The 48,862-nt window shown below is 32.4% G+C and carries 42 protein-coding genes and 3 tRNA genes (1 of these 45 only partly in view); 30 read left to right on the forward strand and 15 right to left on the reverse strand.

Annotation, left to right across the window (positions count from 1 at the left end):
- The 5 genes from AC2D8I_RS05790 to guaB form a co-directional block, all read left to right on the forward strand.
- On the forward strand, positions 1-1,571 hold the 3' portion of the coding sequence (locus AC2D8I_RS05790) for an ABC transporter permease (RefSeq protein WP_484705044.1). The gene continues 73 nt to the left of window position 1, outside the view; only the last 1,571 of its 1,644 coding nucleotides appear in the window; the start codon falls outside the window, past its left edge; its stop codon occupies positions 1,569-1,571.
- Positions 1,572-1,575: 4 nt separating this feature from the next.
- The gene (locus AC2D8I_RS05795) at positions 1,576-2,595 is read left to right on the forward strand and encodes an ABC transporter ATP-binding protein (RefSeq protein WP_484705045.1); all 1,020 of its coding nucleotides are present in this window, start codon (positions 1,576-1,578) and stop codon (positions 2,593-2,595) included.
- 60 nt (positions 2,596-2,655) lie between these two features.
- Entirely contained in the window at positions 2,656-3,159 is a 504-nt protein-coding gene (locus AC2D8I_RS05800; RefSeq protein ID WP_484705046.1) for a ferritin, read from the forward strand.
- 86 nt (positions 3,160-3,245) lie between these two features.
- The gene (locus AC2D8I_RS05805) at positions 3,246-3,392 is read left to right on the forward strand and encodes a hypothetical protein (RefSeq protein WP_484705047.1); all 147 of its coding nucleotides are present in this window, start codon (positions 3,246-3,248) and stop codon (positions 3,390-3,392) included.
- Between the two features lie 270 nt (positions 3,393-3,662).
- A complete protein-coding gene (gene guaB, locus AC2D8I_RS05810; RefSeq protein ID WP_484705086.1) occupies positions 3,663-5,132 on the forward strand; it encodes an IMP dehydrogenase in 1,470 nt (489 codons plus the stop codon).
- 62 nt (positions 5,133-5,194) lie between these two features.
- On the opposite strand, the gene AC2D8I_RS05815 is transcribed toward guaB, so the two are convergent.
- A complete protein-coding gene (locus AC2D8I_RS05815; RefSeq protein ID WP_484705048.1) occupies positions 5,195-5,431 on the reverse strand; it encodes a hypothetical protein in 237 nt (78 codons plus the stop codon).
- The gene (locus AC2D8I_RS05820; RefSeq protein ID WP_484705049.1) at positions 5,424-5,879 is read right to left on the reverse strand and encodes an SRPBCC family protein; all 456 of its coding nucleotides are present in this window, start codon (positions 5,877-5,879) and stop codon (positions 5,424-5,426) included. The genes AC2D8I_RS05815 and AC2D8I_RS05820 overlap by 8 nt, the downstream gene beginning before the upstream one ends.
- Positions 5,880-6,143: 264 nt before the next feature.
- Here AC2D8I_RS05820 and AC2D8I_RS05825 point away from each other — a divergent pair, with 264 nt between their 5' ends.
- The 15 genes from AC2D8I_RS05825 (at position 6,144) to AC2D8I_RS05895 (ending at position 26,380) form a co-directional block, all read left to right on the forward strand.
- Positions 6,144-8,075: a peptidylprolyl isomerase gene (locus AC2D8I_RS05825; protein ID WP_484705050.1), complete on the forward strand. Its 1,932-nt coding sequence runs from the start codon at positions 6,144-6,146 to the stop codon at positions 8,073-8,075.
- Positions 8,076-8,104: 29 nt separating this feature from the next.
- A complete protein-coding gene (locus tag AC2D8I_RS05830; RefSeq protein WP_484705051.1) occupies positions 8,105-8,923 on the forward strand; it encodes a peptidyl-prolyl cis-trans isomerase in 819 nt (272 codons plus the stop codon).
- The gene (locus tag AC2D8I_RS05835; protein ID WP_484705052.1) at positions 8,886-10,331 is read left to right on the forward strand and encodes a peptidylprolyl isomerase; all 1,446 of its coding nucleotides are present in this window, start codon (positions 8,886-8,888) and stop codon (positions 10,329-10,331) included. Before AC2D8I_RS05830 ends, AC2D8I_RS05835 begins: the two co-directional genes overlap by 38 nt.
- Positions 10,332-10,341: 10 nt before the next feature.
- Positions 10,342-11,295 (forward strand): AAA family ATPase, encoded by a 954-nt coding sequence (locus tag AC2D8I_RS05840; RefSeq protein WP_484705053.1) that lies wholly within the window; start codon positions 10,342-10,344, stop codon positions 11,293-11,295.
- A gap of 427 nt (positions 11,296-11,722) precedes the next feature.
- The gene (locus AC2D8I_RS05845) at positions 11,723-14,500 is read left to right on the forward strand and encodes a bifunctional aconitate hydratase 2/2-methylisocitrate dehydratase (RefSeq protein ID WP_484705054.1); all 2,778 of its coding nucleotides are present in this window, start codon (positions 11,723-11,725) and stop codon (positions 14,498-14,500) included.
- A 186-nt stretch (positions 14,501-14,686) separates the two neighbouring features.
- Positions 14,687-16,957, forward strand: a complete 2,271-nt coding sequence (locus tag AC2D8I_RS05850) for an aconitate hydratase (RefSeq protein ID WP_484705055.1) — start codon at positions 14,687-14,689, stop codon at positions 16,955-16,957.
- Positions 16,958-17,300: 343 nt separating this feature from the next.
- Entirely contained in the window at positions 17,301-17,972 is a 672-nt protein-coding gene (locus AC2D8I_RS05855; RefSeq protein WP_484705056.1) for a Crp/Fnr family transcriptional regulator, read from the forward strand.
- 81 nt (positions 17,973-18,053) lie between these two features.
- Positions 18,054-18,956: an anti-sigma factor gene (locus tag AC2D8I_RS05860; protein ID WP_484705057.1), complete on the forward strand. Its 903-nt coding sequence runs from the start codon at positions 18,054-18,056 to the stop codon at positions 18,954-18,956.
- An 80-nt stretch (positions 18,957-19,036) separates the two neighbouring features.
- Positions 19,037-19,603 carry a TlpA family protein disulfide reductase gene (locus tag AC2D8I_RS05865; RefSeq protein WP_484705058.1) on the forward strand — a complete coding sequence of 189 codons (567 nt, stop codon included), beginning with the start codon at positions 19,037-19,039 and terminating at the stop codon, positions 19,601-19,603.
- Entirely contained in the window at positions 19,584-20,789 is a 1,206-nt protein-coding gene (locus AC2D8I_RS05870; protein ID WP_484705059.1) for an RHS repeat domain-containing protein, read from the forward strand. The genes AC2D8I_RS05865 and AC2D8I_RS05870 overlap by 20 nt, the downstream gene beginning before the upstream one ends.
- Complete coding sequence (locus tag AC2D8I_RS05875; RefSeq protein WP_484705060.1) at positions 20,752-21,987, forward strand: hypothetical protein; 1,236 nt, start codon at positions 20,752-20,754, stop codon at positions 21,985-21,987. The genes AC2D8I_RS05870 and AC2D8I_RS05875 overlap by 38 nt, the downstream gene beginning before the upstream one ends.
- 247 nt (positions 21,988-22,234) lie before the next feature.
- On the forward strand, positions 22,235-22,474 hold the full coding sequence (locus tag AC2D8I_RS05880; protein ID WP_484705061.1) for a hypothetical protein: 240 nt from the start codon (positions 22,235-22,237) through the stop codon (positions 22,472-22,474).
- Positions 22,475-22,659: 185 nt separating this feature from the next.
- On the forward strand, positions 22,660-23,004 hold the full coding sequence (locus tag AC2D8I_RS05885) for a hypothetical protein (protein ID WP_484705062.1): 345 nt from the start codon (positions 22,660-22,662) through the stop codon (positions 23,002-23,004).
- 51 nt (positions 23,005-23,055) lie between these two features.
- Positions 23,056-23,610 carry a transposase gene (locus AC2D8I_RS05890; protein ID WP_484705063.1) on the forward strand — a complete coding sequence of 185 codons (555 nt, stop codon included), beginning with the start codon at positions 23,056-23,058 and terminating at the stop codon, positions 23,608-23,610.
- A 448-nt stretch (positions 23,611-24,058) separates the two neighbouring features.
- Entirely contained in the window at positions 24,059-26,380 is a 2,322-nt protein-coding gene (locus AC2D8I_RS05895; protein ID WP_484705064.1) for a family 20 glycosylhydrolase, read from the forward strand.
- A gap of 174 nt (positions 26,381-26,554) precedes the next feature.
- Here AC2D8I_RS05895 and AC2D8I_RS05900 read toward each other — a convergent pair.
- The 3 genes from AC2D8I_RS05900 to AC2D8I_RS05910 form a co-directional block, all read right to left on the reverse strand.
- Positions 26,555-26,627, reverse strand: a tRNA-Lys gene (locus AC2D8I_RS05900).
- 78 nt (positions 26,628-26,705) lie between these two features.
- Positions 26,706-26,791: transfer RNA gene (locus AC2D8I_RS05905), tRNA-Leu, on the reverse strand.
- A gap of 155 nt (positions 26,792-26,946) precedes the next feature.
- Positions 26,947-27,019 (reverse strand) — tRNA-Lys (locus AC2D8I_RS05910).
- 145 nt (positions 27,020-27,164) lie between these two features.
- On the opposite strand from AC2D8I_RS05910, the gene AC2D8I_RS05915 reads away from it, so the two are divergent.
- The gene (locus AC2D8I_RS05915; RefSeq protein ID WP_484705065.1) at positions 27,165-27,683 is read left to right on the forward strand and encodes a shikimate kinase; all 519 of its coding nucleotides are present in this window, start codon (positions 27,165-27,167) and stop codon (positions 27,681-27,683) included.
- Here the strand turns inward: AC2D8I_RS05915 and AC2D8I_RS05920 are convergent.
- Entirely contained in the window at positions 27,675-28,178 is a 504-nt protein-coding gene (locus AC2D8I_RS05920) for a phosphoribosyltransferase family protein (RefSeq protein ID WP_484705066.1), read from the reverse strand. The genes AC2D8I_RS05915 and AC2D8I_RS05920 overlap by 9 nt on opposite strands.
- A 51-nt stretch (positions 28,179-28,229) precedes the next feature.
- On the reverse strand, positions 28,230-28,604 hold the full coding sequence (locus AC2D8I_RS05925; RefSeq protein WP_484705067.1) for an RNA-binding S4 domain-containing protein: 375 nt from the start codon (positions 28,602-28,604) through the stop codon (positions 28,230-28,232).
- A 79-nt stretch (positions 28,605-28,683) separates the two neighbouring features.
- Between AC2D8I_RS05925 and AC2D8I_RS05930 the strand changes: the two genes are divergently transcribed.
- Positions 28,684-29,730, forward strand: a complete 1,047-nt coding sequence (locus tag AC2D8I_RS05930) for an FKBP-type peptidyl-prolyl cis-trans isomerase (protein WP_484705068.1) — start codon at positions 28,684-28,686, stop codon at positions 29,728-29,730.
- Positions 29,731-29,930: 200 nt separating this feature from the next.
- Here AC2D8I_RS05930 and AC2D8I_RS05935 read toward each other — a convergent pair whose 3' ends face one another.
- From AC2D8I_RS05935 to AC2D8I_RS05945, 3 genes are read right to left on the reverse strand one after another with little or no spacing between them, the layout of a single operon-like run.
- A complete protein-coding gene (locus AC2D8I_RS05935; protein ID WP_484705069.1) occupies positions 29,931-30,518 on the reverse strand; it encodes a porin family protein in 588 nt (195 codons plus the stop codon).
- Positions 30,519-30,569: 51 nt separating this feature from the next.
- Complete coding sequence (locus tag AC2D8I_RS05940; protein WP_484705070.1) at positions 30,570-31,523, reverse strand: transketolase family protein; 954 nt, start codon at positions 31,521-31,523, stop codon at positions 30,570-30,572.
- A gap of 36 nt (positions 31,524-31,559) precedes the next feature.
- Positions 31,560-32,405 carry a transketolase gene (locus AC2D8I_RS05945; protein WP_484705071.1) on the reverse strand — a complete coding sequence of 282 codons (846 nt, stop codon included), beginning with the start codon at positions 32,403-32,405 and terminating at the stop codon, positions 31,560-31,562.
- A gap of 253 nt (positions 32,406-32,658) precedes the next feature.
- Here AC2D8I_RS05945 and tgt point away from each other — a divergent pair, with 253 nt between their 5' ends.
- The 7 genes from tgt to AC2D8I_RS05980 all read left to right on the forward strand — a co-directional run bounded on the left by tgt (position 32,659) and on the right by AC2D8I_RS05980 (position 41,001).
- A complete protein-coding gene (tgt, locus tag AC2D8I_RS05950; protein ID WP_484705072.1) occupies positions 32,659-33,789 on the forward strand; it encodes a tRNA guanosine(34) transglycosylase Tgt in 1,131 nt (376 codons plus the stop codon).
- 3 nt (positions 33,790-33,792) lie between these two features.
- Positions 33,793-34,866: an LptF/LptG family permease gene (locus AC2D8I_RS05955; protein ID WP_484705073.1), complete on the forward strand. Its 1,074-nt coding sequence runs from the start codon at positions 33,793-33,795 to the stop codon at positions 34,864-34,866.
- Complete coding sequence (locus tag AC2D8I_RS05960) at positions 34,853-35,743, forward strand: DMT family transporter (RefSeq protein ID WP_484705074.1); 891 nt, start codon at positions 34,853-34,855, stop codon at positions 35,741-35,743. The genes AC2D8I_RS05955 and AC2D8I_RS05960 overlap by 14 nt, the downstream gene beginning before the upstream one ends.
- Positions 35,744-35,819: 76 nt before the next feature.
- Entirely contained in the window at positions 35,820-36,773 is a 954-nt protein-coding gene (locus tag AC2D8I_RS05965) for an acetyl-CoA carboxylase carboxyltransferase subunit alpha (RefSeq protein ID WP_484705075.1), read from the forward strand.
- 167 nt (positions 36,774-36,940) lie between these two features.
- Positions 36,941-38,470 (forward strand): replicative DNA helicase, encoded by a 1,530-nt coding sequence (gene dnaB / locus AC2D8I_RS05970; protein WP_484705076.1) that lies wholly within the window; start codon positions 36,941-36,943, stop codon positions 38,468-38,470.
- A 103-nt stretch (positions 38,471-38,573) separates the two neighbouring features.
- Positions 38,574-39,608, forward strand: a complete 1,035-nt coding sequence (locus AC2D8I_RS05975; protein ID WP_484705077.1) for an AI-2E family transporter — start codon at positions 38,574-38,576, stop codon at positions 39,606-39,608.
- A gap of 208 nt (positions 39,609-39,816) precedes the next feature.
- Positions 39,817-41,001 (forward strand): asparagine synthetase B, encoded by a 1,185-nt coding sequence (locus tag AC2D8I_RS05980; RefSeq protein ID WP_484705087.1) that lies wholly within the window; start codon positions 39,817-39,819, stop codon positions 40,999-41,001.
- Here AC2D8I_RS05980 and AC2D8I_RS05985 read toward each other — a convergent pair.
- Complete coding sequence (locus tag AC2D8I_RS05985) at positions 40,998-43,361, reverse strand: ATP-binding protein (protein WP_484705078.1); 2,364 nt, start codon at positions 43,359-43,361, stop codon at positions 40,998-41,000. The genes AC2D8I_RS05980 and AC2D8I_RS05985 overlap by 4 nt on opposite strands.
- A 381-nt stretch (positions 43,362-43,742) precedes the next feature.
- Between AC2D8I_RS05985 and AC2D8I_RS05990 the strand changes: the two genes are divergently transcribed.
- Positions 43,743-44,813, forward strand: a complete 1,071-nt coding sequence (locus tag AC2D8I_RS05990) for an adenylate/guanylate cyclase domain-containing protein (protein ID WP_484705079.1) — start codon at positions 43,743-43,745, stop codon at positions 44,811-44,813.
- A gap of 77 nt (positions 44,814-44,890) precedes the next feature.
- Here AC2D8I_RS05990 and rplT read toward each other — a convergent pair whose 3' ends face one another.
- From rplT to thrS, 4 genes are all read right to left on the reverse strand, one after another.
- Positions 44,891-45,235: a 50S ribosomal protein L20 gene (rplT, locus tag AC2D8I_RS05995; protein ID WP_484705080.1), complete on the reverse strand. Its 345-nt coding sequence runs from the start codon at positions 45,233-45,235 to the stop codon at positions 44,891-44,893.
- 111 nt (positions 45,236-45,346) lie between these two features.
- Positions 45,347-45,544, reverse strand: a complete 198-nt coding sequence (gene rpmI, locus AC2D8I_RS06000; RefSeq protein WP_076733479.1) for a 50S ribosomal protein L35 — start codon at positions 45,542-45,544, stop codon at positions 45,347-45,349.
- Between the two features lie 62 nt (positions 45,545-45,606).
- On the reverse strand, positions 45,607-46,116 hold the full coding sequence (gene infC, locus AC2D8I_RS06005) for a translation initiation factor IF-3 (RefSeq protein ID WP_484705088.1): 510 nt from the start codon (positions 46,114-46,116) through the stop codon (positions 45,607-45,609).
- Positions 46,117-46,184: 68 nt separating this feature from the next.
- On the reverse strand, positions 46,185-48,119 hold the full coding sequence (gene thrS, locus AC2D8I_RS06010; protein WP_484705081.1) for a threonine--tRNA ligase: 1,935 nt from the start codon (positions 48,117-48,119) through the stop codon (positions 46,185-46,187).
- Positions 48,120-48,862 lie beyond the last annotated feature (743 nt).

A 48,862-nucleotide genomic window follows, 5' to 3' on the forward strand; every position in this document is an offset into this window, starting at 1 on the left:
TTTTTATTGGAATACCTATACTTACTATTTTTTTAAAATTATTTTCAGGACCAGGAGAAACATGGAAGCATATTGTAAAAAATCTACTGTTAGAGTATTCACTTAATTCGGTTTGGCTTATTTTAGGATGTACCTTTTTAACATTGTTATTTGGTGTTTCTTCTGCATGGCTTGTGAGTCGCTATAAATTGCCTTTCCATAAGGCGTTAGAATGGATGCTTATTTTGCCATTGGCAATACCTTCATATATTACAGCCTACGCCTACGCCGGTTTTTTCGATTATGGCGGAACATTGGAATTGTTATTTAGATATATCGGAATTAGTAGGATTAAGTTTAATATTACAAATATTTTCGGACTCATATTTATCTTAAGTGTCTCGTTATTCCCATACGTTTACGTTAGTGCGAGGGCTGTTTTTTTATACCAGTCCGGACGATTAATAGAAGCTTCAAAAATTCTTGGTGCAGGAGAACGAAAAACCTTTTTTAAAATAGTGCTCCCAATAGCACGACCAGCAATAATTGGTGGATTAATTTTGGTGCTAATGGAAGTGTTGAACGATTATGGCGCAGCAAAATATTATGGCGTAAGTACTTTTACTACTGGTATTTTTAGAGCTTGGTTTGCTTTAGAAGAGCCTGCAACAGCAGTTTATTTGTCTGCAATACTATTACTTGTAGTCCTTTTAATTATTATAGCCGAGCGCTTACAACGTGGATCAAAAAATTATGCCTTGGCAACTAAAAGTGATATAAAATTGCCTAAAATAGCAATAGCGAATAAAACAAAGTATCTTTTTTTTCTATGGGTATGCGTTCCTGTGTTTTTTGGATTTATTTTGCCTTTATTTCAATTAGTATATTGGGGATTCTTAACATTTTCTAATGTGGCCTCCTTATCCTTTTTTAGTATTGCGTTACAGAGTTTAGGACTTTCTGTTTTAACGGCATTTTTAACTGTTTTCTTTGCGCTATTAGTGCTATATTTTCCTAAGTGGAACCGTTTTACTGTATTAAAAAAAAGCTCAAGAATTGCTGTTTTGGGGTACGCTATTCCTGGGGCTGTAATAGCAATAGGGGTTATGATTCCAACATTGCAGTTGGATAAATGGATGATAAAAGCAGGGAAAGCAGTACTTGATCTAGATTTTGGGTTACTTATTAATGGAACGATTCTTGTTCTATTATATGCTTATGTTATTAGGTTTTTGGCAGTTGCCTATAATCCTATTGAAGCGAGTCAATTAAAAATAGGATCAAGGTTTTCAGAATCTTCTAAGTTATTAAGAAAAGGCAATCTTAAAACATTTTTTAAAATAGATATGCCATTATTAAAATCGGGGGTAATTAGTGCTCTTATTTTGGTTTTTGTAGATACCATGAAAGAGTTACCTTTAACACTTATTTTAAAAACGTATGATGTTAATACATTGGCCGTTAAAGCTTATGAATATGCCAGTGACGAATTAGTTATGGAGGCAGCATTGCCCTCAATATGTATTATAATAACAGGGATTTTACCCATTGTTTTGTTAAATAAACTTATTTTAAACGACAATAAAACATAATAATTTGAATACTATTTTAGACATAAAGTCACTTTCCAAATCCTTTGATAAAGGAAAGAATACTGTTGTAAATAATATTAATTTATCTATCAAAAAAGGAGATATTGTTGCTGTTGTAGGAGAAAGTGGTAGTGGAAAAACAACGTTAACTAGACTTATAGCTGGCCTTGAAATACAGGACGATGGTGTTATAGAATTAAATAGCGAAACCATAGCAAACGATACCATTTTTAGGGTTCCAGAAAAACGCAATATTGGAATGGTATTTCAAGACTATGCCTTATTTCCACACCTTACGGTTTTAGAAAATATTGGCTATGGCATAGCCAAGCATAATAATAAAGATAAAAGAATTACAAATGTATTACAGTTGGTAGACCTTGAAGGGTATGAACATCGGTATCCACATCAGTTGTCTGGTGGTCAGCAACAGCGTGTAGCATTAGCTCGAGCATTAGCTCCAAAACCAGAGCTTCTAATTTTAGACGAGCCTTTTAGTAATCTCGATGTTGTTTTAAAAATGCAATTGCGTAATGAAATTTATGATATCTTAAAGCAAACAGGAACGACAGCTATTTTTGTAACACATGATACACAAGATGCTATTGCAATAGCAGATACAATTGTGGTACTAAAAGAAGGTAAGATTATACAGCAGGGCACAGCAATGGATTTATATAAAAACCCAGAAAGTCTATATGTTGCCTCTCTTTTTAGCCCAGTAATCGATTTAAAACGCTCAGATTTAGAGTGCTTTGGTTGCACAACTATTAATCATAATAAAACTTACGCTATTCGCTTAAATCAATTTAAAATTGATGAGAAGTGCGATTACTCGTTAAATTTAAAAATTGATAAAAGTAGATTCTTTCAAGGCACTTATTTTAATACAACTAAATTACCTAATAATAAACTCTTGAACTTTTATTCAGATGAAGATTTAGCTCACAAAGGAATAGGTCTAGGTTTTGATGATCAGTCACTTATGGAATTTAATGAAGTAAGTAATTTAGAGACAGTCTGAATTTTAATTTAATACTTTTAGCTGTAAAAAGTTCATTATATTCGCTTAAAAATAAAAACTATGAACACATCTATAGAAAAATTACTTAATAATCAAATCAAGTATGAAGCGCAAGCTTCAATGCAATATTTAGCAATGGCTTCTTGGGCAGATGCTGAAGGTTATAATGGTGTAAGCGATTTTTTTTACAGTCAATCGGAAGAAGAACGGGTACACATGACTAAATTAGTCAAGTTTGTTAATGAAAGAGGAGGTAAGGTTTTAATTCCAGAATTAGATAAACCAACCGCTGAATTTAAAAATCTTAATGAACTCTTTGAAACGTTTTTAGCAAGTGAGATTTTTGTAACAGAACAGATAAACCATGTGATTTATGAATGTTTAAAACATAAAGATTATAATGTACATAATTTTATGCAATGGTATGTCACAGAACAATTGGAGGAAGAAGCTATGGCTAGAACCCTGTTAGATAAATTAAACATAATCGGTAACGACAAATCAGGACATTATCTGTTTGACCGTGATATTAATACGATTGCAGCTTCCCAAAATAAAGAATAGTTAAGCAATCCTTAAATATTTTAAAGATTCCTTTTTTAGGAATCTTTTTTTTGTAAATTTGCGCTTATTTAGAATAAATAAAAATAATGAGAACAGATTTTACTACAGAAATGCCTTGTGTTATCATTGCAGCGCCTTGTGTACTTTCTTGCGATGGCAACAAAAAAAAGAAATGCTGTAAGAAGTACAAGAAAAAAGGGAAATCAAACTGCAAACGTTGCCCTAAAATGTAATGATTATTATTAGTAATTTCCCTGTATTTTATAAACGTTAATAGTTTTATAAAGATACTAGTTTAAGAGCTTGGTTCGATAAGAGGTAAAAGGTGAGTACTTCCTAATAAAGCTTAAATTTAATGTTAACATTACAAGAAAAACATACTGTTTTAAATAGCGTAAATAAAATTAGAGTTCATCGTTCTTGGGGATTTTTATATTCTTTATTTAATAGCTAAATTAATAAGAATAAAACTGTATATTTGCTTGCAATTAATTCTAATTGCAATGACAGCACACGAAAATAAAATTGTAGGAGAGGGTTTAACCTACGACGACGTCCTTTTAGTTCCAGCCTTTTCAGAAGTACTACCTAGAGCGGTTAATATCCAAACAAAATTCACACGTAATATTACAATTAATGTGCCTATAGTATCAGCAGCTATGGATACCGTTACAGAAAGCGCTATGGCTATAGCTATGGCAAGAGAAGGCGGTATTGGCGTACTGCATAAAAATATGACGATAGCACAGCAGGCTCAAAAAGTTCGTAAGGTAAAGCGTGCCGAAAGTGGAATGATTATTGACCCAGTAACTTTGCCATTAGATGCTGTTGTTTTAGATGCAAAGCAACAAATGAAGGAACATAGTATAGGAGGCATTCCAATTGTAGATAACGATGGAATGTTAAAAGGAATTGTTACCAATCGTGATTTAAGATTTGAGCATAAAAATGAACGTCCTATTATAGAAGTAATGACCAGTGAAAACCTTGTCACTGCACCCGTTGGAACCTCTTTAAAAGATGCTGAAAAAATTCTTCAAGAAAATAAAATAGAGAAACTATTAATTGTTGAAGGAAATAAGCTTGTTGGGTTAATTACATTTAGAGATATTACTAAAGTAACTCAAAAACCAATAGCCAATAAAGATAGTTATGGTCGTTTACGTGTAGCTGCAGCTATAGGCGTAACAGGTGATGCCGTAGATAGAGCAGAAGCTTTAGTTAATGCAGGGGTAGATGCTATTATAATAGATACAGCGCATGGGCATACCAAAGGTGTTGTATTAGTACTAAAAGATATAAAAAAGAAATTCCCATCTTTAGAAATAGTTGTAGGTAATATTGCAACAGCAGAAGCAGCTAGGTATTTGGTTGAAGCTGGAGCAGATGCTGTAAAAGTAGGTATAGGTCCAGGTTCCATTTGTACAACACGTGTGGTTGCAGGTGTTGGATTTCCTCAATTCTCTGCGGTGCTTGAAGTGGCAACAGCTATAAAAGGATCTGGAGTACCAGTTATTGCAGACGGTGGTATTCGTTATACAGGCGATATCCCCAAGGCCATTGCAGCAGGCGCAGACTGTGTGATGTTAGGATCATTATTAGCAGGAACAAAAGAGTCTCCAGGCGAAACGATTATATATGAAGGACGTAAGTTTAAGTCCTATCGTGGAATGGGCTCGGTTGAGGCTATGAAACAAGGGAGTAAAGATCGCTATTTTCAAGATGTAGAAGATGATATTAAGAAATTAGTACCCGAAGGAATTGTAGGACGTGTGCCTTATAAAGGAGAATTATACGAAAGTATTCATCAATTTATTGGCGGACTAAGAGCCGGAATGGGCTATTGTGGAGCCAAAGATGTTGAAACCTTGAAAGAAACGGGGCGGTTTGTTAAAATTACAGCTTCTGGAATCAATGAAAGTCATCCGCATGATGTTACCATTACCAAGGAAGCGCCTAATTATTCAAGATAATTTATAATTTTAGAATGGATTTTGCTAAAAACTAGTGAATGTGCTAGTTTTTAGCAGGTGGTTCATTCAGAATATACTTGCCCTCTATGCGGTTTTAGTGCATCTCTAACGGGTTTCATTTCATTATCGTTTACTACCATAAACGCTATAGCATGTACTTCAGACAGAGGTTCAAAGCCCGTAATGTCAAGTGTTAATTTTTGAATAGTAATGTATTCCTTTAAATGTATTTCATGATGTTCAGCTATTTTTAAAGCATCAGGACCACGAAAATCCCAGATTAATTTAAGTTTACGCATCTAATATAGAGGTGCCTTTTTCGGCAAAGTTTTTAAAGTTATTTAAGTGTTTTAGTGTTCTTCTTTTTAAAACACGAGGCATTATTATAGTCATTATACGCGTAATGGAATTTGTGGCTATAAATTCACTTTTGGAAATCCATTTAGTGTAACCTTCCGAGGTGTTTTCAAAATAATTCTTTTGAATATTATGCATCCCCTTAGTATCGTAATTCATATGGAGTTCCCGAGGAAGATCTGCGTAGACTATAGTTTCAACAAGAGCAACTTTTTTTTTGCCAAAAACATAGTTTAGCTTCATTTGAGCGCCAGTCTTACCGGGGCTTCCTGAAAGATGTTCGAAACTGGCCAACCCTTTTTTCCAATATTTCATATTATTGTGGTTATCTAGTTTCTTTATAAACATTTCAATAGGTAGTTCTATAATAATTTCTGAGGTGTATTTCATATAAAAAGAAATAATTTTAGTAATTTATAAAAAATTATGAAACTTCATTTAAAATGTCGCTCAATTAGATTTTTTTTCGATAAACAGGATTTTATATATAAGTCTTAATTAAGGCATTTTCTAAAATAGTTACGTATTTTAATAGAATTAAGACTATTTAACTTTTATTTTTTTAGAACACTAAATAAACTAATACATCGTTACTATTGTACTTGCTTTATAGGTTAATATTATTATTTTTGCAACTATTGTTAAACAGAAATTATGAGAATTAAATTTTTATTATGTTTTGTAAACGTATTGTTTACGGTATTTCTAACGGCTCAAAATAAAAAGGAAGACGTCCTTTTTACAATAGAAAATGATTCAGTTTATGCATCAGAATTTATTAGAGTATACAATAAGAATTTAGAATTGGTTAAAGACAACTCTCAGAAAGATGTTGACGCATATTTAAAACTGTTTATTAAATACAAATTAAAATTACAAGAAGCAAAAGCTTTAGGCTTAGATACAAAAGGAACTTACTTAAGAGAATTTGATAGTTATAAACGACAACTGTCTAAAAACTATTTAACAGATACAAAAGTAACCGAGGCTTTAGTTAAAGAAGCATATGAAAGAATGGGAGAAGAGGTTAATGCCAGTCATATACTCGTTCGAATAGATGAAAATGCATCTTCAAAAGATAGCCTAGAAGCATACAATGAAATTTTAAAGTTAAGAAATCGGGTCCTTGCAGAAGGCTACAAAACTGTACAAAAAGATGTCCATAATGGAAAAACCATATTTGCAGAAGATTTAGGTTATTTTTCAGCATTTAAAATGGTTTATGATTTTGAAAATGCTGCATTTAACACAAATAAAGGCGATATTTCACAGCCCTTTAGAACACGTTTTGGGTTTCACGTACTTACCGTTTTAGATAAACGACCTTCAAGAGGAGAAGTTACTGTAGCTCACATTATGATTAAAGATGATGAAACCAAAATCAATGAGATATATAAACGGATACAACAAGGCGAAGACTTTGAAGCATTAGCAAAACAATTTTCAGAAGATAAAAGCTCATCAAATAAAGGCGGGAAGTTAAATCCATTTTCTGGAGGAGAGTTAAGTTCTAGTGCTTTTGAAACGGTTGCATTCGGTCTAGAGAAAGAAGAGGTTTCTAAACCTTTTAAAAGTGAATTTGGATGGCATATCGTTAAACTTTATGAAAAAAAAGGAAGAGCTCCTTATAATGAAGTGAAACCAAAACTTGAAGCTAAAATTAGAAGAGATTCTCGTTCTAAATTAATAAATTCTTCAAGATTAAATACATTAAAAGAACGCTATGCTATTAAAGTAACCGAAACAGGGCTCCCCTACTTTAAAAGCATAGTAAATAATACTTATCTAGACGGTAGCTGGAAATTACCTGCTGATTTTAAAGGCGCACTTCCCTTTTTAAAAATAGAAGGGCGACAATTGACAAATAATGATTTTGGTCAATTTTTAATGAAAACTCAAAGACAGCGCACAGGAAAAAAAACGATAAATGATATTGTAGAATATAAATACCAAAGTTTCTTTGAAGGCGAATTATTAAAGTATCAAGAACAAAACCTAGAAAAAGAAAATGAAGAATACGCCCAAATACTGGGAGAGTATAGAGATGGCCTTTTGTTGTTTGATTTAATGGAAACAGAAATATGGAATGCCGCAAAAACCGATACAGTAGCATTAAAAGCGTATTATAATACACATAAAGACGCCTATTTTTATAAAGAACGTATAGATGCTGTTGTGGCCTCTTCTGCTAAAAAGAGTGATATTAAAAAAGTGGCTAAACTTTTAAAACAAGGAAAAAGTATCGATGAGATAAAAGAAGCTCTAAATACTAATGATAAAATAAATGTAAGCTTTACAGCAGAAAGAATGACCAAAGGCCATCAGGCATTACCTGAAAAATTTCAATTTAAAAAAGGCGTTTCTAAAATATATAAACATAATGATGCGTATATTGTAGTAAATGTTAATACAATACTTCCAATAACACCAAAAACGTTTGTAGAAACAAAAGGTAAGGTGGTTAGTGATTATCAGTCGTTTAAAGAAGAAAACTGGTTAAATGCATTAGCACAAAAGTATACTGTTAAAATAAGCGAGTCTGTATTGGAATCTGTAAAAGCGAAAATTAAAAATCAGAAATCATAAAAAAGAAACTACTACTTATAGGGATATTAATGATACTTGCATCTTGTGAGTATTTTAAGCCAACCGCAACAGAAAATGCTGTGGCAAGGGCAAATGATGCTTTTTTATATAAAGAAGACATTCTAAGTATTTTGCCAGAAAATTATACTAAGGAAGACAGTGTAATTATGGTTAATGATTTTATTAACCGATGGGCTACAAAACAGCTATTAGTTAAAGGCGCGGAATTAAATCTAAACGAAGCAATTCAAAAAGAGTTTAATAAATTGGCAGATCAGTATAAAAGTGACTTATATAGTAAAGCATATATGGAAGCTTTGGTATACAAGAATCTAGATACAGTAGTTTCATTAGAAGAAGCAATATCTTATTACGAAAGAAATAAAGAAGCTTTTAAACTAAATGAAGAACTAATAAAATTTAGATATATAAATGTAGATAATAATAGGCTGGATTTTAAAGATTTGAAAAATAAATTTAAACGCTTCAATACAGAAGATAAAAAAGAATTAGATTCTATTTCAATTCAATTTAAATCCTATTATTTAAAGGATTCAGTATGGATTCGTTTAGACCAAGTAATTCCTAAAATACCTGTAATCAATAAAGAAAATAAATGCGAACTGTTAAAAAAAACTAATTTTGTACAGCTCAAAGATTCATTAGGATTATATTTGATGCAAGTTAATGATGTTTTATTAAGAAACAGTACAGCGCCATTGGAATATGTAAAACCTACAATAGATCAAATAGTGGTTAACAAGCGTAAATTAGAACTCATTAAAAAGTTAAAAAAGGACATTGCTAAAGATGCCATTAAAAATAAACAATTTGAAATTTATAATTAATTTGAAACACCTCATAGCATTAAGCTTAACTCTTTTTGTTGCATACGGAATTACTGCACAAGAAATAATAGAAGATACCCCAACAGTTAAAGAAACAGATAGTGTACAACCATTTAAGATGCAAAAAGTAGATGGGGTTGCAGCAGTTGTAGGAGATTATATTGTATTAGATTCAGATGTCGATATTATGATTTCTCAGTTTAAAACGCAAGGTGTAGATATGGCAAATGTTACCAGATGCCAATTATTTGGAAAGCTTTTAGAAGATAAGTTATATGCACACCAAGCCATTCAAGATAGTATTTTTGTTAGTGATGCAGAGATTCGTTCTTACGTAAACCAACAAATAGAGCAATTCAAACTACAATTTAATGGCTCTTTAGATGAAGTATTGAAGTTTTATAAAAAAGAAGACGAAAAAGGCCTTAGGGAAGAAATGATGGAAATCAATAAAACAAATAAATTGGCTTCCGAAATGCAGAAAAAAATTGTAGAAGATGTAGAAGTTACTCCAGAAGAAGTACGTCAATTTTTTAATAAAATCCCTAAGGATGAGCGCCCAACCTTTGGTACAGAACTTAAAGTCTCTGAAATCGTTGTTGAACCTATGGTTAGTGACGAAGAAAAGGAAAGAGTCATAAACCAATTAAAAGGATTTAAAAGAGATGTAGAAGAAAACGGAGCCAACTTTAGATCTAAAGCTGTTTTATACACCGATGATCCAGGATCTAAAAAAACAGGAGGATTATATACCTTAAATAGAAGCCGACCTAGAATGGCTAAAGAATTTAGAGAAGTCGCTTTTTCTTTACAAGAAGGCGAGATTTCAGAACCATTCGAAACACAGTTTGGATACCATATTATTTATTTAGAGAAAATAAGAGGACAAGAGTACGATGTAAGACACATTTTACTAATACCAGAAGTCTCTAGTAAAGCAATTAAAGCTGCTAAAGAAAAGCTGGAAAATATTAGACAAAACATTGTGGATGGTAATATAACATTTGATGCAGCTGCAAGAGAATCTAGTGATGAAGAAAAAACTAAATTTCAAGGCGGAAAGCTTATTAATCCAGTAACACAAGACTATAATTTTGAACTCACTAAAATGGATCCAGAATTATATGGTCAAATACAAGGACTTAAGGATGGGAAAATATCGCCTGTAATTCAAGATCAAGATAGAACTGGAAATGTGAAATTTAAAATATTAAGTATTACAGACAGAATAGAAGATCACGAAGCGGATTATTCGAGAGATTATTTAAAAATAAAGGAGCTGGCATTGAATGAAAAGCGTATTAAAGCTATAGATAAATGGCAAGATGAAAAAATTAAAGACACTTACATAAAAATAAGTGGAAATTACAGAGATTGTGAGTTTAATAGCAACTGGTTAAAAAAATAAAGTATAACGAATGTCAGACGTATCAGCAGTAAACCAATTAGTAAAAAAATATAACGATCTAAGAAAAGAAATAGCTAAGGTAATAGTCGGGCAAGATGACGTTGTTAATCAGATATTAATTTCTGTTTTTTCAGGCGGACATGCCTTACTTATTGGTGTACCTGGTTTGGCAAAAACATTAATGGTTAATACTATTGCACAAGCATTAGGCTTAAATTTCAAACGCATACAATTTACGCCAGATTTAATGCCAAGTGATATATTGGGAAGTGAAATACTGGATGAGAGTAGAAATTTTAAATTTATAAAAGGACCAATATTTTCTAATATAATACTGGCAGACGAAATTAATCGAACACCACCAAAAACGCAAGCAGCACTGTTGGAAGCAATGCAAGAACGGGCTGTAACCGTTGCGGGACATCATTATAAATTAGACCTGCCTTATTTTGTGTTGGCGACACAAAATCCAATAGAACAAGAAGGAACCTATCCTTTACCTGAAGCACAATTAGACCGTTTTATGTTTGCAATACATTTAAACTATCCATCATTCGCAGAGGAGGTTGAAGTGGTAAAGGCAACGACTACCAATAACAAACCAACTATAAATGCGTTATTTACAGCAAAAGAAATTATAGCGTTCCAAGAGTTAATTCGTCGCATTCCTGTAGCCGATAATGTTATAGAATATGCCGTAACTATGGTTGGTAAAACAAGGCCAAATAGTGATGCCGCACCAGAGTTAGTTAAAAATTACGTCGATTGGGGAGCGGGGCCTAGAGCGTCACAAAACTTAATATTGGCAGCAAAAACTCACGCTGCTATAAACGGTAAATTTTCTCCAGATATAGAAAATGTTCAAGCTGTAGCAACAAGTATTCTACGTCATAGAATGATTAAGAATTACAAGGCCGAAGCCGAAGGTATTACCGAAGAAAAAATTATTAAATCTTTATTTTAATTACAATACCCATTGCTCAACACATTTAAAATAATAGCGTTTTGAATAACGTATTATGACTTCTAGCATTATCTAAAGACATCAAAAAAGAATAATTTAATACTTACTACCATTTTTTTAACGATTAGTAATTATTAATTTGTTAATAATCAGGTGTGAAAAAGTGATTTATTGAATTTAACGGGCTTTTTTTGTAGATTCAATAAAAATAGTTTAGACAAATTCTATATTGACTGAATATATTTCAAAACACATATCATTTTTGTAAATTCGCAAAAATATAACAGACTATAGCTTACAATTATTGTTAGTTTTGAATTTTATAGAATCAGAAATAAATACTCAAAACGTTAAAAGGCATTAACTCTAGCAAGAGTGTTTATACGTAAGTTTTAAGTCTTCCTAAAACATTAAAAAAAGATCTTTTATGAATATTTATAAAGATTATCTCAAAGAGATAGAAGAAAGAAAAAAATTAGGGCTTAACCCTAAACCAATAGATGGTGCAGAATTATTAAGTGCTATTATTTCACAAATAAAAGATGTAAATAATGCCGATCGAAAAGCATCTCTTAATTTTTTTATATATAATGTTTTACCTGGTACCACAAGTGCAGCGGGAGTTAAAGCTAAATTTTTAAAAGAGATTATTTTAGGAGAATCTGTTATAGCAGAGATTTCACCAGCCTTTGCATTTGAGCAATTAGCACACATGAAAGGAGGGCCTTCTGTAGAAGTCTTATTAGATTTAGCTTTAGGAAACGATGCTGTAATCGCTAAAGAAGCGACAACCGTTTTAAAAACACAGGTTTTCTTATACGAAGCAGATACAGAGCGTATAAAAACAGCTTATGATACCGGAAGTGAAGTCGCTAAAGAACTTCTAGAAAGTTATGCAAAAGCAGAGTTTTTTACAAAATTACCAGAATTAGAAGAAGAAGTACAAGTGGTAACCTATGTTGCAGGAGTAGGAGATATTTCTACAGATTTATTATCTCCTGGTGGTGATGCACATTCTAGATCAGATCGTGAGTTACACGGCCAGTGTTTGTTCGAGCATAACAAGGACATGCAAAATGAATTGTTAGCCTTGCAAAAACAGCACCCCAATAAGCGCGTAATGTTGGTTGCAGAAAAAGGAACAATGGGCGTTGGCTCATCAAGAATGTCTGGTGTAAATAATGTTGCTTTATGGACCGGTATTCAGGCTAGTGAGTATGTGCCATTTATTAATATAGCACCAGTAATTGCTGGAACAAATGGAATTTCTCCAATTTTCTTAACTACTGTTGGTGTAACAGGCGGTATTGGTTTAGATCTTAAGAATTGGGTTAAACAAAAAGACGCAGACGGAAATACCATTTTTGATGAGGCAGGAGACCCTGTTTTAAAGCAAGAATATTCAGTTGAAACAGGAACAGTACTTACCATTAATACCAAAGAAAAGAAGTTATATAATGGCGATACTTTCTTAAAAGATATTTCTCCAGCATTTACGCCTCAGAAGATGGAATTTATGAAAGCAGGCGGTTCTTACGCAGTTGTTTTCGGTAAAAAATTGCAAACATTTGCTGCAAAAGTGTTAGGAATAGAAGTTCCTCAAGTATATGCGACCTCAAAAGAAATTTCTCATGAAGGACAAGGGTTAACAGCAGTAGAAAAAATATTTAATAAGAATGCAGTAGGTACTACACCAGGAAAAACATTACATGCCGGTTCCGATGTTCGTGTTGAAGTAAACATTGTAGGGTCTCAAGATACTACAGGATTAATGACCTCTCAGGAATTAGAGATGATGGCTGCTACAGTGGTTTCTCCAATTGTTGATGCCGGTTACCAATCCGGATGTCATACAGCTTCTGTATGGGATGATAAATCTAAAGCAAACATTCCTAGATTAATGCAATTTATGAATGATTTCGGTTTAATTACGGCACGTGATCCTAAAGGAAAATATCATGCCATGACAGATGTTATCCATAAAGTATTAAATGATATTGCTGTAGACGATTGGGATGTTATTATAGGTGGAGATTCCCATACACGTATGTCTAAAGGAGTTGCTTTTGGTGCCGATTCAGGTACGGTAGCCTTGGCTTTAGCGACAGGGGAAGCCTCAATGCCAATCCCTCAATCAGTTAAAGTAACATTTAAAGGAGACATGAAATCTTATATGGATTTCCGTGATGTTGTACATGCAACACAGCAACAAATGTTAAAGCAGTTTAGTGGAGAAAATGTATTCCAAGGCCGAATTATAGAAGTTCATATTGGAACATTAACAGCCGATCAAGCTTTTACTTTTACAGATTGGACTGCTGAAATGAAAGCTAAAGCTTCTATCTGTATTTCAGAAGATGAAACCTTAATAGAATCTTTAGAAATTGCAAGAGATCGTATCCTAATCATGATTGAAAAAGGAATGGATAACGAAAAGCAAATGTTACAAGGGTTAGTAGATAAAGCAAATAATAGAATAACAGAAGTAAAGACAGGTGTTAAATCTGCTTTAAAACCAGACGCAGATGCGAAATATTATGCCGAGGTTGTTATTGATTTAGATGAAATTGCAGAACCTATGATTGCCGATCCAGACGTAAATAATGATGATGTCTCTAAACGTTATACACACGATACTATAAGGCCATTATCTTACTATGGAGGAACCAAAAAAGTAGATTTAGGATTCGTAGGATCTTGTATGGTACACAAAGGCGATATGAAAATTTTAGCTCAAATGTTAAAAAACATTGAAGCACAACACGGTAAGGTTGAATTTAATGCACCGTTAGTAGTCGCACCACCAACCTATAATATTGTTGATGAGTTAAAAGCAGAAGGCGATTGGGAAGTCTTACAAAAATATTCAGGATTTGAATTTGATGATAACGCACCCAAAGGATTAGCACGTACTAAATACGAAAACTTATTATATTTAGAACGCCCTGGTTGTAACTTATGTATGGGGAACCAAGAAAAAGCAGAACCAGGAGATACAGTAATGGCTACATCAACACGATTATTTCAAGGAAGAGTTGTTAAAGATTCAGGAGCGAAAAAAGGAGAATCTTTATTATCATCTACTCCAGTAGTTGTGCTATCTACAATTTTGGGAAGAACACCAACTATGGAAGAGTATGAAGCTGCTGTAGACGGTATAGTGCTAACAAGATTTAAACCCTCTCAAAAACAATTAGTAATGTAATTATATGTTATCATTTAATATAGAGCCCGAGTATGTTACTCGGGCTTTTTTTATAACTAATATTTATGAAAAGATTAAATAGAAAAGCTAAATACGGGTATTATTTTATAATATAGACAAGCGGTTTTAAACATTATTTTTTTTGCTAAATTAGTAGTGTAACAAAAAAATAATAAATAATAATTTATGGCTTTTGATATTGAAATGATTAAAGAGGTGTATTCTAAAGTGGTTGAACGCGTGGAAGTTGCTCGTAAAATTACAGGGAAACCACTTACCTTAGCAGAGAAAATTTTATATACTCATTTATGGGACGGCACGCCAGATAAGGCTTTCGAAAGAGGTAAAGATTATGTAAATTTTGCTCCAGACCGTATCGCTTGCCAAGACGCAACAGCGCAAATGGCATTATTGCAATTTATGCAAGCAGGAAAAAATAAAGTTGCAGTTCCCACAACAGTGCATTGTGATCACTTAATTCAAGCAAAAGATGGTGCCGCAAGAGATTTAAAAACGGCAAATGATATTAGTAGTGAGGTGTTCGATTTTTTAGAATCAGTATCTAATAAATATGGGATTGGCTTTTGGAAACCAGGTGCAGGAATTATTCATCAAGTTGTTTTAGAAAATTATGCCTTTCCAGGAGGTATGATGATTGGAACAGATTCTCATACAGTAAATGCAGGAGGCTTAGGAATGGTCGCAGTAGGAGTTGGTGGTGCCGATGCTGTTGATGTTATGGCCGGAATGGCATGGGAATTGAAATTTCCTAAATTAATAGGCGTAAAATTAACAGGTCAATTATCGGGTTGGACAGCACCAAAAGATGTTATTTTAAAAGTTGCTGAAATTCTTACGGTAAAAGGAGGTACAGGCGCTATAGTAGAGTATTTTGGCCCTGGCGCTATAGCAATGTCATGTACAGGGAAAGGAACTATTTGTAATATGGGAGCAGAAATAGGCGCAACAACATCTACTTTTGGATACGATGAATCTATGGAACGCTACCTTAGAGCTACAGGTAGAGAAGAAGTCGCTAATGAAGCAAATAAAATTAAAGCATACTTAACAGCAGATACAGAAGTATATGCAAATCCAGAGCAGTATTTCGACCAAGTGATAGAAATAAATCTATCTGAATTAACCCCATTGTTAAATGGGCCGTTTACACCAGATTTGTCGACACCAGTTGGAAGTGTAATGACCCAAAAAGCAAAGGACAATGATTGGCCAATAAATGTAGATTGGGGTTTAATAGGCTCTTGTACAAATTCTTCTTATGAAGATTTATCGCGCGCATCATCAATAGCCCAACAAGCAATAGATAAAGGATTAAAAATGAAAGCAGAGCTAGGGATTAATCCAGGCTCTGAAAAAGTAAGATATACAGCCGATAGAGATGGTATTCTTGGGATATTTGAAAAATTAAACGCTAAAATTTTTACAAATGCATGTGGGCCTTGTATAGGGCAATGGGCTAGATATAGCGATCCTAAAAATGCTCCAAAAAATAGTATAGTTCATTCTTTTAATAGAAATTTTGCTAAAAGAGCCGATGGAAACCCTAACACACATGCCTTTGTTGCTTCGCCAGAAATAACAGCTGCTATAGCTATTTCTGGACGATTAGATTTTAACCCGTTAAGAGATACATTAATTAACGAGGAAGGGGAAGAAGTTATGTTTGATGAGCCTAGAGGTTGGGAGTTACCGCCCAAAGGCTTTGAGGTAAAAGATAATGGATATCTAGCTCCAGAGGCAGACGGAAGCCATATAAAAGTAGTCGTTAACCCTACTTCAGAGCGGTTGCAATTATTAACACCATTTACGCCAATAGGCAGTCATATAAAAGGTGCTAAGTTGTTAATAAAAGCTTTTGGAAAATGCACAACAGACCACATTTCTATGGCAGGACCTTGGTTACGTTACAGAGGCCATTTGGATAATATATCCAACAATTGTTTAATAGGTGCGGTAAATGCCTTTGGTAAAAAAACTAATTTTGTTAAAAATCAATTAACAGGAGAATATGGAGGAGTCCCAGATACCGCAAGAGCATATAAAGCAGCAGGCGTAAGAACAGTCGTTGTAGGAGATCATAATTATGGAGAAGGATCTTCAAGAGAGCATGCCGCTATGGAGCCAAGACATTTGGGGGTCGCAGCAGTAATCGTAAAATCTTTTGCGAGAATTCATGAAACCAATCTTAAAAAGCAAGGCCTGTTAGGCTTGACCTTCGCAAATGAAAGTGATTACGATTTAATTCAAGAAGATGATACTTTTAACTTTATAGATTTAGATGCATTTTCACCAGAAAAACAATTAACATTAGAAATTGTGCATAACGATAAAAGTAAGGATATAATTATGCTAAATCATACATACAATACATCTCAAATAGATTGGTATAATGAAGGATCGGCGTTAAATTTAATTAAAAAAGAGAACGCATTATAGTGCGTGAAATTTTAAAGATTTATACACAGTTTTAAATAACCTATATAGATTATTTAAGAATTTGATTTATAATTAAAGGCTAAATGATGGCAATGTCGTTTAGCTTTTTTTAATAAGTATTGTCTTGCCTTATGAGTAAAATTCTATGTAAGATTGCTAATGCTTTTTTATCTAAGAATAAGATAAGATGAAACTTAATTTAAAACTTTAATTTTAGGTGTTTTAGTGTTAAAAACATAAAGCATTCATAGTCTACAGGGGTGTTTTTTACGTACTTTAAGTAAGTATTTATATTGAATATAGACTATATTTAAATATTAATCTAAAAATAAACGTACTCAAAATGAATTCAATTTGGTTTTTTGAAGATGTTAACCTTTTTAAAATTTTATGCCCTCATAAGTTTAAATCCTATAAAAGCACTCATGAATTTGACGCTTACAAGAAGAAAGATTATATATATTTTGAAGAAGATTCCTCAAATAAGATATTCCTTATAGAAAAAGGGAAAGTTAAAATAGGGTATTATAGTGAAAAGGGAGATGAAGTAGTAAAAGCAATTTTATCAAGCGGACAATTATTTGGAGAAAAAGCAATTTTAGGAGAAGCTAAACGCGATGAATTTGCACAATCTTTAGATAATAAAACATCTATATGTCCCATAGGAGTGGAAACTATGCATAATTTAATGCGCGATAATCAAACCTTTAGTTTTAAGGTGTATAAGTTTATTGGGTTTAAATTTAAGAAGCTGGAACGGAGACTTCAATTGTTAATGTTTAAAGATACAAAAACAAGACTAATAGAGTTTCTAGACGAGCTTTGTACAGAATATGGGTATAATTGTGAAGAAACAGGCGATCATATTATCCACCATCCATATACTCAAAGTGATATCGCCTCCTTAATAGGTACTTCTAGGCCCACATTAAACATTCTTTTAAATGAACTAAAGGAAGAAAACTATCTTAATTTCAATAGAAAAGAAATAAGGATATTAAAAAAAATAGCCTAATGTTAGCTGGCTAACATTTTAGTTGTAATCCTTGCTATAAATTTGTTTGTATATAGTTTATGAACTAAAAAAATAAAAGCAATGATTAAAAAAATGATTTTAGGAGCTTTGGCATTAGGTTTGTTTGCCACTTCTTGTAGTAGTGATGACGATAATACGTCAACACCAGAACCAACAACTTCTCCATTAGAAGTTAATATTAACGGTTTAACCGCTTTAGGCGATGATTTCGTATATGAGGGATGGGTTATAGTCGATGGAAGCGCAGTTTCAACAGGGAGGTTTTCATCAGTAACTTTTCCTCAAACATTTCAAGTAGATACCGAACAATTAGCCTCAGCTACAACATTTGTTTTGACTATAGAACCAGCAGACGATCCAGATCCGTTACCAGCAGCAACAAAAGTATTAGCAGGTGATTTTGATGGTGATGGTGCCGTTGTATGGATTGCACCAGTAACAATAGATGCAAATGATTTTATGGATGCTTCAGGGAAATTTTTCTTAAGAACACCAACAGATGAAGTCCCAGGAGCAGCAAATAATATGAATGATGAATACGGAATATGGTTTGGAACTCCAGAAGCCGTAGGACCGCCTTCAGCAGGCTTGAATTTGCCTACATTGGCGGAAGGATGGAAATATGAAGGATGGGTAATTAGTAATGGGATACCAGTCTCTACAGGGACATTTACAGGATTTACGGAGGTTGACGATTCTAATATGTTTAGTGGCTTAGAAAATAATGATGGCCCACCAATTCCTGGCGAAGATTTCTTATTAGAAGCTCCAGAGGGTGTAATGTTTCCTTTAGATGTAAGAGGACTTACAGCTGTTATAACGATAGAGCCTTTTCCAGATAATTCTCCAGCACCATACGCAATGAAACCATTAAATGGAGAAGCAGGAAATGAAACAGCTCCAACAACTTATGATATGTTACAAGACCTAGAGTCTTTACCAACAGGTTCTGTAACGCGATAATAAATTTGTTTTTATTAAATTTGAAGCGTCATTTTACATATTGTAAAATGACGCTTCATTAGTTTTGTTGATATTATAATATGAAAAATAAAAAAAAAGGAACCTTAAAAAATATACTATTTCTTATTATTATAGTGGTACTTATAATTCCACAAACACGTTTGCCTATTCAAGTTTTATTACATAAAGGGTTGGCGCTTTTTAGCCCAGATATAGAAGTAACTGATGATATGGAAGAAATAAGTAGCTATAATTGGAAACTACAAGATGTAAATGGCGCTACTTTTAATTTTGAAAATGTAAAACATAAGGTGGTATTTGTAAACCTTTGGGCGACTTGGTGTCCACCATGTATAGCTGAAATGCCTTCTATAGAAGCATTGTATAATGATTATAAAGATAAAATAGATTTCGTTTTTGTGTCTAATGAAAATAAAGCGATTGTCTCCAAATTTCTAGATAAAAAAGGTTACACATTTAAGGTTTATTCTCCATTGGGGGAGACGCCAGAAACATTTAAAAGCAGAAGTATACCAAGGACTTTTTTAATAGACCGTCAAGGAAACATCGTTATAGATAAATCTGGAGCTGCAAATTGGAATAGTGAAAAAGTAAGAACAACTATAGATGAGTTGCTTAAATTATAAAAATGGAGCGACCAATTACCCGTTAACAGATCATTTAGGGAATGTTAGGGCTGTAGTAACCAAAGCAAATAATGCGCCTTCTATGTTTACCGATTATTATCCCTTCGGGATGCTTCTACCCAATCGCCACGGCAACAGTAGCGACTATCGCTATGGCTTCCAAGGTCAAGAAATGGATAATGAGATTAAAGGGGAAGGGAATAGTATAAACTATAAGTTTAGAATGCATGATCCTCGTGTGGGTAGGTTCTTTGCGGTTGATCCATTAACTAGAGAGTATGCTCATTATTCGCCTTATTCTTTTAGTGGCAATAAGGTTATAGCATATAGGGAGTTAGAAGGCGCAGAAGAATACGAGTCATTCACTGCCTATAAAATGCATACAGGAGAATCTGCATTAACTTTAGAAAATTTAGATGGCAAAAATGGTATCTGGTTTACTAACGATAGAGTTGAAAAGACTCATCGTTGGCAAGAAGCTATGACTTTTATTACTAAAAATGAAGCAAACAACTTATTCAAATCATATTCTCAGCAAGCTGTACGTGATGCTGTTTGGGTACAAGAGGATAAGTATTCTTTTAATATTGTAAGAGATTATTATCATTGGGCTCAAGGTCAAGTAGACGAAAGAGGTTTTGGTTCAAGATGGGCAACAGGGGCTTCTTATTTGGTAGATGAACTTTCGGATACGTTTCAAGAAGGTGCAACTTCTGGTAGTTTAGCTCCAGCATTTGGAACTATGATGAAAGAATTGAACTTGGAAATAGCTGGTTTTGCTGTTAAGCAATATAATAAGATTCTATTTGGAGGAGAGGAAGTAACTGATTGGTATAATTGGGATTCTGATTTTGTTACTAATGAACAAAGGAATGTAGCATTTGATGTTTATTCAAGATATGATGGTACTTTTTCATTGAAAGCTGCAAATATTTTGGCTAGAAAAACACTTGGTGATCCTTCTGCTCTAGGAGGACATTTCTTTCCAGATTTTTCAAAATTTGATACTGACTTAACAGATTCAAAAAGTAGATATGGTGAAGATGGAAGATATAATATCCCTATGCATATGCTATACCCTGAAAGACATCAGCAGGAAACAGGAGTGCCATTAACAAAAGAGCAACAAACAGAAATTAATCGAGCAAATGAAGAGGTCAAGCAATATAATAAAGAGAACAATTAGAGGTGTTTTTATTGTTTTTTTCTTAGCTACATTTGTGTTAGTTTTCGCCACTTGCACAAGTGAAAAACACGAATCAGTTATAAGTAATCTAAATTTTGATGATTTTCAAAATATAAATTTATCAGACTTTATAACACATACGGAGCTTATCAGTGATGTAAAAGTGAATAAAGGTTTACTGATTTTTAGAACTGTACCTAAAGTTGGGATTGAAACCAAAAAGAAAAATGATGGAGTTTTTCTCTATATATTAGATATAAAACGAAACAAATTAATTGCTAAATTAGAAAGTCCAGTAGAGGATTATAGGTATGTGGATTTTTCTTGTGACGGTACTACCTTATATGTATTTAGTCCTCTTTCATACGAACATTATTATTCATATGACATAAATGATAAAAAATGGAATGAAAAACTTATATCTGTACATGAAATTTCTGGATTTACGCCTTTGCCAAACGAGCTTATTTTTTATGATGATATAGGCTTTTATTATAAAGATATATTTGGAGGGTTAGTTTTCAATACTCTACCAAATATTGTACTACATATAGAACAGAATATGGAAACAATGAATTTTGATAGGAATAGTATATCGTTTCCATTGGAAAGTCAGGTTACATTGAGTAGAGAATTAAATGATACACTTCTTTTATATAGCTTAAAAATCAAGAAAAATGAGAACCCCGAAATACTTTGGAAAAATAATAGCTTAGTAAGTAAAAAACAAGAGCGAGTAGCTAAGCAAATGAACATATTAAATTTTGAAGAAAATATAATACTGAATTATAGAAAAAATGGCATAGTTAGTATTTCTAAACAAAAAGGTCAGTTTGCTTGGGAAAAAAACTTGAGTTATGATATATATCAATTATTCAAAAAGGATAGTTCATTGATATTGATTGGAGTTGATTCAACTAAAAACACTATAAATATTAGTTGTTATAATGAGTATGGTAAAGAATTGTGGTCAGAGATTTTGGTTAACAGTAGTTTGAACTTTGATGAACAAGTATCATTATTTGATGATAAAATTATTATTTGTACAAGCAATGGAGATAAGGTCGTTTTATTTGATTTAGGAACTAAAAAAACAACTCAAATAGAGAAGAATACAGATGCTAATATAACCCCAATAAAAGATCCTTATACAGGAAAATATTATTTAAAAATTAACAATCAAGTACTAGTAAAATAGTCCAGCACAAATAGAAAGCCCCGCTACCGCTAGTGTTTACTAGTGGCGGTAAGAGTGAGCAAAGTAAAGATTAATAACATTAATGATCCACTGGTGCAGCATTTGTAACACCTACCCCCACTCGTGCGGCATCTGTGTAACTGGCGCGCTTTTATAAAGCGTGTCTAATTTACTTTAGTATTTGCAATGCATTAAAAAAACAATAATTACGCTTTGCAAAAGCGCACTAGCTTATGTATCTTTAACTATGTCACAACGCTACAAAGTAATAGACAGCGCAGATTATAGAGAGTTTGATGAACAATGGGATTATGTTTCAAAGCCTTTAATAGATAATCAAACATTTGAAGAATCTAAGGAAACAATTAATGATGCTATAGATGTTGTTCCTTTTCCTGTAAAATCAGGTTCTGCAATATTTGATTTTGTTTCAGAAACTTTGATAAAAGAAACTGTGAAGAATAATATTAATAATATTCATAATTAAAGAAATGAACATTTTAATTAAGATTTTATTAGGGTATTTATTAAACTATCCAGGAGCTTTTATTAGGTGTATTCTTTTTAAAGAAAAAACATACAAAGAATATTTAGAAGATATATCTATTAATTATGTTATTTCTATGATTTTAATTTCTGTTTTATTAATAATTATTAGAACTTTATGAGAAAATGAAAATTTATATTTTTCTTCTCATATTTTTAATTTCAAAACCTTTATTAGCCCAAAATGATTTAATTGATGAGTTAGGTAAGGCTTTGATAGAGCCATTAAGTAATGATAATATAAATGATTTTAAATTATTGATTTTTCCTGCTGAAGGATTTTTCTTTCTTACACAAAAAAATAGTAAGAATGAAAAAGAAAAGATATCTATTTATAATGCTTATTTTATAAAAGGATTTGAGGTAAATTATAGAGATTTAAAAAATGAAATGAAAAATATAAATATTAATAATATTACTCTGGTGCACTCCCACTCGTGCGGCATCTGTGTAACTGGCGCGCTTTTATAAAGCGTGTCTAATTTACTTTAGTATTTGCAATACCTTTGTTATCTTTAAGCTATGTCACAACGCTACAAAGTAATAGACAGCGCAGAACCCACATTTGTAACGATAACCATTATAGATTGGGTAGATCTATTTATACGTCCAATTTATTTTAAAATATTAGACGATTCTTTAAACTATTGTATAGAGCATAAAGGTTTAAATGTACATACTTACGTGTATATGAGTAGCCACATACATATGATAATAAGTTCTTACGATAACGAATTACAGGACATTATAAGAGATTTTAAAAAGCATACCTCCAAAGAGTTTATAAAAGCGATAAAAGAATATCCAGAAAGTCGCAGAGAATGGCTTTTAGCAAAATTTGCTTATGCAGCAAAGCGAATTAAAAAAGGCGCAAATTATAAAGTTTGGAAAGATGGCTTTCATCCAGTAATATTAGACAACCATAAAAAAATAGAGCAACGTGTAAATTATATACACTATAATCCAGTAGCATCAGAATTAGTATATCACGAACGAGATTGGAAAAATAGCAGTTATGCAATTTATGAGGAAAACAATAAAGAAGTTCCTAATGTAGTATTAAAGCCTTTGTGGTAGCAAAATTAAGAATAAACTAGTCTAGCTTTGGCATCTCTAATCATGACATCAATAGTAAAAAGAATATGTTCTCTATCGGTATCAGGTAGTTTTTGAATAGTTAAAATTCTATTAGAAATATCTTCCCTGCTAGTGCTAGTTTACGTCACAGCTACCGCTAGCATTTGCTAGTGGCGGTAAGAGTAAGAAAACAAAATAATAAAGAAGCTACTTTAAGTAAAATTAAGGTAGTTTTTTTAAAATAATATGCTCTCCGTTAAGTTACCACGTATCGCTGCTATTATGCTAAGTTTAGTAGTGGAAAGAGAAAGCATTTGTTAGCAACGACAAAGAAAAGTAATAGAGAAAGCTATTTGCAGAGCAAGTGGCTTTTTTTGTATTTTAGGGATATGAGTTAAACTCAGTGAATATATATAATTAAATGATTTATAATCCTTAAAGCAATCCTATGATTTTAAAAACTAAAATAATTTTAAAATATAATCTGTTTTTGCTGTGTCTTGTAATTTCATGTACTCATATTGAGGACAAGAATGATATGGAACGTTATGTTATAGTCCCTTTTCCTCAACAATTAACACCAGGAACTGGTGATTTTGTATTTAATAAAAACACTAAAATAATCCGTTCTCAGGACTCAAAAGAGCTACTTTTTTTAGCCGATTATCTCTCTAAAATGTTTGAGCATTCCGCAGGTTTTGTTATGTCCAAAGCCAAAGGAGTAAAAGCTGAAAATACAGTTTTTTTGAATTTAGACCCGACATTTAAAGGTGGGGAAGAAGCGTATTCACTGGAGATAACAACAAAAGGAATAACTATTAGCGCAAATGCTGCATCTGGCTTATTGTATGGAATTCAAAGTATGCGTCAGTTATTACCCAAGGAGATTGAAAGTATAGCTCCAGAAAAGAGACAATGGAATATTCCTGCTGTCGCTATAAACGATACCCCACGTTTTAAATATAGAGGTATGCAAATGGATGTATCACGGCATTTTTTTTCGGTAGAATATTTAAAAACATTTATTGATTATTTAGTGTTGTTTAAATTTAATAGATTCCATATCCATCTTACAGACGATCAAGGCTGGAGGCTTCAAATTAAAAAATACCCAGAACTCACTGAAAAGGGAGCCTGGCGCACTATGAATAATCATGATTTAGTCGTTATTGAAAATGCAAAGACCAATCCAGATTTTGAACTTCCTAAGGCCTTTTTTAAGGAGATAGAAGGCCGTGAAGTATATGGAGGCTATTATACCCAAGAAGAGATGAAAGCAGTGATTGATTATGCTTCGAACAGAGGAATTACCATCGTACCAGAAATAGATATGCCTGGGCATATGAAAGCTGCCATAGATTCTTTTAAGGAACTATCTTGTGTAGATGGAGCCGGTTGGGGAGAAACATTCTCAATACCTTTGTGTCCATGTAAAGAATCTGTATATGAATTTATTGAAAATGTACTGTCTGAAGTTGTAGAGCTTTTCCCTGGCGATTACATTCACATTGGAGCAGATGAAGTCGAGAAGGCAACTTGGGAAACAAGTGCGGCGTGCCAAGAATTAATGAAAGAAGAAGGACTAGAAACAATAGAAGCACTTCAAAGTTATTTTGTAAAACGTGTAGAAACGTTTTTAAATAGCAAAGGAAAGCAGATGATAGGTTGGGATGAAGCTTTAGACGGCGGAATTAATTCGAGTACAACCATTATGTTTTGGAGAAATTGGGTGCCTCAAGCGCCCGTTGAAGCCACAAAGAATGGACACGATGTGATAATGACCCCTACTTCTCATTGTTATTTTGATTATGAGCCTAATAATGAAAGTTTAAGTCATGTTTATTCATTCGACCCAATTCCAGAGGCAATAAAAGGAATGTACGAAAAGCAAATTATAGGGGTGCAAGCCAACTTGTGGAGTGAATACATTCCGACTCCAGCTCGTTTAGAGTATATGGCGATGCCGCGTATGATGGCATTAGCAGAAGTTGCTTGGACCAAGCAAAAAAATGAAAAAGCATTTATGAACCGAATGGATAAAATATATAAGCGTTTGGATGTTATGAATGTAAATTTTAGATTACCAGACCTCCCTAATCTAGAAACACATACTGTATTTATAGATACCGATTCATTGGTACTTATAAAACCAAGTATAATAGACGAAATTAGATATACTACAGATGGTACTCTGCCTACACGAATATCAAATTTGTATAAAAATAAGATTCCTATTGAAAGCGCTACACATTTTAAGGTGGCTACTTTTAAAGGGGAAAAACGGGCTGCTGTATACGATATTACATACGAAAAGCAAACGTATAGAAAACCAGTATCTATTAAAAGTATACCAGGGATAGCAGTAGAGTATTTTGAAAATGAATATACATCTGTTAAGGATATACGCGTAAAAGATGAAAAGCGAGAAGATATACAACCAATTATTGCGGTTCCAGAATATGCACGTGAAGATCATTTTGCATTACAATTTAAAGGATATATTGAAGTGCCAGAAACAGGGATATATCATTTTTATTTAACATCAGACGATGGTAGTACAATGGCTATTGGAGGAACAGAACTTATAGATAACGACGGATTTCATGGAGCTAAAGAACAATCTAAGCAAATCGCATTAGAAAAAGGGAAACATTCAATTGTTATTAAGTTTTTTGAGACGGGAGGTGCGCAAAGCGTGTCATTAAGTTATCATTTAAAAGGGGCAAATATTCAAAAAACAGCGGTAACATCTAATATGCTAAGCCATTAATTATATAGCATTAATCTATATTTAAGGCTAGTTTTTTTATAAGAGTTAAACTTAAAGTGATATTTAGCGGGATTCTTTCAAAGTGTAAAGGATTTAACACAACTATTGGTTTTGAGCCTTACCTTGGCTAAAAATAAGGTGAAAAAAAAGTTAAGCAAATGCTTAACTTTTTAGTGACCGGGCTGGGGCTCGAACCCAGGACCCTCTCCTTAAAAGGGAGATGCTCTACCAACTGAGCTACCAGGTCATTATTTGTTTTTCCTTAACGGGCTGCAAATATAAAAGCTTTTATGGATAAAAAAAATAAAAACTTAAATCTTTTTTGTGCGCACGAGAAGATTCGAACTTCCACAACCAAAAACGGTCACTGGCCCCTCAAGCCAGCGCGTCTACCAATTCCGCCACGTGCGCATTTTAATAAAATGCAAGGTAAAAAAAAAGTTAAGCAANACGACCAAAAACGGTCACTGGCCCCTCAAGCCAGCGCGTCTACCAATTCCGCCACGTGCGCATTTTAATAAAATGCAAGGTAAAAAAAAAGTTAAGCAAATGCTTAACTTTTTTAGTGACCGGGCTGGGGCTCGAACCCAGGACCCTCTCCTTAAAAGGGAGATGCTCTACCAACTGAGCTACCAGGTCATTATTTTGTTAGCATTATTTGTTTCTCTAATGCGGGTGCAAATATAAAAGCTTTTATTAATATCACAATACTATTTTAAAGTTTTTTTTGTTTTTTTGCACTTGTGTTAGCTATGTTTTTAATAATCAAATTAATAACTTAAAAATGAATATAGTACTTTTAGGATATATGGCTTCGGGGAAGTCTTTTATTGGAAAAAAAATGGCAACTACCTTAAAGTATGAGCATATAGATTTAGACGATTTTATTGAATCTCAAGAAAAAAAAACAATAAAAGACCTGTTTAAGCAAAAAGGAGAGCTCTATTTTAGAAAGGTAGAGCAGAAACATTTAAAAAGCTTGTTAAATAATAAAAAACGCACAATCATTTCTTTAGGAGGAGGAACGCCATGTTATTATAATACGATGACTTTGTTAAACCAGAATGCTTCTATTAAAACAGTATATTTAAGAGTTTCTGTTCCAGAATTAACAAGGCGATTAAAAAGCGAAAAGGCTAAACGTCCTTTAATAGCTCATATTACAACCGATGCGTTACTCGCAGAATTTATAGGAAAGCATTTGTTCGAACGGGCTAATTTTTATAATGAAGCAGAATTAATAATCGATGCAAATGCTAACAGCGATACAATCATTGAGAATATTTTACTTAAATTATTTTAAATAAGCTTCATAATTATTGCCTTCTAAAATAACATCGATATGTTCATTTAACGAAGTAGATAAGGAAATTCCTTTAAAGTCTGCTTTTATAGGGTATTTTTTATGATTCCTATTGACTAAAACAGCTGTTTTAAATTGCTTTAATGGGACATCTAAAAAATGCCTTACACCATAAATTAAAGTGGTTCCAGAATTAAGGACGTCGTCTATGAGAATAACAGACTTATCAGTATAAGCTTCGGTTTTAATAGACGTTTGTATAGATGTTCTAGGGTTTTTCTTGTCTATTAACACCTTGCAAAGGGTAGGTTTTATAGGTGAGATTTTAGTTAAAACATTTTTTAACTTTTTTGCTAATATATAACCGTTGCGATCTATTCCTGCCAATATAATTTCAGATTCATTTACATTACTTTCATAAATTTGATAAGCTATGCGAGTAATCTTATGATTTATTTGATCATGAGATAAAATTCTATTTTCTAATGTGGTCATATTAAAATTATTTTATTCAAATATAAAAACTGAAAAACAATAAAACAGCTTTTAAGATTCATTTTCCTTATAAATATCATCAATATCTCTTCTGTCTTTTTTGGTAGGACGTCCAGTTCCTTTTTTTCTATAATGATCTTTAGCTAGTTTAAGGAGTTCCTGTGCCTCAAAAGCCGATTTAGGAGTTGTGTCCACTCTATATAGATCTACCAGCTTAGCTCCAACTCGATTAGGAGGGAGGTCTAAAACGGTTAAACTATAGTTTACTTGGTCTTTTCTAAGTTCAATTTTATCTGTGGCAAAAATCTCTCTACTGGGCTTAACAACTTGTCCGTTAACTTTTACGTGTCCTTTCTTGCAAGCTGTTGTAGCTATACTTCTTGTTTTGTAATGTCTTACACACCATAAATACTTGTCTATACGCATATAAATAATCTAAAATCTACGTTAATGATATTGTGCAAAATTATATTTAAACTTATCTTGCACCCAAAAATACGCAATAATGAACTTAAGAAAACTTACTTTCACAATTTTATCAATAACATTGGTGTCATTTTCTTGTAAAAAGGATGATGATGGTTTTCAAGCGCCACCACCTAGAGATGCACAAGAGGTGTATGATGAGAATATTTTAGAAATTGAAGAGTACTTATCGACTCATTATTATAACTACGAAGAATTCGATGAAACAAACCCATACGGAGCTGTAAATGATGAGTTTAAAGTTATTTTTGATGTCATATCTTCAAATAATGGTTCCGGAATAGATACCAGCGACAAAATACCTTTAATAGATCAAGTAGAAAGTAAAATTATTACTCAAAATGGTATAGATTATAAATTGTATTTTTTGAATGTAAGAGAAGGTTTAGGAGAAACAATCCATGCTTTGGATAAAGTTGGAGTGCTTTACAATGGGACAGTACCACCTGATGGGACTTCTTTTGATAGCGCAGTTACAGTTAACCAATCTTTTAATTTAACTACTGTAGGGTCTCAAGGTGGAGTTGTTGATGGATTTAGAGAAGGGATTTTAGAATTTAAAACCTCTACAGATTTCACTTTAAATGCAGATGGTTCCATAATATACCATAACCATGGTATTGGTGCGGTGTTTATCCCATCTGGATTAGGGTATTTTGCCTTTCCTCCAAATAGTGATATACCAGAATATTCACCATTATTTTTTACTTTGAGAGTTATTTCAAGAAGTAATACCGATTATGATTTAGACGGAATACCGTCTCATTTAGAGGATTTATCAAACACAGGGGATGGTTTAGGAGATGATACCGATGGCGATTTGATAGTGAATTATATAGATAGTGATGATGATGATGATGGTGTTCCAACAAAGGATGAAATCATTAAGAATAGTTATAGCTACGCAACACTAGCAGAGGCAGAAGCTCATGTGTTATTACCAAATGAGGTTTTGGTAGACATTGATAATACATTTACTGTACATACTGTAACATTGATAGATTCCGATAATAATGGCGTTCACGATTACTTGGAAAGTACTATAACTATTGATTATTCTAATTAAACTAAGCTTTAATATAGCACGGTATTAACCATAAAAATAAAAAGGGCAGCTTGTATAAGTTGCCCTTTTTTATACCTTGCTATTTCGTTATTTTAATGACAGAATGTAATGGGAAATATATAAAAACAAAAAAGATAGTGCTATTAAACCACTACCTTTTTTATTTTCTTTTGTAACATTATTTTGTTACGAGTAATAAATTAAAATGCGTAAGAAAAACTCAATATAAGCTGTTCTGGTCTAGTATCTAATTTACCACTATCAATGTCTATATTATCAGTAATGGTTTCGATTTCATTTTCATCGAAGCCACGTTCGTATCTTAAATCGATACCAAACTTACTAAAGCTTACGCCAACACCAATATTTAGACCTATAGAGTAGTCATCATCAACGTTTTCAAACGTAACGCCTCCTACTTCAGTCTCTATAATGTATTGCAACGATGGCCCTGCAAAAACATTAAGAAATTTAAAAAATCGAACGCCAACCAGAACAGGAACATCTAGTTTTTGCATTTTGAAATCTCCAATTGTTTCATACTCACTTTCGGTACTCGTGTAAACAATTTCAGGTCTGAGGTATAATTTACCTCCTAGTTTAAAAAATACGCCTACATGGTATCCTATGGTTGCATCTGGATCCTCTGAAGCATCGGTTATGGCATCTTTATAATCTCCATTTGAATTGTAATTAATACCTGCTTTAATACCAAACCCACTTTCACTTTGAGCAAAAGAAGATGCGGTCATGACTGCAATGAATAGAATTGAAAATAATTTTTTCATAATTGTTGGTTTTAAATGATTTATAGCTTTTACAACCAACAAGTTAATAAATTATTTTCTTTTTATAACATTTTCACAAGATTTTATAATGGCCTCACTATTAAGTCCATACTTCTCCATAAGCTGAGCAGGAGTCCCAGATTCCCCAAAAGTATCGTTAGTTGCTATAAATTCTTGTGGGGTTGGTTTGTGGGTTGCTAATACTCTTGCAACACTTTCTCCTAGGCCTCCTAAATGATTATGCTCTTCTGCGGTAACAATACATTTTGTTTTACTAACAGAATCAATGATCGCTTTGGCATCTAATGGTTTTATGGTGTGAATATTAATGACTTCTGCCGAAATTCCTTTTTCATTTAAGGCTTTGGCAGCTTCAAGAGCTTCCCATACTAGATGGCCTGTGGCTACAATAGTGACATCGTTACCTTCAACTAAATGAACGGCTTTACCTATTTCAAAAGTTTGGTTTTCTGGAGTAAAGTTGGCTACTTTAGGTCTTCCAAAACGCAAATACACAGGGCCGTCATAATCAGCAATGGCAATGGTTGCAGCTTTAGTCTGGTTGTAATCACACGGATTTATAACCACCATACCTGGTAACATTTTCATTAACCCAATGTCTTCTAATATTTGATGTGTAGCACCATCTTCACCAAGAGTTAAACCCGCATGAGAAGCACAAATTTTAACATTTTTACCAGAGTAGGCTATGCTTTGTCTAATTTGGTCATAAACACGTCCTGTTGAAAAATTAGCAAAAGTACCTGTGAAAGGGATTTTCCCTCCAATGGTAAGACCAGCAGCAATTCCCATCATATTGGCTTCTGCAATTCCTATTTGAAAAAAGCGTTCTGGGTTTTCTTTTATAAACTGATCCATTTTTAAAGAGCCAATTAAATCGGCGCATAACGCAACAACATTAGGATTTGTTCTTCCTAGCTCTGTTAATCCGTCACCAAAACCCGAACGGGTATCTTTACTTCCTGTGTTTGTATATGTTTTCATAAGTTTAAAATCGTAATTTGTAAATCTAAAATTGAGTTAGTAATCTCCTAAGGTCTCCGAGTTTTGAGCTAAGCCTATGGCTAATTGTTCATCATTAGGAGCTTTACCATGCCAGGCGTGTGTATGCATCATAAAATCTACGCCATTACCCATAACTGTTTTTAGTAAAACACAAACGGGCTTACCTTGTCCTGTTTTAGATTTTGCTTCAGCCATTCCTTTTAAAATCGCATCAATATCATTGCCTTTTTCTATTTCAATGACAGTCCACCCAAAAGCTTCAAACTTATTTTTTACATTTCCCATTGCTAGAACGGTATCGGTAGAACCATCAATTTGCTGCCCGTTTAAATCTATAGTAGCAATAATGTTATCTACCTTTTTTGCTGCGGCATACATTATGGCTTCCCAATTTTGGCCTTCTTGTAATTCGCCATCACCATGTAGGCTATAGATTAAATGCTCGCAATTATTTAATTTTTTTGCTTGAGCGGCTCCTAAAGCAACAGACATTCCTTGCCCAAGAGATCCAGAGGCAATACGTATGCCAGGAAGGTTTTCATGAGTTGTAGGATGGCCTTGCAGTCTAGAATTAATTAATCTAAAGGTGTTTAATTCATCCACAGGGAAATACCCCGCTCTTGCAAGCACACTATAGTATACAGGAGAAATATGACCATTAGAAAGGAAAAATAAATCTTCTCCAATACCATCCATATCAAAACCTTCTTTCCTATCCATTATTTCATTATAAAGGGATACGAAAAATTCTGCACAGCCTAATGAGCCTCCTGGGTGACCAGAATTCACTTTATGAACCATACGTAGAATGTCTCTACGTACTTGCGTTGTAATGTCTTTTAATTGTTGTGTGTTTGCCATTTTTTTAGCGTTATGTTATTTGGGATCAAAAATAACTTTTTTAAACTCCTTTTACAACGATTATAGAGATTCACTTATCAACGAATTTAAACGATTTGCTAACAATTGCGATTATTTAATAGAAAATGTATTGAAATTGTTTTTTTAGTAGTTTACTAAGTTGGTTTTTAGAGGAGTTAAAAAATTATTAAATGTTTAATACTATAAGCCATTTTGTTAATTATATTTGCGTTCTGAATATTTTTTATAAGGTATGACATTCGATTTAAAAGCAAAGGACTTGCAAAGTAATGCAAGAGCAGGAGTAGTAACAACAGACCACGGTGTAATAGAAACCCCTATATTTATGCCTGTTGGTACCGTTGCTTCTGTTAAAGGAGTACATCAAAAGGAACTAAGAGAGGAGATAAACCCAGATATTATTTTGGGAAATACATACCATTTGTATTTGAGACCACAAACAGAAATTTTAGAGAAGGCTGGTGGTTTGCATAAATTTATGAATTGGGATCGTAATATTTTAACCGATTCAGGAGGTTACCAAGTGTATTCTCTTTCTGCTAGAAGAAAAATTAAAGAAGAGGGCGTTAAATTTAAGTCTCATATAGATGGGAGTTACCATACATTTACACCAGAAAATGTAATGGAAATACAAAGGAGTATTGGAGCCGATATTATTATGGCTTTTGACGAATGTACACCTTACCCTTGTGATTATAATTACGCAAAGCGATCTATGCATATGACCCATAGGTGGTTGAATAGATGTATTAACCATTTAGAGAAAACCCCTTTTAAATATGGCTATTCTCAAGCTTTTTTTCCAATAGTTCAAGGGAGTACTTATAAAGATTTAAGACAGCAGTCTGCAGAGTATATTGCAGGAGTTGGAGCAGAAGGAAATGCTATAGGAGGTTTATCTGTTGGTGAACCCGCAGAAGAAATGTATGCAATGACCGAGGTCGTTACCGATATTCTTCCAGAAGATAAACCACGTTATTTGATGGGAGTGGGAACACCAATAAATATTCTTGAAAATATAGCTTTGGGAGTCGATATGTTCGATTGTGTTATGCCTACTCGTAACGCTAGAAATGGCATGTTGTTTACTGCTTATGGTACTATTAACATAAAGAACTTGAAGTGGCGTGACGATTTTTCTCCAATAGATGAAATGGGGATTACTTTTGTAGATACAGAATATTCCAAGGCTTATTTACGCCATTTATTTACGGTAAATGAGTTATTAGGAAAGCAAATCGCAACGATTCATAATTTAGGTTTTTATTTATGGTTGGTTCGAGAAGCAAGAAAGCATATATTAGCAGGAGACTTTAGAGTTTGGAAAGATAAGATGGTAAAACAAATGGATAATCGCCTATAAATTTTGAAAATACTAGACTGGTACATATTAAAACGTTATTTACTAACATTCTTAATGATGATTTTACTGTTTATTCCAATTGGAATAACGGTACATCTTGCAGAAAAAATAGGTAAAATTTTAGAAAAAGAAGTGCCTTTTGGAGAGGTTATGATGTATTTGTTAGATTTTACGATTTATTTTGCACATCTATTATTCCCGTTGTTTTTATTTTTATCGGTTATTTGGTTTACTTCAAAATTAGCCAATAATACAGAAGTTATAGCCTTTTTAAGTTCTGGGGTTTCCTTTTCTAGGTTTTTAAGACCTTATTTAATAGGCGCTTCTCTGGTTGCGGGGTTTTCTATAATTCTAGGCTTGTATTTGGCTCCAAATGCAAGTAAAGGGTTTAATGATTTTAAGTATAAATATCTTTCAGGGAGGAAAGCTACAGCAAACGGAAAACTTTTCAAACAAATAAACGATAATGATATTATTTATGTCAGTCGTTTTGATTCTGAAAAAAAAATGGGCCATAATTTTACCTTAGAACATTTTGAGGAAGGTAAAATGACTTATAAGATTGAAGCAAATAGTATTAAATATATAGAAGAAGATAGTATCTATAGACTCCGAAGTTATTTTAAAAGAGGTGTCGGTACCCATAATGATACCCTAGAGTCTGAAAGAAAAAAAGACACAATTTTTACTTTTGATTTAGAAGATTTAACACCAGAATCCTACATTGCCGAGACTAAAATGTATGGGGATTTAAAGCAATTTATAGAAAGAGAAGAAAAAAGAGGCTCTTCAAATATTGGACGCTATAAGTTAGAATTATATAGAAAGTGGAGTTTACCCGTATCGGTATTTATTCTTACTATTATTGCTGTGTCAGTATCTTCAAAAAAGCGAAGAGGCGGAATGGGAGTTAATTTGGCTTTTGGTATTTGCATTGCCATGGTATTTGTTTTCTTTGATAAAATATTTGGAACAATGGCTTCACAGTCAGATTTTTCGCCAATATTAGCCGTGTGGTTTTCTAATATTATATTTGGTGTCTTGGCTATAATATTATTATACAATGCTAAACGATAAGCTTAAGAATTATCTGCATTTACATTTTCTAGTTTTTATAGCTGGATTTACAGCCATTTTAGGGAAACTAATTAGTATAGAAGCTGTCGCTTTAGTTTGGTATAGAATGCTTATTGCTTCAATTTTAATAGCTGTTTACGTTAAAGTAGCAAAAGTAGATGTAAGTATAAATAAAAAATCACTTGTTAAACTATCTATCGCTGGAGTTATTATTGCACTGCATTGGATTACTTTTTTTGGATCTATAGATGCTTCCAACGTTTCGATTGCTTTGGCAATGTTTTCTACAGGAGCTTTTTTTGCATCCTTTATAGAACCTATTATATACAAGCGCAAAATTATATGGTATGAGATTCTTTTCGGAATTATAGTAATAATAGGAGTATATGTAATAACTCAAAGTGAGATGCAGCATATTAAAGGCATCTTATTAGGAATCTCATCAGCTTTTTTTTCAGCATTATTTGCAGTGCTAAACGGAAAATTTTTAGAAACTCATACAGCAACGAAAATATCATTTTACGAATTCATAAGTGGAGTTATTTTTATCTCCATATTTATGCAGTTTTTTGGAGATGGTTTTTCAATAGAATTTTTTAAAATAACGTCTCAAGATTTTTTATATTTATTTATATTAGCTTCCGTATGTACAACTTATGCCTTTATAGCATCTGTATATGTCATGAAACAAATCAGTCCATATACAGTCGTATTAACGTATAATTTAGAACCCGTTTATGGAATAGTATTAGCTATACTTTGGTTTCCTGAATCAGAAAAAATGTCACCACAATTTTATTACGGGGCTGTTATTATTTTAGGGGTTGTAATTCTAAACGGAGTATTAAAAAACATAAAAACCTTAAAAAGGAAATAGACTTAAGGTTATAAAAACAATTAAAGTTTTTATATTTGTCCATCAAACTAAAAATTAAACAAATAATAAATTCCCTATGGAATATTTAGAATTTGAATTACCAATAAAAGAACTAGAAGAGCAACTTCAAAAGTGCCAAGTCATTGGTAAAGAAAGCGATGTCGACGTTACTCAAACGTGCAAGCAAATAGAAACTAAGCTTACAGAAACCAAAAAAGAGATATATAAGAACTTAACGCCTTGGCAACGCGTACAAATGTCTCGTCATCCTAATAGACCTTATACCTTAGATTATATCAACGCATTATGTGGCGATTCTTTCTTAGAGTTACATGGCGATCGAAACTTCAAGGACGATAAAGCTATGATTGGCGGTTTAGGTAAAATAGGAACGCAAAGTTTTATGTTTATAGGGCAACAAAAGGGCTATAACACCAAAACGCGTCAGTACAGAAATTTTGGAATGGCTAACCCAGAAGGTTATCGTAAAGCATTGCGTTTAATGAAATCTGCTGAAAAATTTGGTATTCCTGTAGTAACACTTCTAGATACTCCTGGTGCATATCCTGGTTTAGAGGCCGAAGAGCGCGGACAAGGAGAGGCTATTGCTAGAAATATTTTAGAAATGACCCGTTTAAAAGTACCAATTATAACAATGGTAATTGGAGAAGGTGCTTCTGGTGGTGCATTAGGAATAGGTGTTGGCGATAAGGTATTAATGTTAGAAAATACTTGGTACTCTGTAATTTCTCCAGAATCATGTTCTTCTATTTTATGGAGAAGTTGGGAATTTAAGGAAACTGCTGCCGAAGCACTAAAGCTTACTGCTAAAGATATGAAAAAGATGAAGTTGGTCGATGAAATCGTGAAGGAACCTTTAGGTGGAGCACATAGCGATAGAGCGAAAACATTTTCAACAGTTAGAGATGCGATTGTAAAATCTTACGATGAATTTAAAAACTTATCACCAAAAGAATTGGTAGAAAAACGAATGGATAAATATTCTCAAATGGGAGAATACAAAGGCTAACAGTAGTAATACCTAAAGAATAAAAATCTGAAAGTAGTTCTTTCAGATTTTTTTTATGCTTATTAACAAAAATAAAGAGTTATCTACATTTAAAATGTTTATTTTATGTGAACATTGTGTAACTTTATAACTCGCAATAATCAAAACTATTTATTTACATTAGTTGTATGAAACAACCACAAAAAGTATCAGGCTTCAAAGTCGATAAAAGTACCATAATCAATCTTGAGAAAGGAAAGATACCGCCGCAAGCTATTGATTTAGAAGAGGTTGTTCTTGGAGCGATGATGATCGATAAAAAGGGCGTAGATGAAGTTATCGATATTTTAAGCCCAGATGCATTTTATAAAGATGCGCATCAGCATATTTTTGAAGCCATTTTTATGTTGTTTCAAGAGAGTGAACCTATTGATTTACTTACAGTTTCTAATCAATTAAAGACTAATGCTAAGTTGGATTTTATAGGTGGCGATTTTTACCTTATTTCTTTAACACAAAAGGTGTCATCTTCTGCTCATATAGAATTCCATGCACGTATTATACTGCAAAAATTTATTCAGCGAAGCTTAATAAAAATTTCAAGTGAAATTATAGAAGAAGCTTACGATGAAACTAAGGATGTTTTCGATTTGTTAGACCATGCAGAGTCAAAGTTATATGAAGTAACACAAGGAAATATTAAAAAATCTAGTGAAACAGCTCAAGATTTAGTAATTCAAGCCAAAAAGAAAATTGAAGAAATTTCGAAACAAGAAGGAATGAGTGGTATTCCTACTGGCTTTACTAAATTAGATGAACTAACATCCGGATGGCAGCCTAGTGATTTAATTATTGTTGCTGCACGTCCAGGTATGGGAAAAACAGCATTAACGCTTACTATGGCAAGAAATATTGCTGTGAACTCTAATATTCCTGTTGCTTTTTTCTCTTTAGAGATGGCCTCTGTACAATTGATTACGCGTTTAATTTCTAGTGAAACAGGATTGTCATCAGAGAAATTAAGAACCGGTAAATTAGAAAAACACGAATGGGAACAACTAAATGTAAAGGTTAAGAATTTAGAAAAAGCACCATTGTTTATAGATGATACACCATCACTATCCATTTTTGATTTGCGTGCAAAAGCAAGACGTCTTTCATCGCAACATGGCATAAAAATGATTATGATCGATTATTTGCAATTAATGACAGCTGCGGGAAGTGGCGGAAATCGAGAGCAGGAAATATCTATGATTTCTAGAAATTTAAAAGCATTGGCTAAAGAGTTAATGGTACCCGTAATCGCATTATCACAATTATCGCGTGCAGTAGAAACTCGTGGCGGGAGTAAAAGACCTTTACTTTCAGATCTCCGTGAATCTGGGGCGATTGAGCAAGATGCAGATATTGTATCGTTTATTTATAGACCAGAATATTATAAAATTGATGAATGGGATGACGATGAGCATTCACCAACAGCTGGGCAAGGAGAGTTTATTGTAGCCAAACATAGAAATGGTGGATTAGAAAATATTAGACTTAAATTTATTGGGCACCTAGGTAAGTTTGATAATTTAGACGATTTCGATACACCTTTTGGACAAGAGTTCCATAGTAAAATGAATGCCGCTCCAAACGATGATGCATTTCCATCAGATAATTTTACAGCCTCACCTCAAGATGCCTTCGGTGCGCCAGACGATGATGTGCCATTTTAAGATTAAATAATAAAATCTCTTGCTAAACTGTTTTATAAAAAGTCAGTTTTAAAGTATTTTTGCGACATAAAAATAATTATTCCTAAAAAATAAATAGATAGAAATGGACAAAACACGTACGACTAATATGTTGCTCTTGGTAATAGTAATTCCTATTATATTTTACTTACTAAAAGTATTGTCTTTTATTTTTATACCATTAGTGTTTTCAATGTTTATAGCGCTTTTGTTCTTACCTTTAATGCGTTTTTTAGGAAAGAAAAAAGTACCAAAAAAAGTAAGCATTATTATTGTAATTCTAATAATAATGGCAGGATTAAAAGTTGGAGGAGAACTTGTTAAATTGTCTAGTAAAGAAATTTTGGCTACAGATTCAAGTTTTTTAGTAAAGGCACAAACTAAAATTAATGATTTAGTATATAGTGTCGATGCTTTTACGGGAGTAGAATCTAAGCCAGACGATAACCATAAATTATCGAGATTTTTTAATAAAGAAGCGGTTATCAGTAATTTTGGATCTACATTTAGTGTAATAAGTAAGTTCCTAACATCAGTATTAATGACAACTTTTTTTGTGGTCTTATGGTTAGGAGAATCCATAAACATTCAAAAATTATTAAATCAAACGTTATTAAAGAAAAAACATACCTCAGTAAAAACATTTAGGAAGATAGAAAAAGACCTTATAAAATTTATTAAAGTAAAGTTTTTGGTGAGTTTATTAACAGGAATAGGAACCGGTTTAGCATGCTATTTTTTCGATGTTAGCTTTCCTATTTTTTGGGGACTTTTTGCCTTTTTAATTAATTTTGTACAAATGGTAGGCTCTTTTATTTCAGTAATTCTATTGTCTATCTTTGCCTTTGTAGAGCTAGATCCTACAAGTGTTTTATTGTTTTTTATACTTTCTATAACAGGGGTACAAGTACTTTTTGGGGCAATATTAGAACCTATTTTTATGGGAAAATCATTTTCTATAAATATCATAACAGTTTTAGTAATGTTAATGTTTTGGGGATACATATGGGGTATACCAGGTTTAATAATGGCCATTCCAGTAACCGTTTTTCTTAAAATTATTTTTGAACAGTTTCCAAGTACCAAAGGGATCGCAAACCTTCTCTCTGGATCTAATTAATAGAGAGTTGCTAATATTTACTTAAATAGGTGAAATAAAAATAAATTTTTAGGTATCTTTCAAATTACATAATATAGGTTATTCCCTTTTTTACTATTAATGAATGGGGTAGCCCAAAATGAGTCTAGATACTTTGAAAAAAATAATATTACTTATAGCCGTATTACTGTTTACAACACAAACATATGCCTCTTACATCCTAATTCCTATGGATGCCGAAACTCAAGGAAATCATTTAAAAGCTTATGGAATAACCTATTGGACCTTAAAAGAAAATTTAAAAGTAAAATGGTTGCTAAATTATAGAGGCGGTTCTTTTTTATTACCAGATAGTGAAGCCATACAGCGTGAATGCAAAATAAGAGGTGTAAATTTTGAAGTACTAAGTAACGCTAAAGTAGAAGATATTTTAAAAGAAATAAGTAGCCCTAGTAAAAATATGGAAGCAGTTATTTTAGAAAAAGCACCTAAAATAGCGGTTTATACACCAAAGGGAAAATTGCCATGGGATGATGCAGTGACTATGGTTTTAAGTTATGCTGAAATTCCTTACGAAACCATATACGATAAAGAAGTATTAGAAGATGGTTTATTACTTTTTGATTGGTTACACTTACATCACGAAGATTTTACTGGTCAGTACGGTAAATTCTATAGAAACTATAGAGCAGCATCTTGGTATATTGAAGAAAAAAAACAAGCAGAAGCACTAGCAGAAACACTAGGTTACAGTAAAGTCTCTGAAGAAAAACGCGCAGTAGCCCTTAAAATTAGAGATTATGTAGTAGGAGGAGGCTTTATGTTTGCAATGTGTAGTGCTACCGATAGTTTTGATATCGCTTTGTCTGCAGATGGAATAGATATTTGCGAGCCTATGTTTGATGGTGATGCCAGTGAAGCCAATTACCAATCTAAATTAGATTATAAAAAAACATTTGCGTTTAAAGATTATATTTTGGAAAGAAGCCCTATGGTTTATGAGTTTTCAAGTATTGATATGACAAGGAAGCGTAAGATTCCTAAAGAAACAGATTATTTTTCATTGATGGATTTTTCGGCTAAATGGGACCCAATACCTACAATGCTATGCCAAAACCATACTGCTTTAATAAAAGGGTTTATGGGCCAAACAACATCTTTTACTAGAGATGAGATTAAATCGAATGTATTGGTTATGGGCGAAAATAGAACCAATAATGAAGCTAAGTATATTCATGGAATAAAGGGAAAAGGGTTTTTTACATTTTATGGAGGGCATGATCCAGAAGACTATACACATAAAGTGGGAGACCCAAAAACAGAGTTAGACCTACATCCAACATCTCCAGGCTATAGATTAATATTAAATAATGTTTTATTTCCAGCAGCTAGAAAAAAGAAACAAAAGACTTAAATATTAGCAGTTAATAAAAATAGAATTTCATTAATAGATTTAGTATTAATAGGTTTTGTTACATAATAGTTAACTCCAGCTTCTTCAGCATTTTTTCTTGACTCAGGAAATACATCAGCAGAACAAGCTACAATAGGAATACTTCGCTTAGTTTGATCGCTTAAATTCCTAATCGCATTGGTCGCTTCAAGCCCATCCATAACAGGCATTTGGATATCCATTAAAACTAAATCATAGGTGTTGGTTTTAATTTCGTTTAGTACTTTTTTTCCATTATCTACTATCGTAACCTCTGCTTTCCACTTTTGAAGTAATTGTTTTATAAATAATTGATTGAATTTGTTGTCCTCTGCAACAAGAATCTTTTTATTTAATAAAATATGTGTCTTTTTTCTATTCTGTTTTACTGGGACTTCTGAATCATTTAAGGGGCTTATTTTGTAAATAAGATTAAATTCAAAAGTAGACCCTTTATTTAATTCACTTTTTACCTTTAACTCACCATTTAAAATTGAAATTAATTTTTTAGTTATGCTTAAGCCTAAACCTGTACCTTCAGGTTTTTTTTCTTTGTGATTAGTAGATTGATAAAAGCTTTCAAATATAGTATCCATTTTATCTTTTGGAATGCCATTCCCTGTATCTTTTACGCTAAAAAATAATTGTACAAAATTATTCTCTAACGGTTTAGAATTAATATTAAGACTTACAAAGCCTTTCGTTGTGAATTTAATGGCATTGCCTATAAGATTGTTTAAAATTTGACTTAGTCTGAATTGATCACCCACAATGTATTTCGGGATATCTTGAGAATGCTTAATGCTAAATGAAATCCCTTTTTTTTCAGCCTTTATGCTAAATCCTTTGCTTAAGTTATGTATGAGTTCAGGGAAATTGAAATCGACTTCTTGTACATTAAGTTTTCCAGCTTCAATTTTTGAGAAATCTAAAATATCATTTACTATCATCAAAAGATTTTCAGTAGAAAACCTTATAGCTTCAATATTTTTATAGTCGTTGTCATTGCCAGAAAATTCCTCTTTTTCAAATAATTCTGATAAGCCTAAAATAACATTTAAAGGTGTCCTTATTTCATGACTCATATTAGAAAGAAAAGTGGTCTTTGCTTTTGCAGATTTTTCCGCAATAACTCTGGCTTCTTCTATTTTATTGCGACTTTCCCTAGATTTTGAAATGTCTCGAATTACTGAGAAGAAAAGGAGCTCGTTGTGTATTTGAATTGGGCAAACTTTTAGGTTGTAATAAAAAATAATATTGTCTTTAATTATTTCAAAATCAAAAAGCACATTTTCTAAATTAATTATGTTTTTTATCGAAAAATTATAGATGTTTTTTCTTAGATGCTTTGAGAAATGATGTGGGAGTAGCTTAAAAATATTAGTGTTTTCTGGACTTACATTTATAAAATCTGTAGCTTTTTTATTAGAACGTATAATATTTCCTTGGATGTCAAACAAAATATTAGCATCTAGAGCATTATGAATAATGGTTGAATATAATTTTTCATTGTTTTCTAACTCCTTTTGGATTTTTGTTTTAAAAAAAATTTCTTCGTTTAATTTGGAGTTTATGCTTTCCAAATTCGAAATTTGAGTTTTTAAAAGCTTATATAATTGTCCCTTACTTGGTAAGTTATTATTACCTGTAAGCAGTAATTCTTCTGGGACTAAGTTTATGGTAATCGTAAAATTATCTAAAAGATAATAATCATTAAAATACTTGCCAAAGGCGTTATTATATGTACTTAACATGGCATTTGTTCCCAAACGCTCTTTAATCTTTTGTTGAATCAAATTTGAGTAATCAGAAAGCTCTTTTAAAGCAGAAGTCGTATCATCTTGATTAAGAATTTCGAAAGACATCTTAGAGTTTAATAAATGATGTTCAGCTTTAACTAAAAAGGGATCTGTGAAATGGCCCAATAATTTTTTAGATATTATAATAACATCTCTTAAAAATAACTTGGATAAAATTACTTTTTGAGTATTATTATGCTCAATAAAAATTAGCTTAAGTGCATCTAAACTAGTTATTAATGTATTAAAATCTGAACCAATTTCTTTTCTAAATACAGCTTTATTGAAAACAGTTTTTTTGTGCTGTTTGAATAAAAAATCTTCGATCTCTAAATACAGGCTCGGAAGGTCCTCCAGTTTTTTAGAAAAAGACATTTTATCAAAAAGTTTTAATTTTGAGTCAAGCTCATAATTAACATTGAAGCCTCTCAGTTTTAATTTTAACGCATCAACAAATAGTAATATTCTAGACTCTTTAGAATCACTTAATTCATTTTGTTTAGATTTTGAAGCACGCCTTAATAACCTTTTTAAATAAGTCATGCCCATTTAATATTTACTTTGTAAATAGGGGATAAAGCCAAACCAGGAACGCCTATAAAGGGAGCGCTAACTAGATACAAATAAAATAAACGAAACAGCCATTTTGATATCGTATCAAATGGTTTATGAAGAATTTCACATACGCATTGTTTTAATAAAAGAGGGCTTGCTTTTTGATAATACTTAATCTTAGCAAGTTCTTTTTTTACTAAAACCAATTTATTTAAACAAAGTGATTTTGTTGAAGGAGGAGGATATAAAAACATAATACTTGGGATATATTATACAATTATACAATATTTATTTTATATCATAAAATTTAAAGAATTAACCATTATATTGTTGAATTTTAGCTTTAATAATTATTAATTAAAAAAGTAAATGAATTTTCAATTTTTAAGGACATTAATATATACGATCCTCTTTTGGATAGTTGCAATAAGTTTTTTCATTATTATTCGCTATTATGCTATTGGCGAATTCGAAACAGGTATTGCAAGTGATATATCAATCGTAGAATGGCTAATTCACTTTGGAATTATATCAGGTGTTTTTATAGGCTGTACCTATGCTTTAGTTGAATATGCATTCGATAAATTCTTAGCTAAGTGCTTAGCTATTTGGAAAATTTTTATTCTCAAATCAATTATTTATCTTATTAGTATAATCGCATCTATAACATTTGTGTCTAAAAAAATAGAAACATTTGGAGATTTGGATTTACCAAATGAACAACTTTTTTGGTGGCTTAGGCTTAAAGTCGTTTGGCTTATAATGGTCTATTTTATTATATGTACAGTTATTTTTACTTTCATTAAAATGGCAAAAGAGAAGTTTGGAAGCGGTGTTTTTATCAAGCTCCTAATAGGGAAATATAAAAAGCCAAGAGAAGAAAAACGCATTTTTATGTTTTTAGATTTACAAGCATCCACTAAAATTGCCGAAGAGCTAGGCCATTTTAAATACAGTGAACTCATACAGGAATGTTTTTACGATTTAAATTTAATAACACCTAAATATAATGCTGAAATATACCAATACGTAGGAGATGAAGCAGTACTCAGTTGGCCCTATAAAGCAGGAATTAAAAATAATAATTGTGTAGCATTGTATTACCATTTCCAAAAAAAACTACAGCAAAAAGAAAAAAACTATTTGAATAAATATGGAATACAACCTCAGTTTAAAGCGGGAATACATGGTGGAAAACTTATAGTAACAGAAATAGGCGCAGTAAAAAAAGAAATAGCCTATCATGGTGATGTTATAAATACAACAGCAAGAATCCAAGGGGAATGTAATACCTATCATGAATGGTTACTATGTTCAGAATCTTTACTTAAAAGTTTAAAGTTAACCAAACGTTTTAAAACTAAAACTTTAGGAAATATCTCTTTAAAAGGAAAAGAAACAGACGTAGCAATCTATGCGATAACCTATCATTCTAAATAATGAACATAAAAAAATCCGATTCAATTAAGAATCGGATTTATATAAGCGAAATGATATTATTCAATAGGCAAAATGCCTTATTTAATTTTGTTTACAACAGCTTTAAAAGCTTCAGGGTTATTCATTGCTAAATCAGCTAACACCTTACGGTTTAACTCGATATTATTAGCTTTTAATTTCCCCATAAATTGTGAGTAAGACATACCGTGTAATCTAGCTCCTGCGTTAATACGCGTGATCCATAATGCACGAAATGTTCTCTTTTTATTTCTACGGTCTCTGTATGCATATTGCATCGCTTTATCTACCGCGTTTTTTGCTACTGTCCAAACGTTTTTACGACGTCCAAAGTAACCTTTTGCTTGTTTAAGCACCTTTTTTCTTCTGGCTCTTTTGGCAACAGAATTTACTGATCTAGGCATAATTTTAATTTTTTTTGTAGTAGGCGTTCAAATAATTGACACTTTTATTTATTCTTTCGAATAGCCCAACTCCAGGGTTTATAAATAATTTTTAACCATTAAGGTAATGTGCTATTTTAAGCGCATCATTACTTTAATATTGTTCTCATCCGCAGGATGTACCAATGTACTATGCGTTAGAGCAAGCTTACGTTTTTTAGACTTCTTTGTTAAGATGTGACTCTTAAACGCATGCTTTCTTTTAATTTTACCAGTACCAGTAAGCTTGAAACGCTTTTTAGCACTAGATTTTGTTTTCATTTTAGGCATCTTGTTTCCTAGGTTTTAATTATTTCGCTTATAATATTTTTACCTTTTTTAAAAGGATTGTTTTATTTTTTAGGAGCAATAAACATTGTCATTCGCTTACCTTCTAATCGTGGCATTTGCTCTACTTTACCAAATTCTTCAAGGTCTTGAGCTAAACGCAATAAAAGAATTTGCCCTTGTTCCTTAAATACAATAGAACGACCCTTAAAGAACACAAAAGCCTTTAATTTAGCACCTTCTTTAAGGAATTTTTCAGCATGTTTCTTTTTAAATTCGTAATCATGATCATCTGTTTGAGGACCAAAACGAATTTCTTTTATCACAACTTTTGTAGCTTTAGACTTAATTGCTTTATCACGTTTCTTCTGTTCATAAAGGAACTTTTTATAGTCCATTATTTTACAAACAGGTGGATCAGCTTTTGGCGATATTTCTACAAGATCGAATTCTTGTTCTGTCGCTAATACTAAAGCATCTTTTGTGGAATATATCCCAACTTCTACATTATCACCAACTAGACGCACTTTTTCAGCTCTAATCTTAGAGTTAATTCTGTGTTGGTCTTCTTTAATTACTCTTAAAGGTCCTTTTGATCTTTTTCTACGTATTGCTATGACTTCTGAATTTTAGTTAAACTTATTTAAAATTGTCTTAATGTCTTGTTTATTTCTGTTTTGACGATTTCTGAAAATTCATCAACACTAATTGTGCCTAAATCATTTCCTCCATGTTGTCGTACAGATATCTTATTTTCTTGCTCTTCATTTTCGCCTATAATAATCATATAAGGCGTCTTACTCATTTCTGCTTCACGAATTTTCTTACCAATAGTTTCGTTTCTATTGTCTACAAGGGCGCGAATTTCGTGATTTTCTAACAAATTTAAAACTTTTTTACCGTATTTTTCATATTTCTCGCTAAGAGTTAACACAGAAACTTGGTTTGGCATTAGCCATAAAGGGAAGTTTCCTCCTGTATGTTCAAGTAAAATAGCAATAAAACGTTCCATACTTCCAAAGGGAGCACGGTGAATCATTATAGGTCTATGTAGTTCGTTATCACTACCTTTATACGTTAAATTAAAACGCTCTGGAAGGTTGTAATCTACTTGTATGGTTCCTAATTGCCATTGTCTTCCCAAAGCATCTTTAACCATAAAGTCTAATTTAGGGCCATAAAAAGCAGCTTCACCTGTTTCAATTACATAATTTAAGCCTTTATCTTTCGCAGCACTAATAATTGCTTGTTCAGCTTTTTCCCAATTCTCAAGACTTCCTATATATTTATCCGGATTATCGGGATCTCTTAATGAAACTTGAGCCGTAAAATTATCGAAGCCTAAAGATCCAAAAACATAAAGTACCAAATCGATTACGTTTTTAAATTCCTCATCTAATTGGTCTGGTGTGCAAAATAAGTGTGCATCATCTTGTGTAAAACCTCTTACTCGCGTCAAGCCATGAAGTTCTCCACTTTGTTCATACCTATACACGGTTCCAAACTCAGCATAACGTTTAGGAAGGTCTTTATACGACCATTGGTTGTTACTGTATATTTCACAATGATGAGGGCAGTTCATAGGTTTTAGTAAAAACTCTTCCTCATCTTTAGGTGTTTTTATAGTTTGAAAACTGTCTTCACCATATTTAGCAAAATGACCAGAAGTAACGTAAAGCTCTTTTTGACCAATATGTGGCGTCATTACCATTTCATAACCTGCTTTCTTTTGAGCCGTTTTTAAAAACGTTTCTAAACGCTCACGTAAAGCAGCTCCTTTTGGTAGCCATAAAGGTAAGCCCGCACCCACCTTTTGAGAAAAAGTGAATAACTCTAGTTCTTTCCCTAATTTTCTATGATCTCGTTTTTTGGCTTCTTCTAATAAAGCTAAATATGCTGTTAGTTCTTTTTGTTTTGGAAAAGCAGTCCCATATACACGTGTTAACTGCTTGTTTTTTTCATCTCCTCTCCAATAGGCTCCTGCTACAGATAAAATTTTCACAGCTTTAATGATTCCTGTATTTGGAATGTGTCCTCCACGACATAAATCTGTAAAAGAAGAATGATCACAAAAAGTAATGCTTCCATCTTCTAAATTCTCAATTAATTCAGTTTTAAAAGGATTGTCCTTATATAAGGATAATGCTTCTGCTTTGGAAACCGCTCTCATATTAAAAGTGTGTTTTCCGCGCGCAATGTCTAGCATTTTAGATTCAATAGATTTAAAATCTTTATCAGAAATAGAGACTTCACCAAAATCCACATCATAATAAAATCCATTATCAATTGCAGGACCAATAGTTAGTTTTGCTTTAGGATATAACTCCTCAATAGCTTGCGCTAAAACGTGAGCAGACGAATGCCAAAAGGCTTTTTTCCCTTCATCGTCCTTCCAAGTATATAATATTAAAGAACCATCGGTGGTTAAAGGTGTAGAGGTTTCAACAGTTGTACCATTAAAACTAGCAGAAATAACATTTCGCGCTAAGCCTTCACTAATACTTTTGGCCACATCCATTGCGGTAGAATGCTTCTCAAAAGGTTTTACACTTCCATCAGGTAAAGTAATATGTATCATATATTGTATTAAAATTGAATTGGCAAAGATAATAGGTTAAAAATAGACAGACAACACATACTTATGTATATTTCTTTCTATTAACTCATTATAGTATAACGATTGTATTTAAATGGCATTAATTCAATAAGGTATTTAAAAGAGTTATAAACTAAAGGTAGAAAATTAGGAGGGAAGCTATTATAGTTAGCTTTTTACTGGTTGCGTGTTGTAAGTATAAGTGTATTTATATAAAAAACATTTTTTATTAACTATATATTATAAAGAGTTTAACCTAATTAGAAAAAAGGAGTAAATGTTTTGAATAGGGCATAGTATCTGTTTGAGTACTATAAACAAGAACATAAAATGTGTATATAGTAGAATATTATACGTTTTAAATACTAAAACACTGGTATAGCGTTTTTTATGTTTTTTTTTTGAAAAAAAACATAAAAAAATACAAAGAAAAAAATAGGTGGTATTAAAAAGAGTATTATATTTGCAGCCGCAAAAAACGGCAACGTTTTACGTGTGGGTTCTAATACATAATGTGAGTTTTATAATACTTTTGAAAAAGAAAAAACTTTTTTTAAAAAAAACAAATAAAAACATTGTGAGAGACGAAAAAGGGTTTTATATTTGCACCCCGCTAACGAAATAAGTAGTTAAGCGAAACAAACAAGAATAAAAGTTCATAAACATATTGAATTGACAGCGTAGATTAACATTGGAAACGATGTTAGTTACAAAAAGAGAATAAA

This window comes from Lacinutrix sp. YIN62, assembly GCF_057219185.1.

Excerpts from the sequence above, each read along its gene's own strand:
- AC2D8I_RS05800 (WP_484705046.1), top strand. The coding sequence starts at position 2,656 with ATGAACACATCTATAGAAAAATTACTTAATAATCAAATCAAGTATGAA.
- AC2D8I_RS05805 (WP_484705047.1), top strand. The coding sequence starts at position 3,246 with ATGAGAACAGATTTTACTACAGAAATGCCTTGTGTTATCATTGCAGCG.
- guaB (WP_484705086.1), top strand. The coding sequence starts at position 3,663 with ATGACAGCACACGAAAATAAAATTGTAGGAGAGGGTTTAACCTACGAC.
- AC2D8I_RS05815 (WP_484705048.1), bottom strand. The coding sequence starts at position 5,431 with ATGCGTAAACTTAAATTAATCTGGGATTTTCGTGGTCCTGATGCTTTA.
- AC2D8I_RS05820 (WP_484705049.1), bottom strand. The coding sequence starts at position 5,879 with ATGAAATACACCTCAGAAATTATTATAGAACTACCTATTGAAATGTTT.
- AC2D8I_RS05825 (WP_484705050.1), top strand. The coding sequence starts at position 6,144 with ATGAGAATTAAATTTTTATTATGTTTTGTAAACGTATTGTTTACGGTA.
- AC2D8I_RS05830 (WP_484705051.1), top strand. The coding sequence starts at position 8,105 with ATGATACTTGCATCTTGTGAGTATTTTAAGCCAACCGCAACAGAAAAT.
- AC2D8I_RS05835 (WP_484705052.1), top strand. The coding sequence starts at position 8,886 with ATGCCATTAAAAATAAACAATTTGAAATTTATAATTAATTTGAAACAC.
- AC2D8I_RS05840 (WP_484705053.1), top strand. The coding sequence starts at position 10,342 with ATGTCAGACGTATCAGCAGTAAACCAATTAGTAAAAAAATATAACGAT.
- AC2D8I_RS05845 (WP_484705054.1), top strand. The coding sequence starts at position 11,723 with ATGAATATTTATAAAGATTATCTCAAAGAGATAGAAGAAAGAAAAAAA.
- AC2D8I_RS05850 (WP_484705055.1), top strand. The coding sequence starts at position 14,687 with ATGGCTTTTGATATTGAAATGATTAAAGAGGTGTATTCTAAAGTGGTT.
- AC2D8I_RS05855 (WP_484705056.1), top strand. The coding sequence starts at position 17,301 with ATGAATTCAATTTGGTTTTTTGAAGATGTTAACCTTTTTAAAATTTTA.
- AC2D8I_RS05860 (WP_484705057.1), top strand. The coding sequence starts at position 18,054 with ATGATTAAAAAAATGATTTTAGGAGCTTTGGCATTAGGTTTGTTTGCC.
- AC2D8I_RS05865 (WP_484705058.1), top strand. The coding sequence starts at position 19,037 with ATGAAAAATAAAAAAAAAGGAACCTTAAAAAATATACTATTTCTTATT.
- AC2D8I_RS05870 (WP_484705059.1), top strand. The coding sequence starts at position 19,584 with ATGAGTTGCTTAAATTATAAAAATGGAGCGACCAATTACCCGTTAACA.
- AC2D8I_RS05875 (WP_484705060.1), top strand. The coding sequence starts at position 20,752 with ATGAAGAGGTCAAGCAATATAATAAAGAGAACAATTAGAGGTGTTTTT.
- AC2D8I_RS05880 (WP_484705061.1), top strand. The coding sequence starts at position 22,235 with ATGTCACAACGCTACAAAGTAATAGACAGCGCAGATTATAGAGAGTTT.
- AC2D8I_RS05885 (WP_484705062.1), top strand. The coding sequence starts at position 22,660 with ATGAAAATTTATATTTTTCTTCTCATATTTTTAATTTCAAAACCTTTA.
- AC2D8I_RS05890 (WP_484705063.1), top strand. The coding sequence starts at position 23,056 with ATGTCACAACGCTACAAAGTAATAGACAGCGCAGAACCCACATTTGTA.
- AC2D8I_RS05895 (WP_484705064.1), top strand. The coding sequence starts at position 24,059 with ATGATTTTAAAAACTAAAATAATTTTAAAATATAATCTGTTTTTGCTG.
- AC2D8I_RS05915 (WP_484705065.1), top strand. The coding sequence starts at position 27,165 with ATGAATATAGTACTTTTAGGATATATGGCTTCGGGGAAGTCTTTTATT.
- AC2D8I_RS05920 (WP_484705066.1), bottom strand. The coding sequence starts at position 28,178 with ATGACCACATTAGAAAATAGAATTTTATCTCATGATCAAATAAATCAT.
- AC2D8I_RS05925 (WP_484705067.1), bottom strand. The coding sequence starts at position 28,604 with ATGCGTATAGACAAGTATTTATGGTGTGTAAGACATTACAAAACAAGA.
- AC2D8I_RS05930 (WP_484705068.1), top strand. The coding sequence starts at position 28,684 with ATGAACTTAAGAAAACTTACTTTCACAATTTTATCAATAACATTGGTG.
- AC2D8I_RS05935 (WP_484705069.1), bottom strand. The coding sequence starts at position 30,518 with ATGAAAAAATTATTTTCAATTCTATTCATTGCAGTCATGACCGCATCT.
- AC2D8I_RS05940 (WP_484705070.1), bottom strand. The coding sequence starts at position 31,523 with ATGAAAACATATACAAACACAGGAAGTAAAGATACCCGTTCGGGTTTT.
- AC2D8I_RS05945 (WP_484705071.1), bottom strand. The coding sequence starts at position 32,405 with ATGGCAAACACACAACAATTAAAAGACATTACAACGCAAGTACGTAGA.
- tgt (WP_484705072.1), top strand. The coding sequence starts at position 32,659 with ATGACATTCGATTTAAAAGCAAAGGACTTGCAAAGTAATGCAAGAGCA.
- AC2D8I_RS05960 (WP_484705074.1), top strand. The coding sequence starts at position 34,853 with ATGCTAAACGATAAGCTTAAGAATTATCTGCATTTACATTTTCTAGTT.
- AC2D8I_RS05965 (WP_484705075.1), top strand. The coding sequence starts at position 35,820 with ATGGAATATTTAGAATTTGAATTACCAATAAAAGAACTAGAAGAGCAA.
- dnaB (WP_484705076.1), top strand. The coding sequence starts at position 36,941 with ATGAAACAACCACAAAAAGTATCAGGCTTCAAAGTCGATAAAAGTACC.
- AC2D8I_RS05975 (WP_484705077.1), top strand. The coding sequence starts at position 38,574 with ATGGACAAAACACGTACGACTAATATGTTGCTCTTGGTAATAGTAATT.
- AC2D8I_RS05980 (WP_484705087.1), top strand. The coding sequence starts at position 39,817 with ATGGATGCCGAAACTCAAGGAAATCATTTAAAAGCTTATGGAATAACC.
- AC2D8I_RS05985 (WP_484705078.1), bottom strand. The coding sequence starts at position 43,361 with ATGACTTATTTAAAAAGGTTATTAAGGCGTGCTTCAAAATCTAAACAA.
- AC2D8I_RS05990 (WP_484705079.1), top strand. The coding sequence starts at position 43,743 with ATGAATTTTCAATTTTTAAGGACATTAATATATACGATCCTCTTTTGG.
- rplT (WP_484705080.1), bottom strand. The coding sequence starts at position 45,235 with ATGCCTAGATCAGTAAATTCTGTTGCCAAAAGAGCCAGAAGAAAAAAG.
- rpmI (WP_076733479.1), bottom strand. The coding sequence starts at position 45,544 with ATGCCTAAAATGAAAACAAAATCTAGTGCTAAAAAGCGTTTCAAGCTT.
- thrS (WP_484705081.1), bottom strand. The coding sequence starts at position 48,119 with ATGATACATATTACTTTACCTGATGGAAGTGTAAAACCTTTTGAGAAG.